Origin of the sequence: Sphingomonas sp. Mn802worker (genome assembly GCF_000382485.1) — a bacterium.
In the GTDB taxonomy this organism is placed as follows: Bacteria; Pseudomonadota; Alphaproteobacteria; order Sphingomonadales; family Sphingomonadaceae; genus Sphingomonas.
This window is the reverse complement of record NZ_AORY01000016.1, coordinates 1-56,883: the sequence shown is the minus strand read 5'-3', so window position 1 is coordinate 56,883 and position 56,883 is coordinate 1. Positions and strand designations below refer to the sequence as shown.

The 56,883-nt window shown below is 66.8% G+C and carries 52 protein-coding genes (1 of these 52 only partly in view); 30 read left to right on the top strand and 22 right to left on the bottom strand.

Features of this window, described 5'->3' with window-relative positions; translation table 11 throughout:
• Positions 1-22, bottom strand: the start of a protein-coding gene (locus SMN802W_RS0114825; protein ID WP_019517705.1) for a DUF1176 domain-containing protein. The gene continues 992 nt to the left of window position 1, outside the view; 22 of the gene's 1,014 nt are visible here — the first part of the coding sequence; the start codon lies at positions 20-22; the stop codon falls past the left edge of the window.
• Between the two features lie 79 nt (positions 23-101).
• Here SMN802W_RS0114825 and SMN802W_RS0114820 point away from each other — a divergent pair, with 79 nt between their 5' ends.
• Positions 102-971, top strand: coding sequence for a 3-hydroxybutyryl-CoA dehydrogenase (locus SMN802W_RS0114820; protein WP_026326177.1), 870 nt, complete (start codon positions 102-104; stop codon positions 969-971).
• 18 nt (positions 972-989) lie between these two features.
• Here the strand turns inward: SMN802W_RS0114820 and SMN802W_RS17305 are convergent, their stop codons facing one another.
• The 6 genes from SMN802W_RS17305 to SMN802W_RS0114790 form a co-directional block, all read right to left on the bottom strand.
• A complete protein-coding gene (locus SMN802W_RS17305) occupies positions 990-1,601 on the bottom strand; it encodes a hypothetical protein (RefSeq protein WP_019517703.1) in 612 nt (203 codons plus the stop codon).
• On the bottom strand, positions 1,598-1,855 hold the full coding sequence (locus tag SMN802W_RS17300; protein ID WP_019517702.1) for a hypothetical protein: 258 nt from the start codon (positions 1,853-1,855) through the stop codon (positions 1,598-1,600). Before SMN802W_RS17300 ends, SMN802W_RS17305 begins: the two co-directional genes overlap by 4 nt.
• Before the next feature lie 99 nt (positions 1,856-1,954).
• Positions 1,955-2,167: a cold-shock protein gene (locus tag SMN802W_RS0114805; RefSeq protein ID WP_019517701.1), complete on the bottom strand. Its 213-nt coding sequence runs from the start codon at positions 2,165-2,167 to the stop codon at positions 1,955-1,957.
• A 298-nt stretch (positions 2,168-2,465) separates the two neighbouring features.
• Positions 2,466-3,431, bottom strand: a complete 966-nt coding sequence (locus SMN802W_RS0114800; RefSeq protein ID WP_019517700.1) for an agmatine deiminase family protein — start codon at positions 3,429-3,431, stop codon at positions 2,466-2,468.
• Positions 3,428-5,131 (bottom strand): M28 family metallopeptidase, encoded by a 1,704-nt coding sequence (locus SMN802W_RS0114795; RefSeq protein WP_019517699.1) that lies wholly within the window; start codon positions 5,129-5,131, stop codon positions 3,428-3,430. The genes SMN802W_RS0114800 and SMN802W_RS0114795 overlap by 4 nt, the downstream gene beginning before the upstream one ends.
• 82 nt (positions 5,132-5,213) lie before the next feature.
• Entirely contained in the window at positions 5,214-5,447 is a 234-nt protein-coding gene (locus tag SMN802W_RS0114790; protein WP_019517698.1) for a hypothetical protein, read from the bottom strand.
• Positions 5,448-5,632: 185 nt separating this feature from the next.
• On the opposite strand from SMN802W_RS0114790, the gene SMN802W_RS0114785 reads away from it, so the two are divergent.
• The 9 genes from SMN802W_RS0114785 (at position 5,633) to SMN802W_RS0114740 (ending at position 18,166) form a co-directional block, all read left to right on the top strand.
• Entirely contained in the window at positions 5,633-7,702 is a 2,070-nt protein-coding gene (locus tag SMN802W_RS0114785) for a M13 family metallopeptidase (protein WP_019517697.1), read from the top strand.
• Positions 7,703-7,976: 274 nt separating this feature from the next.
• Entirely contained in the window at positions 7,977-9,152 is a 1,176-nt protein-coding gene (nhaA, locus tag SMN802W_RS0114780) for a Na+/H+ antiporter NhaA (RefSeq protein WP_026326176.1), read from the top strand.
• Between the two features lie 146 nt (positions 9,153-9,298).
• Positions 9,299-10,192, top strand: coding sequence for a TorF family putative porin (locus SMN802W_RS0114775; protein WP_019517695.1), 894 nt, complete (start codon positions 9,299-9,301; stop codon positions 10,190-10,192).
• Between the two features lie 112 nt (positions 10,193-10,304).
• Entirely contained in the window at positions 10,305-10,394 is a 90-nt protein-coding gene (gene kdpF / locus SMN802W_RS17295) for a K(+)-transporting ATPase subunit F (protein WP_019517694.1), read from the top strand.
• A 13-nt stretch (positions 10,395-10,407) separates the two neighbouring features.
• Complete coding sequence (gene kdpA, locus SMN802W_RS0114760) at positions 10,408-12,126, top strand: potassium-transporting ATPase subunit KdpA (protein ID WP_019517693.1); 1,719 nt, start codon at positions 10,408-10,410, stop codon at positions 12,124-12,126.
• A 15-nt stretch (positions 12,127-12,141) separates the two neighbouring features.
• Positions 12,142-14,190 carry a potassium-transporting ATPase subunit KdpB gene (gene kdpB, locus SMN802W_RS0114755; protein WP_019517692.1) on the top strand — a complete coding sequence of 683 codons (2,049 nt, stop codon included), beginning with the start codon at positions 12,142-12,144 and terminating at the stop codon, positions 14,188-14,190.
• 13 nt (positions 14,191-14,203) lie between these two features.
• Complete coding sequence (gene kdpC, locus SMN802W_RS0114750) at positions 14,204-14,791, top strand: potassium-transporting ATPase subunit KdpC (RefSeq protein WP_026326175.1); 588 nt, start codon at positions 14,204-14,206, stop codon at positions 14,789-14,791.
• Positions 14,791-17,478, top strand: a complete 2,688-nt coding sequence (locus tag SMN802W_RS0114745; protein WP_019517690.1) for a DUF4118 domain-containing protein — start codon at positions 14,791-14,793, stop codon at positions 17,476-17,478. Before kdpC ends, SMN802W_RS0114745 begins: the two co-directional genes overlap by 1 nt.
• Position 17,479: 1 nt before the next feature.
• Positions 17,480-18,166, top strand: coding sequence for a response regulator transcription factor (locus SMN802W_RS0114740; RefSeq protein ID WP_019517689.1), 687 nt, complete (start codon positions 17,480-17,482; stop codon positions 18,164-18,166).
• 27 nt (positions 18,167-18,193) lie between these two features.
• On the opposite strand, the gene SMN802W_RS0114735 is transcribed toward SMN802W_RS0114740, so the two are convergent.
• The 4 genes from SMN802W_RS0114735 to SMN802W_RS18405 form a co-directional block, all read right to left on the bottom strand.
• Entirely contained in the window at positions 18,194-19,507 is a 1,314-nt protein-coding gene (locus SMN802W_RS0114735; protein ID WP_019517688.1) for an ABC transporter ATP-binding protein, read from the bottom strand.
• Positions 19,508-19,521: 14 nt separating this feature from the next.
• Entirely contained in the window at positions 19,522-21,285 is a 1,764-nt protein-coding gene (locus SMN802W_RS0114730) for an ABC transporter permease (RefSeq protein WP_051083633.1), read from the bottom strand.
• 91 nt (positions 21,286-21,376) lie between these two features.
• Positions 21,377-22,756, bottom strand: coding sequence for a carbohydrate porin (locus SMN802W_RS0114725; RefSeq protein WP_037524263.1), 1,380 nt, complete (start codon positions 22,754-22,756; stop codon positions 21,377-21,379).
• Between the two features lie 26 nt (positions 22,757-22,782).
• A complete protein-coding gene (locus SMN802W_RS18405; protein ID WP_156818925.1) occupies positions 22,783-22,935 on the bottom strand; it encodes a hypothetical protein in 153 nt (50 codons plus the stop codon).
• 284 nt (positions 22,936-23,219) lie between these two features.
• On the opposite strand from SMN802W_RS18405, the gene SMN802W_RS0114715 reads away from it, so the two are divergent.
• On the top strand, positions 23,220-23,498 hold the full coding sequence (locus tag SMN802W_RS0114715; protein WP_019517684.1) for a metal/formaldehyde-sensitive transcriptional repressor: 279 nt from the start codon (positions 23,220-23,222) through the stop codon (positions 23,496-23,498).
• A gap of 743 nt (positions 23,499-24,241) precedes the next feature.
• On the opposite strand, the gene SMN802W_RS0114710 is transcribed toward SMN802W_RS0114715, so the two are convergent.
• From SMN802W_RS0114710 to SMN802W_RS0114700, 3 genes are read right to left on the bottom strand one after another with little or no spacing between them, the layout of a single operon-like run.
• Positions 24,242-25,399: an acyl-CoA dehydrogenase family protein gene (locus SMN802W_RS0114710; RefSeq protein WP_019517683.1), complete on the bottom strand. Its 1,158-nt coding sequence runs from the start codon at positions 25,397-25,399 to the stop codon at positions 24,242-24,244.
• Entirely contained in the window at positions 25,396-26,157 is a 762-nt protein-coding gene (locus tag SMN802W_RS0114705) for an SDR family NAD(P)-dependent oxidoreductase (RefSeq protein WP_019517682.1), read from the bottom strand. The genes SMN802W_RS0114710 and SMN802W_RS0114705 overlap by 4 nt, the downstream gene beginning before the upstream one ends.
• Before the next feature lie 10 nt (positions 26,158-26,167).
• A complete protein-coding gene (locus tag SMN802W_RS0114700) occupies positions 26,168-26,908 on the bottom strand; it encodes an SDR family NAD(P)-dependent oxidoreductase (RefSeq protein ID WP_019517681.1) in 741 nt (246 codons plus the stop codon).
• A gap of 153 nt (positions 26,909-27,061) precedes the next feature.
• Here SMN802W_RS0114700 and SMN802W_RS0114695 point away from each other — a divergent pair, with 153 nt between their 5' ends.
• Positions 27,062-27,757 carry a carboxymuconolactone decarboxylase family protein gene (locus tag SMN802W_RS0114695; RefSeq protein ID WP_019517680.1) on the top strand — a complete coding sequence of 232 codons (696 nt, stop codon included), beginning with the start codon at positions 27,062-27,064 and terminating at the stop codon, positions 27,755-27,757.
• Positions 27,758-27,803: 46 nt separating this feature from the next.
• Positions 27,804-28,427: a TetR/AcrR family transcriptional regulator gene (locus tag SMN802W_RS0114690; protein ID WP_083925818.1), complete on the top strand. Its 624-nt coding sequence runs from the start codon at positions 27,804-27,806 to the stop codon at positions 28,425-28,427.
• Here SMN802W_RS0114690 and SMN802W_RS0114685 read toward each other — a convergent pair.
• Both SMN802W_RS0114685 and SMN802W_RS0114680 read right to left on the bottom strand, forming a co-directional pair.
• Complete coding sequence (locus SMN802W_RS0114685) at positions 28,424-30,049, bottom strand: class I adenylate-forming enzyme family protein (RefSeq protein ID WP_238560224.1); 1,626 nt, start codon at positions 30,047-30,049, stop codon at positions 28,424-28,426. The genes SMN802W_RS0114690 and SMN802W_RS0114685 overlap by 4 nt on opposite strands.
• Positions 30,050-30,135: 86 nt before the next feature.
• Positions 30,136-30,882 carry an SDR family NAD(P)-dependent oxidoreductase gene (locus SMN802W_RS0114680; protein WP_026326171.1) on the bottom strand — a complete coding sequence of 249 codons (747 nt, stop codon included), beginning with the start codon at positions 30,880-30,882 and terminating at the stop codon, positions 30,136-30,138.
• Positions 30,883-31,028: 146 nt separating this feature from the next.
• Between SMN802W_RS0114680 and SMN802W_RS0114675 the strand changes: the two genes are divergently transcribed.
• The 7 genes from SMN802W_RS0114675 to SMN802W_RS0114645 all read left to right on the top strand — a co-directional run bounded on the left by SMN802W_RS0114675 (position 31,029) and on the right by SMN802W_RS0114645 (position 37,821).
• Positions 31,029-31,802 carry a LuxR C-terminal-related transcriptional regulator gene (locus tag SMN802W_RS0114675; protein WP_019517676.1) on the top strand — a complete coding sequence of 258 codons (774 nt, stop codon included), beginning with the start codon at positions 31,029-31,031 and terminating at the stop codon, positions 31,800-31,802.
• 63 nt (positions 31,803-31,865) lie between these two features.
• On the top strand, positions 31,866-32,282 hold the full coding sequence (locus tag SMN802W_RS0114670) for a Zn-ribbon domain-containing OB-fold protein (protein WP_019517675.1): 417 nt from the start codon (positions 31,866-31,868) through the stop codon (positions 32,280-32,282).
• A complete protein-coding gene (locus tag SMN802W_RS0114665) occupies positions 32,279-33,427 on the top strand; it encodes a thiolase family protein (protein WP_019517674.1) in 1,149 nt (382 codons plus the stop codon). The genes SMN802W_RS0114670 and SMN802W_RS0114665 overlap by 4 nt, the downstream gene beginning before the upstream one ends.
• Positions 33,427-34,602 (top strand): acyl-CoA dehydrogenase family protein, encoded by a 1,176-nt coding sequence (locus tag SMN802W_RS0114660; RefSeq protein WP_019517673.1) that lies wholly within the window; start codon positions 33,427-33,429, stop codon positions 34,600-34,602. Before SMN802W_RS0114665 ends, SMN802W_RS0114660 begins: the two co-directional genes overlap by 1 nt.
• An 18-nt stretch (positions 34,603-34,620) precedes the next feature.
• Positions 34,621-35,796 carry an acetyl-CoA C-acetyltransferase gene (locus tag SMN802W_RS0114655; RefSeq protein ID WP_019517672.1) on the top strand — a complete coding sequence of 392 codons (1,176 nt, stop codon included), beginning with the start codon at positions 34,621-34,623 and terminating at the stop codon, positions 35,794-35,796.
• A 1-nt stretch (position 35,797) separates the two neighbouring features.
• The gene (locus tag SMN802W_RS0114650; protein ID WP_019517671.1) at positions 35,798-36,811 is read left to right on the top strand and encodes an acyl-CoA dehydrogenase family protein; all 1,014 of its coding nucleotides are present in this window, start codon (positions 35,798-35,800) and stop codon (positions 36,809-36,811) included.
• Complete coding sequence (locus SMN802W_RS0114645; RefSeq protein ID WP_019517670.1) at positions 36,808-37,821, top strand: NADP-dependent oxidoreductase; 1,014 nt, start codon at positions 36,808-36,810, stop codon at positions 37,819-37,821. Before SMN802W_RS0114650 ends, SMN802W_RS0114645 begins: the two co-directional genes overlap by 4 nt.
• Positions 37,822-37,824: 3 nt before the next feature.
• Here SMN802W_RS0114645 and SMN802W_RS0114640 read toward each other — a convergent pair whose 3' ends face one another.
• The 6 genes from SMN802W_RS0114640 to SMN802W_RS0114615 all read right to left on the bottom strand — a co-directional run bounded on the left by SMN802W_RS0114640 (position 37,825) and on the right by SMN802W_RS0114615 (position 45,493).
• Positions 37,825-38,580: an SDR family NAD(P)-dependent oxidoreductase gene (locus SMN802W_RS0114640; RefSeq protein WP_019517669.1), complete on the bottom strand. Its 756-nt coding sequence runs from the start codon at positions 38,578-38,580 to the stop codon at positions 37,825-37,827.
• 4 nt (positions 38,581-38,584) lie between these two features.
• Positions 38,585-39,475, bottom strand: a complete 891-nt coding sequence (locus SMN802W_RS0114635; RefSeq protein WP_019517668.1) for an SDR family NAD(P)-dependent oxidoreductase — start codon at positions 39,473-39,475, stop codon at positions 38,585-38,587.
• A complete protein-coding gene (locus SMN802W_RS0114630) occupies positions 39,472-40,722 on the bottom strand; it encodes a spinster family MFS transporter (protein WP_026326170.1) in 1,251 nt (416 codons plus the stop codon). The genes SMN802W_RS0114635 and SMN802W_RS0114630 overlap by 4 nt, the downstream gene beginning before the upstream one ends.
• Positions 40,723-40,741: 19 nt before the next feature.
• Positions 40,742-43,111: a TonB-dependent receptor gene (locus SMN802W_RS0114625; protein ID WP_019517666.1), complete on the bottom strand. Its 2,370-nt coding sequence runs from the start codon at positions 43,109-43,111 to the stop codon at positions 40,742-40,744.
• Between the two features lie 70 nt (positions 43,112-43,181).
• Complete coding sequence (locus SMN802W_RS0114620) at positions 43,182-44,258, bottom strand: phosphotransferase family protein (RefSeq protein WP_019517665.1); 1,077 nt, start codon at positions 44,256-44,258, stop codon at positions 43,182-43,184.
• On the bottom strand, positions 44,255-45,493 hold the full coding sequence (locus SMN802W_RS0114615; protein WP_026326169.1) for an acyl-CoA dehydrogenase family protein: 1,239 nt from the start codon (positions 45,491-45,493) through the stop codon (positions 44,255-44,257). Before SMN802W_RS0114615 ends, SMN802W_RS0114620 begins: the two co-directional genes overlap by 4 nt.
• A gap of 222 nt (positions 45,494-45,715) precedes the next feature.
• Here SMN802W_RS0114615 and SMN802W_RS0114610 point away from each other — a divergent pair, with 222 nt between their 5' ends.
• The 10 genes from SMN802W_RS0114610 to SMN802W_RS0114565 form a co-directional block, all read left to right on the top strand.
• On the top strand, positions 45,716-46,423 hold the full coding sequence (locus SMN802W_RS0114610) for a carboxymuconolactone decarboxylase family protein (protein WP_019517663.1): 708 nt from the start codon (positions 45,716-45,718) through the stop codon (positions 46,421-46,423).
• A gap of 35 nt (positions 46,424-46,458) precedes the next feature.
• The gene (locus tag SMN802W_RS0114605) at positions 46,459-47,289 is read left to right on the top strand and encodes an enoyl-CoA hydratase/isomerase family protein (RefSeq protein WP_019517662.1); all 831 of its coding nucleotides are present in this window, start codon (positions 46,459-46,461) and stop codon (positions 47,287-47,289) included.
• A 4-nt stretch (positions 47,290-47,293) separates the two neighbouring features.
• A complete protein-coding gene (locus SMN802W_RS0114600; protein ID WP_026326167.1) occupies positions 47,294-47,635 on the top strand; it encodes an EthD family reductase in 342 nt (113 codons plus the stop codon).
• Positions 47,628-48,434 carry an SDR family NAD(P)-dependent oxidoreductase gene (locus SMN802W_RS0114595; RefSeq protein ID WP_019517660.1) on the top strand — a complete coding sequence of 269 codons (807 nt, stop codon included), beginning with the start codon at positions 47,628-47,630 and terminating at the stop codon, positions 48,432-48,434. Before SMN802W_RS0114600 ends, SMN802W_RS0114595 begins: the two co-directional genes overlap by 8 nt.
• Positions 48,427-49,920 carry a class I adenylate-forming enzyme family protein gene (locus tag SMN802W_RS0114590; RefSeq protein WP_019517659.1) on the top strand — a complete coding sequence of 498 codons (1,494 nt, stop codon included), beginning with the start codon at positions 48,427-48,429 and terminating at the stop codon, positions 49,918-49,920. Before SMN802W_RS0114595 ends, SMN802W_RS0114590 begins: the two co-directional genes overlap by 8 nt.
• On the top strand, positions 49,917-50,696 hold the full coding sequence (locus SMN802W_RS0114585) for an SDR family NAD(P)-dependent oxidoreductase (protein WP_019517658.1): 780 nt from the start codon (positions 49,917-49,919) through the stop codon (positions 50,694-50,696). Before SMN802W_RS0114590 ends, SMN802W_RS0114585 begins: the two co-directional genes overlap by 4 nt.
• A gap of 57 nt (positions 50,697-50,753) precedes the next feature.
• Positions 50,754-51,824: a phosphotransferase family protein gene (locus tag SMN802W_RS0114580; RefSeq protein ID WP_019517657.1), complete on the top strand. Its 1,071-nt coding sequence runs from the start codon at positions 50,754-50,756 to the stop codon at positions 51,822-51,824.
• A 31-nt stretch (positions 51,825-51,855) separates the two neighbouring features.
• A complete protein-coding gene (locus SMN802W_RS0114575) occupies positions 51,856-53,253 on the top strand; it encodes a carbohydrate porin (protein ID WP_019517656.1) in 1,398 nt (465 codons plus the stop codon).
• Between the two features lie 466 nt (positions 53,254-53,719).
• A complete protein-coding gene (locus SMN802W_RS0114570) occupies positions 53,720-56,230 on the top strand; it encodes a TonB-dependent receptor (RefSeq protein ID WP_083925812.1) in 2,511 nt (836 codons plus the stop codon).
• Positions 56,230-56,883 (top strand): FAD-dependent oxidoreductase (locus tag SMN802W_RS0114565; RefSeq protein ID WP_019517654.1); only part of this gene is annotated, 654 nt, incomplete at its 3' end. The genes SMN802W_RS0114570 and SMN802W_RS0114565, both read left to right, overlap by 1 nt.

Sequence of the window (56,883 nt, the reverse complement as noted above, 5' to 3'; positions counted from 1 at the left end):
CGGCGGTAACGATCAGGCGCATACGGCGAAGATAGCGCGGTGGCGCGGCGGCGGCAAAGCGGGCTAGAGCGCGCGGGCACACGAGGATGAGGACTAGGCGAATGCAATCAGTGGGCGTGATCGGTGCGGGGCAGATGGGCGCAGGCATCGCGCAGGTGTCGGCGGCGGCAGGCTACCGCGTAATCCTGAGCGACGTCGACCAGGCGCGCGCCGAGGCGGGCAAGGCGGGCATCGCCAAGCGGCTGGCGCGCAATGTCGAGAAGGGCAAGATCGAGGCCGACGCGCGCGACAGCCTGCTCGGGCGGATCGAGGCCATCGGCGATGTGGCCGCGATGGCCGATTGCGCGCTGGTGATCGAGGCAGCGACCGAGCGGGAGGCGATCAAGCGGCAGATTTTCGAGCGCGTCGGCAAGGTGCTGGGCAGCGGCGCGGTGCTCGCATCCAACACCTCGTCGATCCCGATCACGCGGCTGGCGCAGGCCGCTCCAGATGCTTCGCGCTTCATCGGCGTACACTTCTTCAATCCGGTGCCGGTCATGGGCCTGATCGAGATCATCCGTGGTCTGGCGACGAGCGACGCAACGGTGGCGACGATCGAAACCTACGCAGGCCAGCTCGGCAAGCAGGTTGTGCGCGCCAACGACGCACCGGGCTTCATCGTCAATCGCGTATTGATGCCGATGCTGAACGAGGCCTGCTTCGCGCTGGGCGAGGGCGTGGCGACAATCCCCGACATCGACCTCGCCTGCCAGCTGGGGCTCAACCATCCGATGGGGCCGCTGACACTCGCCGACTTCATCGGGCTCGACACATGTCTGGAGATCACGCGCGTGCTTTTCGAGGGAACGGGCGACCCGAAGTTCCGCCCCGCACCGCTATTGATCAAATACGTCGAGGCGGGCTGGTACGGGCGCAAGAGCGGGCGCGGCTTCTACGATTATTCGGGCGAGACGCCGGTCCCGACGCGCTGATCGGTTGCGCGGGCAGGGTCAGCGCCGCGCGATCCTGCCCGCGAGGTCGTGGTAGAAGGCGGCTACCCCGGCGAGTTCGGGGCCACCGGGCGTCATCCGTTCGCCGACGCCGTAGCGACGTAGTCGCGTGGACGCGGGCGCGCACCAGCCCGCCGTCATCCATGCGACTTCGGGTCGATCAGCGCGACGCACCAGTCCGTGACAATGCCACAGGCACGCGCGCGAGCGGCCGAGCGCGCGCAGCCGGTCGACATCGGTCGTAACCCCCGGCATCCGCATGGCAGTGAGCGTCGGCGCGGGTGCTGTTGCGCGCAACAGGCGGTCGACACGATTGGCGGCGTTGTGCCGGCGCGGTTGTCCGGGCGGCGTCGGCGCGACCACGTCGAGGACGCCCTTTAGGAACGTATCGAGTTCGCGCAGGCAATTGGCGACATAGCGCGCACGGACGCCGGCGGCATCACCGCTCGGCCACCGATGCGAGAGGACGCCTTCGTTGGCGAGATCGCTCAGGCAGCGTGCACCATGCAGGAGCAAGGCGGCGGCACGTTCAAGCTCGACCCGCGGCGCAGGTGCGGTTGGATCGGGTAAGAAGCCGGGATCGCTGCGAGGCGCGAGCGCGGTCGCGGTCACTCCGCTGAGACGATCGGGCCGGCTTTGGTCAGGTCAGAGGCGGCCGGTTCGCCCTTCGAAGCTTCGACATCCGGGGCGGCGATCGGCTGGCGATCGGCGCGCAGCTTGTCGGTTCGCTCGGCGCGAGCGGCCATCGCGTCCCACGAGGCGGCGGCACGCTCGCAGCGTTCGCGCACGTTGCTGAGCGTCGCGTCCGAGGCAGCATCACGCTGCGTGCTGGCCTGACGGCGGAAAAAGGCGGCGTCGTTTGACATGGACTCGAACTCCGAGGGTCGGTGCGACGCGAAGGTAGCCTGCGGCGTCGTCGACCGGAAACGACGATGGCGATCGGACGATCGCCACCGCAACGCACCTTATTCCGCGTGGCTGAGGTTCACCGCCGCCATCTTGCCGCGGCGATCCTGCTCCAGCTCGTAGCCGACGCGCTGGTTCTGGTTGAGCGTCGCCATGCCCGAACGCTCGACGGCGGAAATGTGCACGAATGCGTCGTCGCCGCCGCCGTCGGGCGCGATGAAGCCATAACCCTTGTCGAGGTTAAAGAATTTGACGGTGCCGGTAATGCTCATGTTCTTCCCTTATCGAAGGCGCGCCAACAGACGGACGCGCACGCCGCTCAAGGCTGCAGGGAAGGAAGGAAGAAAGGTCGCAGAGCGCCGAAAAACCGTCGATGTGCGACTATAGCTACGTCAATGTGGGCATGATTGGTGGGTTGCGCAAGGTTTATCGGTGTGGGGCGGCTCGGGGACGGGGCGACGGCGAAGCCGCCGCCTTTACGTCGGACGGGCTTGGCTGCGCCTGTCCGCCGGCCGATCTCGGCTTTGCGCGGCTTTGCCGCACACCGGCGCCGTCGCTTTGCCGACGCGCCTAAGCCGGGATTTGCTGACTGATGCAGTGGAAGCTCCCACCGCCGGTCAGGATCGCATCAGCGCGCAGGCCGACTGCGCGGCGGTCCGGGAACAGCGCCTGTACCGCGGCGACGCCCGCCTGGTCGCGCTCAGTGCCGTACAGCGGCACCACCACTGCCACGTTGCCGATGTAGAAGTTCATGTAGCTGGCCGGGATCACTTCCTCGTCGCGCAGCACGCGGCCGGGCGAGGGGATGTGGACGACTTCCAGCCCGGCGGCACGCGCGCGCTCGGCGGCGTCCTGGTAGACGCGCCAGTTGGGATCATTCTCCGCCGCCTGCGGCAGCGCCAGCCGGTTTTCCCCGACGAAGCGGGCGAGATTGTCGACGTGACCGTCGGTGTGGTCGTTGAGCAAACCGTTGCCGAGCCAGACGACGCGTGAGTAGCCGAGATCGTCGCGCAAGCGTCGCTCGATGTCGGCGCGCGACAATGACGGGTTGCGATTGGGATTGAGCAGGCATTGCTCCGTGGTGACGACCGTCCCGGTGCCGTCCCCGTCGATCGCGCCACCTTCCAGCACCCAGTCGTGCGCCTCTGCCTCAAGCCCGCGCGTGGCGGCGAGGCGTGCGCCGACATCGTCGTCGCCGGGCAGATCGTACTTGCCGCCCCAGCCGTTGAAGCGGAAGTCGTGCGCCTTGTCTGCGCCGTCGAGGATCGCGGCGGTGTCGCGCAGCCAGATGTCGCCGAACGGTTCGACCACCACGTCGGCGAATGGGGCGAGCGCGCGCGCGGCGTCGGCGGCCTCGTCATCCGCTGCAACGAGGATCACCGTCTCGCCCGCGCCATCGGCGTGAACCGCGGCGGCGAAGGCGGCGACCTCGTCGCGCGCCTGCTCCAGATCCTCCTGCCAGAGGTCGGGATGGCTCGGGAAGCCGATCCACACCGCGGCGTGCGGCGCCCATTCGGCCGGCGGCGTGCGCGTCACTTCGACGCTCCGGCGCGCGAGCGGTCGCGCGCGGCGCGGAACTCGGCATTTTGGTACCAATTGGGCCAGGCGCTGCCATCGGCCAGCTTGCGGCCGAGCTGGTAGTAGATCGTCAGATCCTGCACCGCGCCGTCCCAATTCCAGTCAGGCCGATATTCGTCCTGCGGCTTGTGGTAGCGATTGGCGGTGTAATCCTCTGCAGCGGCCCTGCCTGCAGCGACCCCGCCGTTGACCAGATCCTCGCCGCTGCCGCCCGCCAGCATCGGCACGCCGCGCTTCGCGAAGGAGAAATGGTCGGAGCGGAAGTAATGGCCCTTCTCGGGCGTCGCCTCGGGCGTGATGTGGCGCCCCTGCGCGGCGAGCAGCGGCTTCACCATGTCCTCCAGCTCGCTCTTGCCCGCGCCCGTGATCTCGAAGTCGCGTACTGCGCCGTTGACGTTCAGCACGTCCATGTTGATCCCGCCGACAGTGCGCGCCAACGGGAAGATCGGGTGCTCTGCGTAGTAAGCGCTGCCGAGCAGGCCCGATTCCTCCGCCGTGACCGCCAGGAACGCGACCGAGCGGCGCGTCGGCGGCGCCTTGGCGAAGGTTTCCGCGAGCGCGATCAGCCCGGCGGTGCCCGACGCATTGTCGACCGCGCCGTTGCAGATGCCGTCACCATTGACCGGTTCGCAGCGGCCGAGGTGATCCCAATGCGCCGAGTAGAGCACGTAATCGTCCGGCGCACCGCCCTGTGCGGCGGGCTTGCCCGGCAGCACGCCGATGACGTTGTGCGACAGCGACTTCTTGATCTTGTTCTCGAACCCGACCGACATGGTGACGCCCAGCGGCACGGCGCGGAAGCCCTTGGTCGCCGCGGCGCGCGACAGTGCGGCAAAGTCCTTGCCCGCGCTGGCGAACAGCGCCTTTGCCTGCGCCAGCTGCATCCAGCCGATCGCCTGGCTCTGGTCCATATGGTTGTTGGCGGCGTCGAGTTCGTATTGCTCGCCGGTCCACGACGATTGCACGACCGCCCAGGGATAGGCGGCGGGTTCGGTGTCGTGGACGATGATCGCAGCGGTGGCGCCCTGCCGCGCGGCCTCCTCGAACTTGTAGGTCCAGCGACCGTAATAGGTCATCTCGCGCCCGTTGAAGAGGCCCTTGGTCTCAGGGGTCGACCAATCGGGGTCGTTCGACAGGATGACGACCGTCTTCCCCTTCACGTCAAGCCCGGCATAATCGTTCCAGCCCTTCTCCGGCGCGTTGACGCCGTAGCCGACGAACACGACGGGCGAGTTGGCGATGCTGACCTGTGGCACGACGCGGTAGGTGCCGACCACCATGTCGCTCTTGTAGGCGAGCGACAGCGGCGTCGTGCCGCCCGAGAACACCATCGGGCGCACATCGCTCGCGGTGCTGGCGACCATCGGCACGTCCTGCGTCCACTTGCCCGCATTGCCGGGCTTCAATCCGGCTGCCTTCATCCGCTTGACCAGATAGGCGATCGTCTTCGTCTCACCGGCCGTGGTCGGCGCGCGGCCTTCATAGGCGTCGGACGACAGTTCCTTTGTCACGTCCTTCAGTGTCTGCACCGGGATTGCAGGAGCAGCGGGCGACGTGGCGGGTGCAGTCTGGGCCAGCGCCGCAGGGGCGATGAGTGCGGGGGCGACGAGCGCGGTGGCGAGAAGGTGTGCGGCGAGGCGAGCGGCGATCAGGCGCATGGAAACTCCCTTTGTTGCCCGGCGTGTGCCAGCGGCGACGGGCGTCCGCAAGCGTTCGGCGTTGATCGTACAGCCGCGCGGGTCACACCCATTTGCCACCACGCATGCCGAAGCCGGCGCCGCTCTGCTCTCCGTCGTCGCCGCGCTCGCGGCCGGCGAGCACATTCTCCAGCTCGTCCAGCGTGTGCGGCACATCGAGGTGCTGCGCGCCGAGGAACAGCCGCATGCCCGTCTCCTGCGGGACGGCATGGGTCAGTTTGTCGATGTCGACCAGCGCGCGACCAGTTGGCAGCGTCTCAATCTGAACGAAGCGCATCTCGTCTTCTCCTTTGAGGACGCTGGCACAAACATCGAGCGACGCGCGACGATCCGTGTCGGGTGACAACCTGCCGGCGAATACGACAGGGATGTTGCAACATATGTCACGGCATGGCAGCGTGGTTGCCAGCGATACTATCCTTCCTCTTCGGAGATTAGTCCTTGTCCAAGAAGCACTTTTTCATGACCGCAGCGGCGGCATCGGTCGCGATCGGCGCGCCTGCGCTCAGCCGTGTCGAGCAGGCGGCACCCGCCGCACAGACATCGGACAAGGCACCCGCGACCGATGCCGCGGCGACCAGCTACGGCCCATGGGGCTTTGACACAGCGGGCATGGACCGCAGCATCCGGCCGGGCGACGACTGGTTCAACTTCGTCAACGGCACTTGGGCCAAGAACACGCAGATCCCGGCCGATCGCTCGTCCTACGGCGCGTTCGCGGTCCTGCGCGACCTGTCGGAACAGCGGATGCGCACGCTGTTGCAGGGTTATAGCGTCAGCGACACCGCGCATCCCGACCGGATGAAGGCGGCGATCCTCTACACCGGGTTCATGGACCAGGGTGCGGCCGAGAAGCTCGACGCCGCGCCGCTGACGCAGCGTTTGGCTGCGATCAAGGCGGTCAAGGACAAGAACCAGATGGCGGCGGCGATGGGCCGCGCGATCGGCGGCTTCGGATCGAGCTTCTTCGGTCCCGGCGTGTCGGACGACGCGAAGAAGCCCGACACCTACGCGCTCTATCTGCGCCAGTCGGGTTTGGGGCTCGGCGACCGTGACCTGTACGTGGACCCGAAGTTCCAGCCGCAGGTCGCGCGCTATCGCCAGTACGTCGCGCAGATGCTCGGCATGGCGGGCTGGCCCAACGCGGAGAAGGCGGCGAACGACGTCGTCGCGATGGAAACGCGTCTCGCGCAGGCGCACTGGACCCGCGCGCAGAGCCGTGATCGCGACAAGACCTATAACCTGACCACCCTGGCGGAGCTGAAGGCGCAGGCGCCGGGCTTCCCGTGGGATCCGTTCTGGCAGGGCGCGGGGCTGGGCAAGGCGGAGCGCGCGATCGTGGCGCAGAACACCGCCTTCCCGAACATCGCCAAGGTCTATGCCGACACCGACCTCGACACGCTGAAGGCGTGGGAAGCGTTTCGTACGACCGACCAGATCGCGCCGCTCCTCTCCAAGCGTTTCGTCGACGCGCAGTTCGATTTCCGCTCCAAATTCCTGAACGGCCAGCCGCAGCAGCGCGAGCGCTGGAAGCGCGCGGTCGCATTCGCGGAGAACGGCATCGGCGAGGGGATCGGGCGCGACTACGTCCAGCTGTACTTCCCGCCTGAGTCGAAGGCGAAGATGGACACGTTGGTCGCCAATCTGCGCGTGGCACTCGCCGGCCGGATCCAGAACCTCAACTGGATGAGCCCGGCGACCAAGGCGCAGGCTGAGGACAAGCTCAAGAACTTCACCGTGAAGGTCGGCTACCCAAGCAAGTGGCGCGACTATTCGGCGTTGCGGATCGTGCCTGGCGACCTCGTCGGCAATGCCGAGCGCGCGTCGCGGTTCGAGTGGGATTACGATCGCAACCGGATGAACATGCCCGTTGACCGTGCCGAGTGGGGCATGACGCCGCAGACGGTCAACGCCTATTACAGCTCGGTCAAGAACGAGATCGTGTTCCCGGCCGCGATCCTGCAGCCGCCGTTCTTCGATCCGAAGGCCGACGATGCGATCAACTACGGCGGGATCGGCGGCGTGATCGGGCACGAGATCACGCACGGTTTCGACGATCAGGGTCGTAAGTCCGACGGTCACGGCGTGCTGCGCGACTGGTGGACGCCCGAAGATGCGAAGAAGTTCGAGGCGCAGGCCGATCGCTACGGCGCACAGTACGAGGCGTATGACTTCGCCGGGCTGCCGGGCATCCACATCAACGGCAAGGCATCGATGGGCGAGAATATCGCCGATCTGGGCGGCGTGCTGATCTCGCTCGACGCATATCACAATTCGCTCGGGGGCAAGCCCGCGCGCGTGATCGACGGCTATACCGGCGACCAGCGCTTCTTCCTCGGTTGGGGTCAGGTGTGGCGCACGCTGTTCCGCAACGAGGCGCTGCGCCAGCAGCTGGTCAGCGATCCGCACTCGCCGGGGCAGATCCGCGCGGTCAACCCGCTGCGCAACGTCGACGCCTGGTACGCCGCGTGGAAGATCACGCCCGACGAGAAGCAATATATCGCACCCGCCGACCGCGTGCGGATCTGGTGAACCGAGCGGCCGGGACGCCCGTGCGCGTTTCGGCCAATTTCGGGTGCGACATGACCTGTGCCCGCAGGGGGGTTGTGTGGTTCTACGCGTGATGCGACTGTCTGCACCGGGTGTCGCGCGTTCGCGGGCGGCAGGTTTGTAAGCGCTGGTCGGGCCGCCAGCGCCGACCCTCGCTGCCCGGAGCATCGGCTTGCGCGACCACGATCCCGTTTCTACGCCCGCCGACCCGTCCGTGCCCGAGCACGACACCTCACCCATCGTCACCGCGGCGAAGCTGGCGGTCCGGTTGAAGCCCAAGTCGGCGCTGCGCGCGTTCCTGCGTAGCGAGGCATCGGGCGGGCTGGTGCTGATGGCGGCGGCCGCGGCGGCGATGATCGTGGCCAACAGCCCGCTGGGTGACGGCTATACCCGGCTGCTCGCCGTGCACGTCGGTCCCATGTCGGTGCTGCACTGGATCGACGATGCGCTGATGGCATTGTTCTTCCTGCTCGTCGGGCTGGAGATCAAGCGCGAGCTGGTCGACGGGCATCTCTCCAGCTGGTCCGACCGCGCGCTGCCCTCGATCGCGGCGGCGAGCGGGATGGCAGTGCCGGCCGCGGTCTATCTGGCGATTGCGGGCGGCACGCCCGGGCTGGCGCGCGGCTGGGCGATCCCGTCGGCGACCGACATCGCCTTCGCGATCGGGGTCATGGCGCTGCTAGGCAAGCGTGTGCCGGCGTCGCTGAAGCTGTTCCTGACCACCGTAGCGATCGTCGACGACATGGGCGCGGTCGCGGTGATCGCGCTTGCCTATACCAACGAGATCAGCGGGCTCGCGCTGCTTGGCGCAGGTGTGATCGCGGGCGTCATGTTCGTGCTCAATCGGCTGGGCGTGGTGCGATTGCTGCCGTATCTGGTGCTCGGACTCGGCCTGTGGGTGGCGGTGTGGATGTCGGGCATCCATGCGACGATCGCCGGGGTCGTGACCGCGGCGTTGATCCCGATCCGGCGCTCGCCCGGCGCGCCCGATGCGGCGGGATCGCCGCTCCACCGGCTCGAACATGCGCTGCAATCGTGGGTCGCCTATGCGATCGTGCCGCTGTTCGGTTTCGCCAACGCGGGCGTGTCGCTGGCGGGGTTCAGCCTCGCGACGCTGGTTGCGCCGTTGCCGCTTGGGATCGCGGCGGGGCTCATCGTCGGCAAGCAGGTGGGCGTGTTCGGCGCGGTGTTCGCTGCGGCGCAGTTCGGCTGGGCAACAAAACCGCGTGGTGCCTCGTGGGCGCAGGTCTATGGCACCGCGCTGTTGTGCGGGATCGGTTTCACGATGAGCCTGTTCATCGGCGGGCTTGCTTTTGCCGATCCGCTGCTCGAGCGCGAGGTGAAGCTTGGTGTGCTCGCCGGATCGGTGCTGTCCGCGCTGGCGGGATCGGGCGTGCTGCTTCTCTCGGGCAGGTCGGCGCGCCGGCACTGAGTGCAGGCGGCGCGCAGAAAAGCGGCTTCTATATGCGCGCACTATGCGATTTGCCGGAATCGCTCTCGAATTCGAACGACGGCGGCGCCTAATCGCGCACCCTCAAGGCGACGTCATGGGACGATCGCTCCTCAAGGGGTGCAAGAATGAAGTGCCATTTCGTCGTCGTCGCCGCGGTCGCAGCGCTGGCACTGCCAGCCGCCGCGCAGGCGCAGTCGCAACCGGCGTCGACGCCCGCCGACAAGGCGGTCGCGGCCTCGGACACCGCGCCGCCGCCCGCGCTGACCGTCAGCGGGTCGGTCGGGATCGCGTCGGACTATCGCTTTCGCGGCGTGTCGCAGTCGGACGAGCATCTGGCGGTCCAAGGCGGGATCACGGTCGCGCACGAGAGCGGGCTGTATGTCGGTACCTGGGCATCGAACCTGGCGGGCTGGGGCACGTTCGGCGGCGCCAACATGGAGCTCGACCTGATCGGCGGCTACAAGGCGAAGCTTGCCGACAATGCAACGCTGGATGTCGGCCTGACTTGGTACATGTATCCCGGCGGCGCGAACAAGACCGACTTCGCCGAACCCTATGCCAAGCTGACGGGCACCGCCGGCCCCGCCACGCTGACGGCAGGTGTCGCCTATGCGCCGAAACAGCAGGCGATCGGCAAATGGTACAACACCGGCGCCGATGCGGCGGCGGGCGTCTACAATCGTCCGGGCGCGAAGGACGACAACCTCTACCTGTGGGGCGACGGCGCAGCCGCGGTGCCGGGTACGCCGTTCACCGCCAAGGCGCATGTCGGGCACAGCTGGGGACAGGACGGGCTTGGGCCGAACGCGACCGCAGTGTCGCCGACCGGCGCTTACTGGGACTGGTCGCTCGGCGCCGATGCCACCTACAAGAACCTGACCTTCAACGTCAGCTATGTCGACACGGACATCTCGAACCGCGACGCCGCCTATCTGCGTCCGAGCTTCAGCAAGGGGCAGGACGGCACCGGCAACATCGCCGGCAGCACCGTCGTCGTCTCGCTGACCGCGGCCTTCTGAGCATCGGAGGATAGCAATGCAGGACCTGCTCTGGATCGCCATCATGGTGGGACTGGTGGCGCTGACGCTCGCCTTTGTCCGCCTGTGCGACAATGCGTGAGGGAGAAATAGCGTGACCCTCGACCTCTGGCTGGCGGCGCTGACCGCGATCGGCCTCCTCGTCTATCTGGTGGCGGTGCTTATCCGCCCCGAACGCTTCTGAAGGGAGCGGTTCCATGACATTCCAGGGCTGGTTCCTGATCCTCGCCTTCACGGGCATCCTGCTGGCGCTGGCCAAGCCGGTCGGCATGTGGCTCCACGCACTGTACGAAGGGCGGCGCACACCGCTGCACATCGTGCTGGGCCCGGTCGAGCGCGTTTTCTACAAGCTGTCGGGCATCGATCCCGCGCAAGAGCAGGGCTGGCGCCGCTACGCGGTGCACATGCTGCTGTTCAACACGGTGCTGATGTTCTTCACCTATGCGGTCCTGCGGTTGCAGGGCGTGCTGCCGGGCAATCCGCAGGAGCTTGGCGGGTTGAGCGAGCATCTGTCGTTCAACACCGCGATCAGCTTCACCGCCAACACCAACTGGCAGAGCTATGGCGGTGAGTCGACCATGTCGAACCTCGGCCAGATGCTGGGATTGACGATCCACAATTTCCTGTCGGCGTCGACGGGCATCGCGCTCGCCTTTGCGCTGTTCCGCGGCTTCGCGCGGCGCGAGGCGCATGTCCGGGGTATGGGGACGGTCGGCAACTTCTGGGCCGACGTGACGCGCGTCACGCTCTACCTGCTGCTGCCGCTCTGCGTCATGCTGACGATCTTCTATATCGCGAGCGGCGTGCCGCAGACGATGTCGGGCGTCGTGGGCGTCCAGACGCTGGAAGGCGTGCGCCAGTCGATCCTGCTCGGACCCGTGGCCAGCCAGGAAGCGATCAAGATGCTCGGCACCAACGGTGGCGGCTTCTTCAATGCCAATTCCGCGCATCCGTTCGAGAACCCGACCGCGCTGACCAACTTCGTCCAGATGCTGTCAATCTTCGTCATCGGTGTCGGGCTGACCTGGACCTTCGGCAAGGCGGTCGGCAACACGCGGCAGGGCTGGGCGATCCTCGCGGCGATGATGATGCTGTTCCTGGTCGGGACCGGTGTCACTTACTGGGCCGAAGCCGCGGGCAATCCAGTGCTCCACAACCTGGGCGTCGCCGGCGGCAACATGGAGGGCAAGGAGGTGCGCTTCGGCATCGCCATGTCCGCGCTGTTCTCGGTCGTCACCACGGCTGCATCATGCGGTGCGGTCAACGCGATGCACGACAGCTTCACCGCGCTCGGCGGGCTGGTGCCGCTGTTCAACATGCAGCTGGGCGAGGTCGTGATCGGCGGCGTCGGCGCCGGCATCTACGGCTTCCTCCTGTTCGCCATCCTGGCGGTGTTCGTCGCCGGGTTGATGGTCGGACGCACGCCCGAATATGTCGGCAAGAAGATCGAGGCGCGCGAGGTGAAGCTCGCCGTGCTCGCGATCGCGGTGCTGCCGCTGATGATCCTGGGGCTGACCGCCTTGTCGTCGGTGTTGCAGCAGGGGCTGGCGGGTCCGCTCAACAAGGGGCCGCACGGCTTCAGCGAGATCCTGTACGCCTTCACATCCGCGGTCGCGAACAATGGATCGGCCTTCGCCGGACTGACCGCCAACACGCCTTATTACAACGGCCTGTTGGGTGTCGCGATGTGGGTCGGCCGCTTCTTCATCATCGTTCCGATGCTGGCGATCGCGGGCAGCCTCGCGGCCAAGAAGTACACGCCGGAGAGCGCGGGGTCGTTCCCGACCACGGGCGGACTGTGGGTCGGCCTGCTGGTCGGCATCATCCTCGTTCTGGGTGGCCTCACCTTCCTGCCGAGCCTCGCGCTCGGTCCCATCGCCGATCATCTCAGCATGATCCGCGGCCAGCTGTTCTGACACGGGGACGCCATCATGGCACAAGAAACCCAACATCGCGCCGACACGAAAAGCCTGTTCACCGCCGACCTGGTCGTACCGGCGATCAAGGCGTCGTTCCTTAAACTCAATCCCGAGGAACTGATCCGCAACCCGGTCATGTTCGTGACCGCGACCGTCGCCGCACTGATGACGGTGCTGCTCGTCATCGGTCATGACGATCTGACGACCGGCTTCAAGCTGCAACTCGTCATCTGGCTGTGGCTCACCGTGCTGTTCGGCACCTTTGCCGAGGCGCTGGCGGAAGGGCGCGGCAAGGCGCAGGCCGCCAGCCTGCGCGCGACCAAGGCCGATCTGGTCGCCAAGCGGCTGAAAGGGGACGGGCGTCAGTTCGACGACGTACCCGCCAGCCAGCTGAAGGTCGGCGACATCGTGCTGGTCGAGACGGGCGACCTGATCCCGTCCGACGGTGAGGTCGTCTCCGGCGTCGCGAGCGTCAACGAGGCGGCGATCACCGGCGAGAGCGCGCCCGTCATCCGCGAGGCGGGCGGCGACCGCTCGGCGGTGACGGCGGGCACGCGCGTCATCTCCGACGAGATCCGCGTGCAAGTGACGGTCGAGCCCGGCAAGGGCTTCCTCGACCGCATGATCGCACTGGTCGAGGGTGCGGAGCGGCAGAAGACGCCGAACGAGATCGCGCTGACATTGCTGCTGGTCGGTCTGACGATCATCTTCCTGATCGCGGTCGGCACCATTCCGGGCTTCGCCTCCTACGCCGGCGGGTCGATCCCGGTGGCGATCCTCGCGGCGCTGCTCATCACGCTGATCCCGACGACGATCGCGGCGCTGCTGTCGGCGATCGGCATCGCGGGCATGGACCGGCTGGTGCGGTTCAACGTGCTGGCTAAATCGGGCCGTGCGGTCGAGGCGGCGGGCGATGTCGACGTGCTGCTGCTCGACAAGACGGGCACCATCACGATTGGTGACCGGCAGGCGAGTGAATTCCGCGCCGTTGGCGGCGCGAGCGAGGCCGAGCTGGCGGAGGCGGCGCTGCTCGCCAGCCTTGCCGACGAAACGCCCGAGGGTCGCTCGATCGTCGTACTCGCGCGCGAGCGCTTCAACCTGCAACGTCCGTTGCCGGAAGGGGCCGAGATCATTCCGTTCACCGCGCAGACGCGCGTGTCGGGTGTCCGGTTCGAGCACACGCTGATCCAGAAGGGCGCGGTCGATTCGATCCTGCGCGCCAACGAGGGATCGGGCTCGACCGCGGCGGCGACCGAGTTGCGCCGCATCACCGACGAGATCGCGCGCGCGGGCGGCACGCCGCTGGCGGTGGCGAAGGACGGCCGTCTGCTCGGCGCGATCTTCCTGAAGGACGTGGTCAAGGCGGGCATCCGCGAACGCTTCGGCGAGTTGCGCACGATGGGCATCCGCACGGTGATGATCACCGGCGACAATCCGCTGACCGCCGCGGCGATCGCGGCGGAGGCGGGCGTCGACGACTTCCTCGCGCAGGCGACGCCCGAGGACAAGCTGGCGCTGATCCGGGCAGAGCAGCAAGGGGGCAAGCTGGTCGCGATGTGCGGCGACGGCACCAACGACGCGCCGGCGCTTGCGCAGGCGGATGTCGGCGTGGCGATGAACACCGGCACGCAGGCGGCGCGCGAAGCGGGCAACATGGTCGACCTCGACAGCGACCCGACCAAGCTGATCGAGGTCGTGGGTCTGGGCAAGCAGTTGCTGATGACGCGCGGCGCGCTCACCACCTTCTCGGTCGCGAACGACGTGGCGAAGTATTTCGCGATCATCCCGGCGATGTTCGTCGCGCTCTATCCGGGTTTGGGTGTGCTGAACGTCATGGGGCTGGCGACGCCGCAGTCGGCGATCCTGTCGGCGATCATCTTCAACGCGCTCATCATCCCGCTGCTGGTGCCGCTGGCGCTGAAAGGCGTCGCGTACAGGCCGATGGCGGCGGGTCCGCTGCTGGCGCGCAACCTCGCCGTCTATGGTCTCGGCGGCCTCGTCGCGCCGTTCGTCGGCATCAAGCTGATCGACCTCGTGGTCGGCAGCCTCGGTCTAGCGTAAGGACACAAGCAACATGGGTAAGGACTTCTCCTCCGCGCTGCGCCCCGCGATCGTCATGACGATCCTGTTCGCCGCGCTCCTCGGGCTCGCATATCCGTTGGCGATGACCGGCATCGGGCAGTTGGTCTTCCCGGCGCAGGCGAACGGCAGCCTGGTGCGGGGTGCGCAGGGTCAGGTGATCGGCTCGACCGTGGTCGGTCAGGCGTTCACCACCGATCGCTATTTCAATACGCGGCCATCGGCTGCGGGCAAGGGCTATGACGGGCTCGCCTCCTCGGGCTCGAACCTCGGCCCCGCGTCGCAGGCGCTGGTCGACCGCGTGAAGGCCGATGTGGCGAAGCAGCGCGGCGCAGGCGTCGCGGGCGCACTGCCGGCCGATCTCGTCACCGCCAGCGGGTCGGGGCTCGATCCCGATCTGTCGCCCGCCGCCGCGCAGGCGCAGGCGCCGCGGATCGCGAAGACACGCGGGCTGCCGTTGGCGCGCGTGCGGACGCTCGTCGCGCAGCTGACGGTCCGTCCGCTCCTGGGTGACCCGCGCGTCAACGTCCTCGCGCTTAACCAGGCGCTGGACGCGGCGCAGCGGGGAGCGACCGCGCGCTGATGCCGGTTGCGGGATCAGGACACGAGGCTGCGCGTCCCGATCCCGACGCGCTGCTGCGCGCCGCCGCGCAGGAGGGCAGGGGGCGGCTCAAAATCTTCCTCGGCGCCGCGCCGGGTGTCGGCAAGACGTTCGAGATGCTGTCCGAAGGTGCCGCGCGCCGCCGCGACGGCGCCGACGTGGTGATCGGCGTGGTCGAGACGCACGGCCGCGCCGAGACCGAAGCGCTGACGCGCGGGCACGAGATCATCGCACGCCGCGAGGTGCCGTACGAGGGCCGCACGCTGCGCGAGATTGACCTTGATGCGATCCTCGCGCGCGCGCCGCGGCTGGTGCTGGTCGACGAACTCGCGCACACCAACGCGCCCGGCAGTCGCCATCCCAAGCGATATCAGGATGTCGAGGAACTGCTGTCGGCCGGGATCGACGTCTATTCGACCGTCAACATCCAGCACGTCGAGAGTTTGAACGACGTCGTCGCCAGCTTCACGCGGGTGCGGGTGCGTGAGACGGTGCCCGACCGCATCCTTGAGCTGGCCGAGATCGAGGTCGTCGACATCCCGCCCGACGAGCTGATCGAGCGGTTGAAGGCAGGCAAGGTATACCTGCCGGCTGAGGCAACGCGCGCGCTGGGCCATTTCTTCTCCAAATCGAACCTGTCGGCATTGCGCGAGCTGGCGCTGCGCCGCGCGGCGCAGGCGGTCGACGCGCGGATGCTCGACGATGTGCGCGCACTAGGGCTGGGCGGCACCTGGGCGGGCAGCGACCGCATCGTCGTCGCGATCAGCGAGCAACCGGGCTGCGACGCGCTGGTCCGGGCGGCGAAACGCGTCGCCGACGGCCTGCGCGGCCCATGGACCGCGGTGTTCATCGAGACACCGCGCGCGGCGCATTTCACCGACGAGCAGCACGCGCGCGTCGCCGCGACGATGACGCTCGCGACGCAACTGGGTGCGGCAGTCGCGACCGTGCCGGCCGAGCGCGTCGTCGCGGGGCTGCAAGCGGTGCTGGTGGACCTGCGTGCGACGCAGCTGGTGCTCGGCAAGTCGCACCGCTCGCGCTGGTTCGAGCTGCGCCACGGCTCGATCGTCGACCAGCTGGTGCGCGACACACCCGACGTGACCGTCCACGTCCTGCCGATGCCGGTCGCGACGCAGGCGAGTGCGCGCAGCATGTCCGGTCGCGGCGGACAGTGGGGCAGCCCTGCCGGCTATGCGATCACCACCGGGCTGGTCGCCGTCGTCACCGCCCTGGCGAGCGCGCTGTTCCAGATTCTCAACCTCGGCAACGTGGCGCTCTTGTACCTGCTGCCGGTCATGGCGGCGGCGAGCCTGTTCGGGTTGCGCACCGGGCTCTACGCCGGGATCGCATCGAGCCTTGCGTACAATTTCTTCTTTCTGCCGCCGACCGGCACACTGACGATCAGCAACCCTGAGAACCTTATCTCGGTGATCGTGCTGCTCGGCATCGCGGTCGCCACCAGCCAGCTGACCGCACGGGTGAGGGCGCAGGCCGACCTGGCGACTGCCAGCGCACGGACCAACGCGATCCTGGCCGGATTCCTGCGCCAGATCGCAGGCGTCAACGACCTAGACACCGCGGCGCAGATGATCTGCGACGATGTGCGTCGCCTGCTCGACGTGCAGGTCGTGCTGCTCGGGCGCGAACATGGACCTGAACTCGATATCATGGCCGCGAGCGATCCGGCGTATCGCCTCGACACGATGGACACGGCCGCGGCGAGCTGGGCGTTCGACACCGGCAGCCCGGCGGGGAAGGGATCGGGGACGCTCGCCGCGTCGGAATGGCTGTTTCAGCCGATGAAGACGGGCGAGCGCGTGCTGGGCGTAATCGGCGTCGCGAGCGACCGGGTCGGCAGCCCCGTGCGCGCCGACCAATTGCCGCTGCTCAGCAGCCTGATCGACCAGTCGGCGTTGGTGCTCGAACGGCTGCGCTTGCAGGCGGAGATGCGCGACGTCGACGCGGTGCGGACGCGCGACCGGCTGCGCGCGGCGCTATTGTCGTCGGTCAGCCACGACCTGCGCACGCCACTGACCGCGGTGATCGCCGCCGCCGCGCAACTGCACCACGGCGCGAGCCCCGAACTGATCGGCACGATCGAGAGCGAGGCGCAGCGCCTGAACCGTTTCGTCGCCAACCTGCTCGACATGGCGCGGGTCGAGGCCGGAGCGCTCAAACTTCGGGTCGAGGCGATCGATCTGAGCGATGCGGTGACCGGCGCCGCGCACGACGCGCGCTGCGCGCTGGAGGGGCACGCCGTTCGCCTCGACGTGCCGCCCGACCTGCCGCTGGTGCGCGCGGACCCGCAATTGCTGCACCATTGTCTGCTCAACCTGCTCGACAATGCCGGGCGCTACGGCGAACCCGGCAGCGAGATCGTGATCGAGGGGCGCAACCGCTACGGCGAACTCAGGCTGGCGGTGCTCGATCATGGACCCGGCCTGCCACCCGGCCGCGAGAACGAGGTGTTCGAGACGTTCCGCCGGCTGGAAGGGTCCGACCGCGCGATCGGCGGCACCGGGCTCGGCCTCGCGATCGTCAAGGCGTTCGCGGAAGCGATGGGGATGATCGTCGAGGCAGCGAATCGTTCCGACGCGACGGGCGCGGCCTTCGTGCTGGTTTTCCCGCCGGTCCTGATCGTCCGCGATAGCTTGACCGAGGGTAACTGAGATGCCGACCCGGATACTGGTGGTGGATGACGATGCCGCGATCCGTCGCCTGCTGCGCAACACGCTGCTCCGCGCGGGCTATGACGTGGTCGAGGCCGCGAACGGGAAGGATGCGCTGCGTCAGGCGGTGGGCGAGCATCCGGATGCGGTGCTGCTCGACCTCGGCCTGCCCGACCGTGACGGCCTTGGCATCATTCCGCTGCTGCGCGCGCAGGGCGATCTCGTCATCCTGGTCGTGTCGGCGCGCGATGCGGTGGATGAAAAAGTGACCGCACTCGATCTTGGCGCGGACGATTTCGTGACCAAGCCGTTCGACACCGACGAGTTGCTGGCGCGGCTGCGTGTCGCGCTGCGTCACCAGGGTTCCGCACAGGTGACGCAAAAGGTGGTCAGGCGCGGCGACCTCGTCATCGATCTCGATCGCCGCATCGTCACGCGTGGCGGCGAGGAGGTGCATCTGACGCGCAAGGAGCATGACGTGCTCGGCGTCCTCGCGCGCCACACCGGACGCGTCGTGACGCACGAGCGGTTGCTGTCGGGATGCTGGCGCGCCGACGAGGAACCGCGCGTCGAATATCTGCGCATCGTCATCCGCAACCTGCGGCAGAAACTCGAGGCGCCGCAAGCAGTCGGCACCGTGATCGGCAACGAACTGGCCGTCGGTTATCGCCTCCGCCCCGACCAGTGAGCGGGTGCGGTTGCCCAAGCGCGCTGGTCAGGCCGGATCGTCGAGGCTGAAGCGGTCTTCATCATCGTCGTACGCGAACAACTCCGCGTAGCGCCCCCATTCGGTCACCACCTTCAACGTGATGCCGGCAAAGTCGGGCGACATGTGATCCTCCAGCTCGTCGCGGAAGCGCCGCGCAGGAGCCTGATGCGTCGGCCGTTCGTCAAGCACGGTGCGGATGTGCCGCGCCAGCCGGACCTGCGTTTCCAGCGCGCGGCGGAAATTGGTCTTGCGTTGATCGACCCCCTCCTGCGCGAACGCGTGCCCGCGCCGGGTCAGGACCGCATCGCCGTCGACCACGTCGATGAAGTGGAGCAACTGCAGGCTTTCCACGATCGGGAACAGGTCGTCGATCTCGAGCTGGAGCGTATCGGCGAGCGTCGAGAGCGGTGCGCGTCCGAGGAAGGGTGCAGCCTCGACTTCCTCGATCAGCCCGGCCAGCGTGTTGACCGACACGTCGGGCAATGGCCGTTCGATGCCGTGTTCGGCGGACGTCCCGGGCGCGACACCGGCCACCGTCGGCGATGGCACCGGCCGCTGCGTCATGGTCGCGTATATCTGCTCGACCAGGTCCCTGAATGCTGGATCGAGCCGGTCGCGCGGTTGCGGCAGGTCGACGCGGAACTCCGCGGCGATCCGCCCCGGATTGGACGACAGCACGAGGATGCGATCGCACATCAGCACCGCTTCCTCGATATTGTGGGTGACGATCAGGATCGACGCGATGCCGAGTTTCTCCTCGCCCCACAGCTCGAGCAGGTCAGTCCGCAGCGTCTCGGCGGTCAGCACGTCGAGCGCGGAGAACGGCTCGTCCATCAGCAGCAGCGATGGTTCCACCACCAACGCGCGCGCCAGCCCGACGCGCTGCCGCATGCCGCCCGACAGTTCCTTGGGAAAGGCGTTCTCGAACCCGTCGAGTCCGATCAGATCAATCGCGGCGAGCGCGCGCCGGCGTCGCTCGTCCGCCGGCACCCGCTGCGCCTCCAGCCCCAGCTCGACATTCTGCTGCACGGTCAGCCACGGCATCAGCGCGAATGACTGGAACACCATCGCGACCGAGCGGGGATCGCCGGCATCGTCGGGAACGAAGGTCAGCTCGCCCGCGGTCGGGCTGACCAGACCCGCGATCGAGCGCAGCAGCGTGGATTTGCCCGAGCCCGATCGCCCGAGCAGCCCGACGACCTCGCCTTCGTTCACGGCCAGCTCGACATCGTCGAGGATCGGTGTTCCGCCCTCGACTCCGCCGTAGCTGTGGCTGAGGCGCTCGATGGTGACGACGGGCTTGGAACGGGCGATGGTCATGGCCGTGAGGTTCCTCAGGACAGCCGCAGGCGGCGTTCGGAGATGCGGTAAAGCGGGCGAAAGAGCAGGCGGTTGATCGCGATCACGAACACCGACATGACCATGATACCGAGCAGCACGCGCGCGCTGTCGCCGGCGGCGGTCGCATCGGCGATGTAGCTGCCGAGCCCGCTGGCGCGCAGGTGGGTCGACCCCCACGACACGGCCTCCGCGACGATGCTGGCGTTCCACGATCCGCCCGATGCGGTCAGCGCTCCGGTGACATAATAAGGGAAGATGCCGGGCAGGATCAGGCGGCGCCACCATTGCCAGCCTCGCACGCCGAACATCTGGCCGGCCTCGATCAGGTCGTTGGGTATCGCGCTTGCGCCTGCGATGACGTTGAACAGGATGTACCACTGCGTCCCCAGCACCATCAGCGGCGACAGCCACACGTCGGCTTCGAGGTGGAAGCGGACGATCGCCACCACCGCAATCGGGAACAGGACGTTGGCCGGGAAGGCGGCGAGGAACTGCGCGACCGGCTGGATCCGCGCCGCCCAACGCGGGCGCAGGCCGATCCACACGCCGACCGGCACCCAGATCAGACTGGCGATGACGATCAGCACCACGACCCGCAGCAGCGTCAGCAGGCCGTAGCCGAGCGCGCGTGCGGCATCGCCCGGCGTCAGCGTTTGGCCGAGGAAGCGGATTGCATAAAGGCTCGCCGCGACTGCCGCAGCGATGACCAGCAGCGTCCACAGTCGCAGACCGGGCGGCGGCGCGCCCTTGCGCGGGGCGAACTGCCGCCGTTGCGCCATCGGTTTTGGCGCTGCCTCCGCGACGAAGATGAGCGCGGCGGCTCCGCGCAGCGGCGCGTTCAGCACCGGCAGCAACCGTGCACGCCGGAACAGATCGAACACCCACGATCGCGGCGGGCTGACACTGGCGGTCTGTTCGACGCGGAAGCGATCGGCCCAGGCGATGACCGGCCGGAACACGAGCTGATCGTAGAGCAGGATGACCACCGCCATCGCCGCGACCGCCTGCGCCACCGCGATCAGGTCCCGTCGCTCGATTGCAAGCGCAAGCCATGATCCGATCCCCGGCAGCATGATCTGCGTATGCCCGACGCTGATCGCCTCCGATGCGACAACGAAGAACCAGCCGCCCGACATCGACATCATCGCGTTCCACACGAGGCCCGGCGTTGAAAACGGAAGCTCGACACGCAGCAGCCGTCGCAAGGGCGACAGTCCGAACCCGCTGGCGACTTCGTTCAGGTCTGCGGGCACCTGCCGCAGCGACTGGTACAGGCTGAACGCCATGTTCCACGCCTGGCTGGTGAAGATTGCGAAGATCGCGGCGCATTCGACCCCGATCCGGCTGCCGGGGAACAGCCCCATGAACGCGGTGACCGTGAAGGTCATGAAGCCTAGCACCGGCACCGACTGAAGGATGTCGAGCGCGGGGATGATGACCAGCTCGGCACGACGGCTCTTGGCCGCGGCGGTCGCCGCCACGACCGTGAAGACGAACGACGCCGTCAGCGCGGCGAACAGGCGCAGCGTGGTCAGCAGTGCGTAGCCGGGCAACATCCGCCAGTCGATCGAGACCGCCTCCACCCGCAGCCGCGACAGCGGCTCGACCGCGTCGTGCACGCCGCTCGCCACGCCGACGCCGACGGCGAGCAGGATGGTGAAGAGCGCGAGGTCGGGCCACCCTATGCCGGCACGTAGACCGCGCGGTGCGAAGCCCAGGAAACCGGTGCGTTGGGTGTCAGGTGCTCGTGGCGTCATCTTGTCACCCTTTGATCGCGGCTTGGCGCGGCCACGCCAGGGTGCCGACACCCGGCGACGTGTGCTGACGACCGTGTTGCAACGCGCATGCTCAGAACGCCTCGTGTGCGCGGACCGCGAAGACGTTGGCGGGGCCGCGGTCGCGATTGTAGCCGGGGTTGGCGACCAACTGATAATCGAGCGAGAACTCGACGCCCGCGCCGGCGGTCAGCTTGTAATAGGCCTCGCCAATATATTCCGGCCCCGGATGCAGCAGTCTCCCGTCGCCGACGAGGACGCCGAGGCCGCCTGCATCGAGGTAGCGTCCATGCGCGCGACTGATGCCGTTGACGACCAGCACCGCTCCGATCGTGTCGCCGCCGCGGCTCCACCCCGCGCCATTGAGCGTGAGGCCCGCCTGCGCCGTCCGGTCGATATCGGTGAAATCGTACGGCTCGACCTGGCCGTCGGCGATGCCGGCGCGGGCAAAGATGCCGAACGTGTCGGTGACCGCCTGCTCGGCATTGACGCTGACGCCGATGCGCGTTTGGCGGCGGCGCACCAGCGCGGTGTCGGCATGTCCGCCTATGCGACTTGCCAGCGTCACCGCCGCGTCGAAGCGTCCGAATTGCCCGCGGTTACGGAACATCGTGACGCGCACCGCGCCCGGACGTCCGCCGATCAGGTGGCGATGCTCGACCTCGGCATCGAGCTGATATTGCCCGAACCCGGTTTCGAGGGCTTCTCCATTCGGCACCGTCGACAGGTTGAAGCCGCCAAAGCGCAGCGCCCACGCTCTTCGGTACCATTCGGCGGCCGCGCCGGTGCTGTATCCCCAGGCGTCGGCGGCATAGTCGAAGCTGCCGGCATCGACTGCGGCCCAGTTCAGGAAGTCGCCGCGTGGATCGTGCGCGTAGCTGTTGGTGTCGAACACGTCGCCAACGCCGAACTTGCCCGCGGTCAGCACGATGCGATCGGTCATGCGCGATCCGGAAAGCTGATTGGCAACGCCGGCGACTTCCTCCCGCGTTCCGTCAAGCGCGATCGTCTCGCGCAAGAACAGGCGCTGAAGCCGCAGATACGGATCGCTGCGCCCGACCTTGTACGCTTCCGCGCTTGGAAAACCGGCGACGCCCAGCGTGTTCGACAGGCCGAAACCCTGGTCGATTTCCGGGTTCGCCCACAGTTCTGCTCCCGCCCACGGGCGAACGCCGGCGTAGAGCGTCACGTCGACCGTCTCTTTGGCCTGATGCGGCGCAAGGCTGTTGGTGCCGCTGTAGGGAGACGTGAAGCCGGGCGTGGCTTGAAGGACGAACGTCGCCTGCGCATGGATCGCGACACGTCCGTCGGCAGCCATCGTTTGAGGCGGGACGGTCGCAGCAGGGGCGGTGACGCCGGATGCACGCGCCTCAACGACTTGCGCGCTCGCCGGCGCATGGATCGCGACACAGGCGATCGCGCAGGCGGTCGCCAGCAAGGGGTTTGTCCGCATCGTCCGATGGCCTTGCCGCTGTCCGATCACAGCGCGGGACGCTCGCGCGACGGACGCAGTCGCACCGTTCGCGCTTGCCCAACAACGCTCGCATGGAGCGCAAGGCGGATGCGCCGGCTCAGATGCTCGACGCGGACAGTCTCGACGTGCCGTTGGACACGCAGCACAAACAGGGTCATCGCGACCTCCTGGTAATCCGGGTTTCATCCGGTCCGGGAGATCGGCGTCACCGCGATCAGGCGATGGGCGCGAACTCCCCGACCATGTCACGTCCCGCGGTGCGGATCAGCGGAGCCAGGCTCCTACTGTCGCCCTCGCAGGACACGGCGGTAGATCGGGCGTTCATCATGGTCCTTCGTCTGGCACGCAGGCGCGCACCGTGATTTCGAGTCGTGAAACTCACGATCGATAGACGCCCCATACCTATCCGGGGTATAGGATCAAGCCCCAGACCGGAGCAGGCATGAGCCACGTCGAAAAAGAGAAGAAGAAGCTGCTCAACCGCCTGAAGCGCATGCGCGGACAGCTCGAGGCGATCGAACGTGCGGTCGAAGAGGACCGTGAGTGCGCGCGCGTGCTGCAACAGGCGACCGCGTGCCGCGGCGCGCTCGACGGCTTCATCGCCGAGGTCATCGAGGATCACATCCGCGAACATCTGATCGATCCGGCGTCCTCCGCCGACAGTCCGCATCGTGCCGCCGCCGAGGAACTGGTCGAGATCGTTCACGCCTATCTGACTTGATCGGAGATGACCGATCGCCTTGCCTGTGCCCGATCAGCGAACGCCTTTCCCTGACTAATCGTCAGCACGACGTTTCGCGTCAGGGACGAGCAGGAGCGCGACGACCATCGACAAGTTCGGATCTGGTAGCTGGCATCGACCTGCTCCTCGCCGGTGGGAGCACGCGCCGACGACGATGACCGGCTTTGGCTTCTGAAGGGTGCATAGGCCCGCCAGCCGACCCTATCATCCATGGTTATCGCGCTGGAAATGGTGCCCCTTCATGGACAAAGATGGGCACTCAAATCGCTGGACAATTTGGCTGCCGAGACGGCAAACACCTTGCGCTCGGTTGCTTCAAAGGCGCTAACGACCCAGACCTGGACGCCCCGGGCTGGTTTGCCATTCCCGAAGCCGGCCGCTCGTTCATCCGCAGGGCCGCTCCCCTCGTGCCTGCTGTGAACAGCTAATCGGGGACCCACCCGCCATTCCTGCCAACGTGCGCTAGCTAGGCGACAGCTGATGTCCGCGAGGGGCGGCGGACGTGATCCTGGTCAACAGAGTCACGTCGGCTCCTTCAGAAATCGATCACACCGTCGACCCTTAAGAAGCTGGAGGAATTCTCAACGACCCGGATGAAGCTTCGTGGCGGGGCCGCAGCAACTGCACTCTGAACGGTCATCCCAGTCTCCTTGCTGAGCCTGAGTTACAGCGCGACGCTCACATCGATATGTCCTGACCATGGAAGTTTCTTGAAACCTTGGTCAAAGATTAGTCGTGCGCCAGTCGCGTTTGACCTTCTTGGCAAGGCTCCATTTGTGCACCTCGGTCGGGCCGTCGTAGATGCGGAACGCGCGCACCTCGCGGAACACCTGCTCGACGATCGTATCCCCGGTGACACCGGTACCGCCCATCACCTGCACGCAGCGATCGGCGATGCGCATCAGCGCCTCCGACACCGCGACCTTCGCCATCGAGCTTTCCGCGGTGCCGAGCGCGCCGGTGTCGAGCACGTCGGCGCACCAGTCGATCATCAGCTCGGCCTGTTTGAGGTCGATGAGGTTCTCCGCCAGCATGAAGCCGACGCCTTCGTGGTCGATCAGCGGTTTGCCGAAGGCGTGGCGCCGGTTGGCATAGTCGGTCGCGATCTCGTGCGCGCGTTGGCAGCTACCCAGCCAGCGCATGCAGTGGGTCAGCCGCGCCGGAGCGAGGCGGATCTGCGCGAGCTTGAACCCCTCGCCAGGGTTGCCGAGCATCTGGTCGGCGGGGATGCGCAGGTCGGTGATCTGCACCACCGCGTGGCCGCCTGGCATCGAGCTGTCGATCGTGTCGAGCACGCGCTCGATCCGAATCGCCGTATCCGGCAGGTCGACGAGGAACATCGTCGCACCTTCCTCGGCCTTCGCCATGACGATACCGACGCGTGCGCCTTCTGCGCCGGTGATGAACGCCTTGCGCCCGTTCACCACCCAGTGGTTGCCGTCCGCGACCGCGGTGGTCAGCATCATTGACGGGTCGGAGCCCGCGCCGCCGTCGGCGGCCGGCTCTGTCATGAAGAAGGCCGAACGCGCCTTGCCGCTGACGAGAGGATCAAGGAAGCGAGCCTTCTGCTCGGGCGACGCCGCCTTGCCTAACAGGTACATGTTGCCCTCGTCAGGCGCCATGACGTTGACCGCGAGTGGGCCGAGCGGCGAAAGCCCGGCAGCGCGCAGCACCTGCGCGGTTTCGCGGTGCGTCAGGTGGCTTCCGTCCGGCAGGATGTGCGGGGTGAGCACACCGGCCGCGCGCGCCAGTCCGCGCAATTCCTGCACCAGCGCGTCCGAGGGTCCGTGTGTGCCGCAGCGTGGGTCGCGCTCGTACGGTGCCACCGTCTCGCGGACGAACGCGGCGACCTTCGTCGCGATTTCGGTTCCGCGGGTCATCGCGGTGCCATCCGGATCGCGCCGTCGAGGCGGATCACGTCGCCGTTAAGCATCGGATTGGTCACGATCGCCTCCACCAAAGCAGCATATTCCTCCGGATGGCCCAGTCGACTGGGATGCGGAACCTGCGTACCGAGCGAATCCTGCGCCGCTTGCGGCAGACCCTTCAGCATCGGGGTCAGGAAGATGCCTGGCGCAATCGTCATCACACGAATGCGGTGCTGTGCCAGGTCGCGGGCGACCGGCAGCGTCATGCCCGCGACACCCGCCTTCGACGCGGCATAGGCCGCCTGGCCGATCTGCCCGTCGAATGCCGCGACCGAGGCCGTGTTGACGATCACACCGCGTTCTTCTCCGATCGGCTCTGCTGCCGCAAGCCGCGCGGCGAAGCGCGCCAGCACTGCGAAACTGCCGAGCAGATTGACCTCGATCGCCTGTCTGAACGCGGCGAGCGGGTGAGGGGCGCCATCCTTGTTCACCGTCTTGATCGCGGGCGCGACGCCGGCGCAATTGACGAGGATCCGGGCAACGCCGTGCGCCTGCTCCGCCTCGCCAAGCGCCTGCTCGATCGCGGCGTCGTCGGTCACGTCGAGCGCGGCGGCGCGCGCGCCGATCGAGGCTGCGTGGGCGGCGGCGGCGTCCGCGTCGCGGTCGACGATCGTCACCTTTGCGCCGCGCCCGGCGAGCAACGCCGCGGTCGCACCGCCCAGGCCCGAAGCGCCCCCGGTCACGATCGCGGCCAGTCCTGCTATCTTCATACGTTGATCCTTATTGCGCGGTGGAGCCGCCATCGACGACCAGTTCGGCACCCGTCATGTAGCGCGACGCGTCACTGGCGAGGAAGAGGATCGCGTCCGCGATCTCCTCCGGAGTCGCCTTGCGCCCGATCGGCGTGTCGGCGAGCAACGCGCGACGATCCTCCTCGCTCACGTGTGCGCCCGCGGTCAGCGGCGTTGCGACGTGGCCGGGATGGATTGAGTTCACGCGCACGTTGTTGCCGAGCGCGGCGCATTCCAGTGCGGCTGCCTTGGTGAACATCCGTACCCCACCCTTCGCCGCGCAATAGGAGCCGGTATTCGCCGCGCCTGCAATGCCGCGGATCGACGACATGTTGACGATCGCGCCGCCGTGCGCTGACTGCGTGAGCACGGGCAACAGGTATTTGGTGGCAAGGAAAACGCTGTCGAGATTGACCGCCATGATCGAGCGCCAGTGCTCCAGCGTGGTGTCCGCAATGGAGCGAAAGACGCCGAAGCCGGCATTGTTGATCAGCACATCAAGACTGTTGAGCGTTTCCGCCAGCGTGATCCAGCCCGCCTCATCGGTAACATCCAGTTGGTGAACGTGGTGGTCGCCGTCCAGTTCGGCACGTACCTGCGCAAGTCCATCGGCGTTACGATCGACCAGCCAGACGCGAGCGCCCTCGCGTGCAAAGCGTTGCGCGGTTGCGCGACCGATCCCCGATGCGGCCCCGGTGACAAGGGCGACCCGCCCGTCCAATACGCCCATCACCTGCTCTCCTGCTGTGGCGTCCAGCGCGCCCTCATGCGATTACGTACTCGACCGTCTGGTCGGTCGTCAATGACGGCTTGGTTGACGCAAGCGGCAACGATGCTAGCTTCTTTATCGACCGTATGGTCGGATGGTAGAGGATGGAGACATATGGCCGGTACGAACCTGCTGCTGGAAAACGGTCGCTTGCGCCGGAACGCGCCCAAAACGGTTGCCGGCTATCGCCGTTTTCGACACGTGATCGAGCAGGATGCGGCGCTTCCCGCTGAGATCAAGCGCCTGTTCGTCGCCGCCGCGGCCTGTACCAAAGGCTATGAAGCCATGGCACGGCGCGAATTGCGCGCAGCCAAAGATGCCGGGCTTGCGCTCGAGCCCGCGGCGGCAGCGATGACCATCCTGTCCAGCTCGCGCGGGGAGGGCGCCGCGCTCCGCTTCGCAGAAGTATTGCAGTCGGTGTACGGTGACGCCGCGACGATCGCCGCCGAAGAAACGACGATCGATGTCGCCGACGGCGAGACCAAACAGAACTTTGTCACGTACTTCGGTACGGTGCCGCCCTCACTGCAGCTGTTGCTTGACCTCGTGCCTGAGGGAGCAGACGCTTATTATCTGATGCGTGAGGGAACCCTGTCGCACACCGCGCTTGCGCCGCATCATGCCGAGCTGTTGCTGGTGACGGTGCTGGCTGCCGATTACAGCGAATGGTCGCGCGTCCACATGGACGGCGCGCGGCGTGCCGGCGCGACCGAGGCGCAGGTTGCGGAGGCGGTGCTGTGCGCCGTGCCGGTCGCGGGCCTGTCGGCCTGGGTCGTGGGCGCGACCGCGATGCTGCCAAAGGCGGGCTGAGGCGTGATGGACGCAAGGTCCGGGACGGACTAGGGTGGCGGTGCGCATGAAGACGGGAGAGATCATGGTCGCGAAATCGAGGAAGCGGGCGACCACCGAGGCGCATGACGAGAAGCGCGCCGAGATCATCGAACATTGCGCGGGCCTGTTCGACAAGGTCGGTTACCACAACACCTCGATGCAGATGCTGGCGGACGAGGTCGGGCTCGGCAAGCCGACGCTGTATCACTACTTTCCCAGCAAGATCTCGATCCTGTACGCGATCCACGACACGCATATTCGCGCGTTGCTGGGCGGTCTCGAACGGGCGCAGAGCGACGATCCGCTCGCGGGGCTGCGTTCGGCCTGCGTCGACATCCTTCGCCAGATCGCCAACCATCCGGGTTACGTCCGCGCGTTCATGGACAATTACGGCGATCTCGAAGGGCAGATGCGCGACGCGATCAGGCAGGCGCGGCGCGATTATTTCGAGCACGTCAAGGCGTTGATCTGCAAGGGCATCGACACCGGCGCGTTCCGGACGTGCGATCCCGTGCTTACCACCTACGGTTTTCTCGGCATGTGCAACTGGGCGTACAAATGGTATCCGCCGATGGCCTCCAAGCGTACGCCCGAGGAAGTCGCGGATGCGCTGTGCCAGCCATTCTTCGAGGGGCTGAAAGCCGACTAGCCGTCCCGCTGGCCAAGTGCGGCGAGGATGTCGCGCTTCAGCAGTTTTCCCGCCGCGTTGCGCGGTAGTGGCGCGGACGACAGCACGACCTCGACCGGAACCTTGAAGGCGGCGAGCCGCGCGGCGACGTGCGCGCGCAACTCTTCACCGCTCGCCACCGCGCCAGCGCGCAGCACGACAATCGCGATCGGCACCTCACCGAGCATGCGGTCGGGGCGACCGACCAGCGCGGCGTCCTGCACGGCCGGGTGCTCGTAGAGGCAGTTCTCGACCTCGATGCAGAACACGTTCTCGCCGCCGCGGATCACGATGTCCTTGGCGCGGTCGACGATGTGGACGAAGCCGTCCGCATCGATGCGGGCGAGATCGCCGGTGCGCAGCCAGCCGCCCTGTAGCACCGCCGCAGTCGCCGCCGGATCGTTCCAATAGCCGCGCATCACGTTCGGACCCGAGACCCACAGCTCACCCACCTGATCGGCCGGCAGGATGCGCCGACCGTCCTCACCGCGGACCTCCGCGCGCGCAACCGCGACTGGCGCGCCGCAACTCGTCGGTCGCCGGCGGTAGTCGTTTCCCGAATGCGTGAGCGTCAGTCCGCACGTCTCGGTCATGCCCCAGCCGTGACCCGGCACTGCCTGAGGTACGGCGCTCGCCAGTCGGTCGACCAGATCGGGCGCCGCTGCTGCGCCGCCATAACCCAGGCTTACCAGGCTGGTCAGGTCGCGTGTCGCGACGTCGGGATGATCGGCGAGCTGCAGCATCATGGTCGGCACGCCGATGACCCAGTTCAGCCGCTCGCGCTCGATCAGCCGCAGTGCCTCGCCCGCGTCCCAGCGATGCGTCAGTACCAGCTTGTTGCCCGCGTGCAGCGCCGGCGACAGGACCGCGAACGCGCCGGTGACGTGAAAGAACGGCACCGCCATCAGCGCACCACCCTGCGCTGCGCCTGCGTCGACAGTGGGCAGGGCGCCGTTATCGCACAAACTCGCCCGCGCACCCGCGAAGGCGGCTCCCGTGATATTGCTCAACATCGCGCGATGGCTCGCCAGCACGCCCTTCGGCTTGCCCGACGTGCCCGAGGTAAAGAAGATTGTCGCGGCATCGTCGGCGTCGAGCGACGCCGCGGGTAGCGGGCGATCGGGCAGGGCATGCCACTGCGCGGCCGTGCCGATGATGTCAGTCAGCGACGCGGCTCCGAGCATCGCACTGCGAACAGCGTAGCAGCGCACGCCAGCGGGCGGTGCGCCGAGGCGATCCAGCCGCTCCGCATCGGCGAACAGGTGCGTCGCGCCGCTATGCTCGAGCGCGTACGCCAGCTCGGCATGCTGCCACCACGCATTCATCGCGGTCGCGATCGCGCCGATCGACAGCGCGGCGAAGAAGACGACCGGCCACTCGGGCAGGTTGCGCATCGCGATCGCAACGCGGTCGCCGGGCCGGACGCCACCGTCGCAAAGGTGATGCGCGAGCGTCGACACTGCCTTGCGGAACGCGGCGACGCCGATGCGCTCGTCTTCGAAGATCAGGAAGTCGCGTGTGTCGTGGGCGGCGGCGTCGATCAGCAACTGGCGCGCGGTCGCGGGCGTGTGCACCCAGCAGCGTTGCGAGACACCGTCGATCACGCGCCTTTCGATCGCAAACGGGCTGTCTGGTGTTGTGAGCCGCGCATGCGCCGCCGCCATGCTCATCGCTGGCGGTGCTGTCCGGCTCACAACACACCACCGTCGACGCGGATGATCGCGCCGGTCGTGTAGCTCGACGCCGGGCTGGCGAGGTATAGCGCGGTGGAGACGATCTCCTCAGGCCGTCCGATCCGTTTGAGCGCGGAAGGCGCGTCGCGATCGTATTCCTCGCGCCAGCCGGCGGAGATGTCGGTCCAGAACGGCCCCGCCATGATCGCGTTGACGCGCACCGCGGGGCCGAATTCCATCGCCTGCGACCGCGTCAGGATGTTGAGCGCGCCCTTCGCCGCGGCATAGACCGGATAGGCGTGCGACGGGCGGATCGCGCCGATGCTGGTCACGTTGATGATCGAGCCATGCCGCGCGCGCAAATGCGGTTCGGCCAGCGCCGACAGGCGGAATGGTCCCTTGGTGTTCACCGCCACGATCTTGTCGAACAGTGCCTCGCTCATCGCGGCCGAGCTGTCCGCGACCGGTGCGATCCCGGCATTGTTGATCAGACAGTCGAGCCCTCCGAACGCGGCGACCGCCTCGTCGATCAGGCGATCAAGGCTCGACCAGTCGCCGACGTTGCCGGCGATTGCCGCAGCCTGCCCGCCTGCCGCACCTATCTCGGCGACCAGTTCATCGCACGCTTCGCGCTTGCGGCTGCACACGACGACATTCGCGCCGGCAGCGGCGAAGCCAAGCGACATGGCACGTCCCAGCCCGCGGCTGCCGCCGGTCACGAGCACCGTCTTGCCGGTAAAATCAAAGCTGGCGGCTGATGTCATGATCGCTCTCCCGCGCACGCTCTTGGTGCTTCCGCCGCCTGTTAGCACGCGGCCGGAGACCTCAGCCCTGTCACAATGGTCAGGCTGGACGAGCGCGCCTATACGCAAGGTCGCATGACCGTCCCCGCTTGCCATCGCCGCTCTACATGCTGATTGCCGACACGATCATCGACTCGGTCCGCATCAACGCGCCGCGCGATATCCGCCGCGCGGCCGAGGCGTTCCGCGACGCAGTCGCCGATCTGACCGGCCTGTACGTCAACGTGACGCACAACATTGCCGCCTCCGCGCCGATGACCGATGCGGACGGCAGCGTCCTCGCCAGCACGGTGTTCCAGCCCGAGGGCGCGCATGCCGATTGGTGGAAGGTGCCGCAACTGGCGCTCACCTCGCCCTTGCCGCGCGCGTGCCGGCTGGAGGCGGAGCCGTTCTGGTGTAACGCGCACGGCATCCACGCGCGCTCGCCCAATCCCTTGCTCCAGTCGCTCGACCTGTCGGACTTTGAGGCGCGCGCGCTGACCCGCGCGGCAATCGTCGTGCCGGTACACCTGCCGTTCGGGCAGATCGGCGCGGCTAGCTTCATCCATCCCGATGAAACGGTGGATGATCTGTCCGGCATCTACCAGCGGCATGACGAGGCGCTGGCGCTGCTCGCGCGCATCTTCATTGCCAGCTACGTGAAGGTGACCGAGCGCCCGCGCGAGCCACTCGCCGGATTGGCGCTCACCAAGCGCGAGGTCGAGTGCCTGCGCTGGGCGGCGGCGGGCAAGACCAACGACGACATCGCGGTGATCCTGGGGCTGAAGCGCACCACCATCCGCTTCCACATTCGTGCGGCGGCGCAGAAGCTCGACGCGGTCAACCGTGACCAAGCGTTGTTCAAGGCAGCGCAATTGGGGTTCCTCGGCACGCTGCGCTGACCCAAAGGTCAGAAGCGTCAATGAAAGGCGCGGGTTAGTTTCTCCACCACGAGGAGAGACGACATGCGCGACGCGCCGCCGCCGATCGACGATCGGTTGCTGACCATCGACAGTGCCGGGCAGATCACGCTGCTAGCCGGGCGCGACCGTGAGACGGGCGCTATCGTCTTTCCCGCGCCAGACGAGCCTGAGCGGTTCGAGCACGTCGACCTGCCGCGCACCGGCACCTTGTGGTCGTGGACCGTGCAGCGTTTCCGGCCCAAGTCGCCGCCCTATGCCGGACCCGACGCGTTCGAGCCGTACGCGGTCGGCTATGTCGCACTTGGCGATGCGGTAATCGTCGAGGGGCGGCTGACCGGGGCTGCGCTTGACGGCTTCGCCATCGACATGCCGATGCGGCTGGTGCCCGAGCCATTCACGCTGAACGACGGCTCGACGCGACTGTCGTTCGCCTTCGCGCCGATCGGAGCCGTGGCATGAGCGACGTTTACATCATCGGTGCAGGGATCCACCGCTTTGGGCGCACGCCCAAGCGGACGGGGTTGCAGCAGGGTGCGTATGCGGTGCGCGCTGCGCTCGCCGGCGCGGGGCTGTCATGGGGCGACATCCAGTTCGCTTACGGCGGGTCGGACGCGGCGGGCAAAGCGGACACGATGGTGTCCGAGCTCGGGCTGACCGGCGTGCAGTTCATCAACGTCGCCAACGGCTGCGCGACCGGTGGCTCGGCGATGTTCGGCGCCTACACGACGATCAAGTCGGGCGAGTTCGACCTCGGCATCGCGGTCGGTTTCGACAAGCATCCGCGCGGCGCGTTCGATCCCAAACCCGCTGAATGGGGCTTGCCCGAATGGTATGGCGAGACCGGGCTGATGCTCACCACGCAGTTCTTTGCGATGAAGATCCAGCGCTACATGGCGGCGCACGGCATCACCGCGCCGACGCTCGCCAAGGTCGCCGAAAAAGCGTTCGAGAACGGGGCGCTAACCGATCACGCGTGGCGGCGTGAGCCGGTCGACGCGGACACGATCCTGTCCTCGACGATGGTCAGCGACCCGCTCACCAAGTTCATGTTCTGCTCGCCCGCCGAAGGTGCGGTCGCACTCATTTTTGCCAGTGAGAAGCGCGCGCGCGAGCTTGGCCTGCCCGCGATACGTCTGCGCGCCGCAGCGGTGCGTAGCCGGCCGCCGGGCTCCTTCGAAGTCTTCTCGCCAGCGCTGACGATCGTGCGTGGGCCGTCGCCGACGGTCATCGCTGCGCGCGCGGCGTTCGAGATGGCGGGCGTGGCGCCCGGCGACATCGACGTGGCGCAGTTGCAGGACACCGAGTCGGGCGCAGAGATCATGCACATGGCGGAGAACGGCTTCTGTGCCGACGGCGAACAGGAGGCGTGGATCGCCGAGCGACGCACGCACATCGGCGGGCAATTGCCTGTTAACACTGACGGCGGCTGTCTCGCCTGCGGTGAGCCGATCGGCGCATCGGGCCTGCGCCAGGTCTACGAGAACTACCGCCAGCTGACGGGACAGGCGGAGGCGCGGCAGGTGCCGGGTGATCCGCGGCTCGGCTATTCCCACGTCTACGGCGCACCCGGCGTCTCGGGCGTCGCGATCGTGGAGCGCGCGTAATGGATATGACGCTATCTCCCGAACACGTCGCCTTCCGCAACGAGGTTCGCGCGTTTCTCGACGCCGCGCTGACGCCCGAGATGCGGCGCGGTGCGACGCTCACCTCGGGCGTGTTCGCCGAGCCCGACGTTTATCGCGCATGGCAGGCCGCGCTCGACCAACAAGGCTGGTTGACCTATTTCTGGCCCGAGGCGGCGGGTGGTCCCGGCTGGGACGCGGTGCGACGCTGGATCTTCGAGACCGAAGCCGCACGCGCGGGTGCGCCGGTGCTGCCGGGCATGGGATTGAAGCTCGTCGGCCCGGTGCTGTTCAGCTACGGCACCCCTGAGCAGCAGGCGCGTTTCCTGCCGCCCTTGCGAAGCGGCGAACATATCTGGGCGCAGGGCTTCTCCGAACCCGGCTCGGGCTCGGACCTCGCCTCACTGCGCACACGGGCGGTGCGCGATGGCGACGAATACATCGTGGATGGTCAGAAGATCTGGACCACTCAGGCGCAGTTCGCCAACTGGCTGTTCGCGCTCGTTCGTACCGACGCGACCGGCAAGCCGCAGCGCGGCATCTCGTTCCTGCTGATTGACATGAACACGCCCGGCGTCACCGTGCGCCCGATCATCAGCGCGTCGGGCGACCACGAGCTGAACGAGGTGTTCCTGGAAAACGTCCGCGTGCCCGTCGACAATCTGATCGGCGCGGAAGGGCAGGGCTGGACAATCGCCAAGTTCCTGCTGGAGAACGAGCGCGGCGGTACCGGCTACGCGCCGCAACTGCTCGCCGATCTCGACCGGCTGGAGCGCGCCGCCAGTTTGTCGGGTGAGCTCGCCGACCGCGCGGTGCGGCTACGGCTCGAGGCCGAGGCGCTGGAGATGAGCGAGCTTCGCACGCTGCTCGAGATCGAGCACGGCGAGCCGCCGCATCCGCGCAGCCTCGCGGTCAAGCTGATCGCCTCGGAGGTGCGCCAGGGGATCGAGGCGCTGGCGGTCGACGCCTTCGGCCTGGCCGGGCTGCAACTGCCCGCCGAACGCCCGTTCCACGCCGCCGACGCTCCAGAGGGCATCGGCCCGCCCGAGGCTGCGCTCGCCTCGGTCCGCTACCTGAACGCGCGTGCGTGGTCGATCTTCGGCGGCACAAGCGAAGTTCAGCTCAATATCATCGCCAAGGCCGCCGTCGGCCTGTGACGCGCAGAGGACTTTTCCATGCCTGACGCTTTCATCGTTTCCGCTCGCCGCACGCCCGGTGGTCGTCGCAACGGACGCCTCGCCGGCATCCACCCCGCCGACCTCGGCGCTACCGTTATCGATGCGATCCTCGCCGAGACGGGCGTCGATCCGTCTGCGATCGACGACGTCATCATCGGCTGCGTCAGCCAGGTGGGCGAGCAGACCTTCGCGCTCGGCCGCAACGTCGTGCTCGCTTCGTCCTTGCCCGAGAGCGTTCCTGCGGTCACGATCGATCGCCAGTGCGGCAGCTCGCAGCAGGCGCTCCATTTCGCCGCGCAGGCGGTGATGTCGGGAACGCAGGACCTGGTGATCGCGGGTGGGGTGGAAAGCATGTCGCGCGTCCACATGGGCTCGCCTGTCACGCTCGCCGCGCAAGCGGGCATGGGCAGCGGCCCGTTCGCGCCCAGCATCCAGAAGCGCTTTGGCGTCGATAGCTTTAGCCAGTTCACCGGCGCGCAGATGATCGCGGACAAGTACGGCTTCGACCGGGCCGCGCTCGACCAGTTCGCGCTCGACAGCCACCGCAAGGCGGTGGCGGCGCGCGATGCCGGGGCGTTCAAGGCGGAGATCGTGCCCGTCACGACGATCGAAGCAGATGGCAGCCGGCACGTCCACGACCATGACGAGGGCGTGCGCGCCGACGCCTCGCTCGAATCGATCGGCACGGTGAAGCTGCTCAGTCCCAATGGCACGCTGTCAGCCGCCTCGGCGAGCCAGATCTGCGACGGGGCAAGCGGCGTGCTGGTCGCCTCCGAACAGGCGATGAAGCAGCACGGCCTGACCCCACTCGCGCGCATCCACAATTTGACCGTCACCGCGGGCGATCCCGTCATCATGCTGGAGGAGCCGATACCGGCGACCAGGCGCGCGTTGCAGCGGGCCGGGCTGTCGCTCGACGACATCGACCTGTTCGAGGTCAATGAGGCATTCGCATCGATTCCGATGGCGTGGCTGAAGGCACTGGGTGCCGACCCGGCGAAGCTGAACGTCAACGGCGGCGCGATCGCGCTTGGTCATCCGCTGGGTGCAACGGGTGCGAAGCTGATGGCGACGCTGGTTCACGCGCTGCACGCGCGCGGTGGCCGCTATGGGTTGCAGACGATGTGCGAGGGTGGCGGGATCGCCAATGTGACGATCGTGGAGCGCGTCTGAGATGGACCTGATCCCCGACGACGAGCAGGTGCTGCTGCGCGAGACCGTAAGACGCTTTCTGGCGGACGGCAGCGACGCCACTACAATGGGCAAGGGGCCGATGCCGCACGACGCGTGGCGTGCGGTCGCCGAACTCGGCCTCTTGTCGTTCCTGCTGCCCGAGGCGGCGGGCGGCACCGGCGGACGGCCGCAGGACGCGGCGATCATCGCCGAGGAGATGGGCCGCGCGCTCGCGATCACCCCGCTCGCCGAGAGTATCGGCGGCGCGGCGGACCTGATCGCGCGTGCGGGCGACGCGGGCCGCACCACCCGCTGGGTCGAGCCGGCGCTGATGGGAGAACACCATCTGGCGCTCGCACAGGCACCGGTTAATGCGCGCGGCGACACGCTCGCGGGCGATCTCGGCATCGTGCCGTGGGCGGCGGGAGCGGCCGCGACCGTCGTTCTCGCTGATAAGCGCGCGTGGGTCGTCGAACCGGAGGCCACGGGTGTGACGGTCACGCCGGTGCGCTTGATCGACGGGACGCCGGGCGCGACGGTGTTGCTCGCTAATTGTGCCGCGACCCCACTAAACGTTACCGCGGCCGAGGTGGATGCATGTCTCGCGACCGTGCGTCTGTGCCACACAGCCGAACTCGTCGGCGCGATGACGACGCTCTACGAGCAGGCGGTCGCCTACGCGCGCGAGCGCAAGCAGTTCGGTGTCGCGATCGGGTCGTTCCAGGTCGTCCAGCACAAGCTCGCACGCATGTTCGTCGCGATCGAGCAGAGCCGTTCGCTGTTGTTGAAGGCGGCGGTCGCGGATCGGAGCGATGCAGGGTTCGTCCGCGCGACGCTGGCTGCCAAAGCCTATGCCGCGGAAAAGGCGCAGGCAGTGGCGGAGGATGCAGTGCATCTGCACGGTGGCATGGGCGTGACCGACGAGTTGGCGGTCGGGCGCGGGCTTCGCCGCGTCATGCTGCTTGCGCGCGCGTCCGGCAGCGCTGCGCAGGCGCGACAGGCGCTCGCGGCATGAGCGTCAATCGCCGCTGGACACTCGCCGCGCGGCCGGACGGTGCGATCAAGGCAAGTGACTTCGCGCTGGTGAGCGAGCCGTTCGCGGCTCCTCTGCTTAAGACGGGCGAGGTGCTGGTGCGCAACCACTTGTTCTCGGTCGCGCCGACGATCCGAAACTGGTTGAACGACGGCGGAAGCTATCGCGGGTCGATCCCGATCGGCGGCACGATCGCGGGCATGACCGCGTGCGAGGTAATCGCATCCGAACACGCCGACTATGCGGTCGGCAGCCGCATGGTCGCGATGGCGCGCTGGGAAAATCTGAGCGTCGTGCGCCCGGACAGCGCGGCCGTGCCGCCGTTCCCGGTTCCAGACGACGTGTCGCTTGAGGATGCGATGGGGCTCTACTCGCCCAACAGCTTGACCGCGTACTTCGGCCTGCTCGACATCGGACGCCCGGTCGCGGGCGAGACATTGGTCGTGTCGGGCGCGGCCGGGTCGGTCGGCTCGCTCGTCTGCCAGATCGGCAAGGTTACCGGCTGCCGCGTGATCGGCATTGCCGGCGGCGCGGCGAAGTGCCGGCATCTGGTCGATGTCACCGGTGTCGATGCGGCGATTGACTATCGCGCGGAGAACGTTGCCGAGCGGCTCGCCGAACTATGCCCATCAGGGATCGACCTGTTCTTCGACAATGTCGGCGGCGAGCAGTTGCAGGCGGCAGTCGACCACATGGCCGATCACGGCCGGATCGTGCTGTGCGGTCAGATTTCGGCCTATGATCGGCCGGGCGGCGCACCTGGTCCGAGCGACATGATGAAGATCGTTTACGGGCGGATCCGCATGGAAGGCTTCGTGGTCGGTGACTTCGTCGATCGCGCCTCGACGGCCCGCGAGCGGTTGCGGCAATGGCAGGCGGAGGGACGCGTCTCCGTGCAGGTCGACGTGCGACGCGGGTTCGAGCGCTTGCCCGACGCCTTCGTCGACCTGTTCTCCGGCGGGAATGCCGGCACGCTTCTGGTCGCCGCCTGACGCTCAGCCGGCGGTCTGCCCGCCATCGATCGTCACGTCGGTGCCGGTGATATAGCCGGCACCGTCACCCGCGAGGAAGAGAATCGCCGCCGCGATCTCCTTGGCATTCCCCGCGCGCCCGAGCGGAATGTCGGCCAGCCGCCTGGCCTTGATCGCAGGATCGTCGAACACCGCGCGGGCGAGCGGCGTGTCGATCAGGCCGGGGTTGATCGTGTTGACGCGAATGCGCGATCCCTGCGCGGCGAACTCGAGCGCCGCGGCCTTGCCGAACATGCGCGCGGCTCCCTTCGCGGCCGAGTAGGCGCTGGAGCCCGGTCCTGAGATGATCCCACGGATCGAGGCGATGTTGACGATCGCGGCGTGATCGGACCGGGCGAGCAGTGGCATCATCGCGCGCGTACCGAGGAACAGGCTGTCGACGATGACCGCGCGCACGGCGCGCCACTCGTCGAGCGACAGATCGGCGAGGGTGCAGAAGTTGCCGCGTCCCGCATTGTTGACGAGCACGTCGAGTCGCCCCGCCTGATCATCGATCAGCGCGGCCGCACGTGTCCAGTCGGCCTCGTCGGTGACGTCGAGGGCGACCGCGTGGTGAGGCGTCCCATCGGGCAGACGGGCGCAGGCTGCGTCCAGCGCTTCGCGGTCGCGGTCCGCCAGCCACACGGTCGCGCCCGCATCCAGAAACGCTCGCGCAGCGGCGAGGCCAATCCCGTTCGCCGCGCCGGTGACCAGCACGTGGCGATCGGCGAATGATTTCACCGCGTCACTGCTCGCTCGTATCGGCAAGTCCCGCATCCTTGCGGCTCATCGCGACGATGCTCTCGAACGTCGGGTTTCGGCGCGCCAGGATCGCGTCGGCACGTGCCGCGATCGCGGGATCGAACGCGTCGGTCGTGAACACGTAGAAGTCGCCGCGGCGTATACCGTCAAACGCGATTCGGGCGGTCTGTTCCGCGGTGATTGCGTTGCGGTAGAGATCGTCGCGCATTGCCTCCAGGTCGGCGGACTCACGCGGCGTCCCCTCGGGATGAGCCAGTGCCGGCGGACGCGAGCGCTCCGCCTCGTAGATGCGCGTCGCGACGAGGCCCGGCAGCAGCATGGTGACGCCGATCGGCGCGTCGATCTCCTGCAAGCCGGCGTAGAGCGCCTCGGTGGCGCGCACGACCGCGTGCTTCGCCGCGCCGTAGCAGGCCGAGCCTGACCCGCTGACCACTCCCGCAACCGATGCGGTGTTGAGGATGTGCGCGGGTGCTCCCGCCGCGAGGAGGCGGGGAACGAACACCCGCATGCCATGCAGCACGCCGTTCAGGTTGACGCCGAGCGACCATTGCCAGTCTTTGTCGCTATATTCCCAAACGCGGCGATGGCGTCCGCCCGGGACGATCCCGGCGTTGTTGCAGAGCAGTCCGACGCGCCCGAACCGGGCCTCAGCGGCGTCGGCCAGCGCGACCAGATCGCCCTCGCGCGTCACGTCGCAGCGCACCACCAGCGTACGGTCCGCACCGATCTCGGCCGCGATCGCCTGCGCCTCGGTCTCCGCAATGTCGGCCAGTACGACGTTCATGCCTGCCGCCGCGGCCTCTCGCGCCAGCGCCGCGCCTATGCCGCTACCCGCGCCGGTGATCACGGCGCATCCGTCTGCCCAGCTGGTCATTTCCGCAGATCCTTTGCGTAGAAGCGCGCGGCAAGGAGGAAGCACCCGCCCGCGGCCAGTCCGAAGAACGAGATGATTGTCATCGCCGTTCGCAACGACTGATCACCGCCGCCTAGCATGTCGCTCAGAATACCAGTCATCCAAGGCCCAAGACCGAGGCCGATGATGTTGACGCTCAGCAGCAGGATCGACGAGGTGAAGGCGCGGATCGATGCGGGCACCAGCGACTGCGTCATGGCGATAATTGGCGCATAATAGAAAAACAGCAGCAGCACGGTGATCGCACCCGCCGCCAGCGAGACGGCGGTCGAGGCCGTCTGCAGCTGAACCAACGCCGCCGGCGTGGTCAGCAGCAGCGCGATGCCTGTCAGGATCGGGCGACGCTCAGGCGTGTCGGCGCGGATACGATCGGTCAGCCAACCACCGGCAAAGATGCCGATCGCGCCACCGATACCCGTCATCAGCGACAAGGCGGTGGCGATGTCGCCGAGCGCCATGCCGTGCAGCCGCGCGTAGAAGGGCGCGTTCCAGTTGAGCGCGACGCTCAGCACCAGATTGTTGAGCGCGCCGCCCGCGAACAGCAGCAACAGACTGGGTCGACGCGCCATGACGCGCAAACCCTCTTGCCCCGGCATCGCGGCGGGTGCCGGTCCACTGTCGAAGCGACCACGTGTGGGCTCGCGCAGCAGCGCGAGGATGAGGGGCGCGAGCAGTACGCCGACACCGCCGACGATCCACAATGCCGCGCGCCAATCAATCGCCTGCGCCAGCCACCCGCCGCTCAGATAGCCGAGCATCACGCCGATCGGCAGCGCGAGCCCCCAGATCGCGAGCGCCGTCGCGCGTCGCTCTGGCGGATAATAATCGGCGAGCATTGAGTGGGTCGCGGGAATACTGCCCGCCTCCCCCAGCGCCACGCCGATGCGGAAGAACACCAGCGCCGCGAAGCTGGTCGAGAAGCCGCTGATCGCGGTCATCGCGCTCCACAGCGCGATTGATCCCGCGATCACCCAGCGCCGGCTGTAGCGATCCGCCAGCCGCGCGATCGGTACGCCCAAGGTCGAGTAGAACAGCGCGAAGGCTAGACCGGTCAACGCGCCGAGCTGCGCATCGCTGAGTGACAGGTCGCGCTTGATCGGCACCTGCAGAATCGAGATGATGGTGCGGTCGAGGTAGTTGAACACCGACACCACGATCAGCAGCAGCAAGGCCAGCCTGCGCGCGCCTGCGCTCGGTGCTTCGGTCATGGTCGATCCTTCGCGCATGTCACTTCCCGTACCGTAACGTCAGCGTGGCACCGATCTGACGCGGCGGCGCGACGCTGACGCGCTCGACGTCGAGGGCCCCGAGTCCGCCGGGCGTCGCCGCCACTTCGGCGCGGGTGACGTGGTAGAAATTATACTGCAGCCCGTTGGTCACGTACTGCTTGTCGAAAAGGTTGCGCGCCCACACGCGTACGTCCCACCGACCCGACGGCGGCGTATAGGTCAGCGACGTGCTGGCGACGTTTTTGCGTTCGGTCAGCGGCACCGCGCGTTGTCCTAGCCCGGTCGGGGCCAGCTGGAACGCGCTGGCGAACTTCGTGTCGAAGTGTAAGGCGAGCGACGACCCGTTTGCCAGATCGGCGGTGTAGTCGAGCAGTGCGGTAAAGTCGTGCTTCGGCGTGAACGGTGCCTGATTGCCGGTACAGTCGAGCCCTCCGGCAGTGCAGCCGACAAAGCTTTTGTAGAAGGCGTCGGTGTAGGCGTAATTGGCGCCGAACGATAAGCCGCGCGCCGGCCGGATCACGGCCTCGACCTCCACGCCGCGCGCGCGAAGTTCGCCTGCGTTCGAGTCCTGAAACACACCGTCGACCTGTGATCGAACTTGCAGGTCGGACGTGTCGGCGTGAAACGCTGCGACGTTCAGCGTCAACGCCCGACTGAACAGATCGGTCTTGGTGCCAATCTCGTAGCTCCACGTTGTCTGCGCTTTCAGCGGGGTCGCCGCAGCGGCGGGCGTGCGGACGTTGAAGCTCCACCCGCCGCCCTGAAAACCTCGCGACGCCGAGGCGTAGAACAGGCTGCCGCGCACCGGGCGGTATTCGGCGATGAAGCGCGGGGTCCAGCCGGTCCAACTGTCGACCGCGTCGTCGTTGGCGGGCAGTTGCTGGTAATAAGCGCCGCCCTGGAACGGCGACGACCCGATGTGGCGGGTGTAGCCGGTCTTGCGCTCGTAGCTGTAGCGCAGCCCCGCGGTCAGCGAGAGTTTGTCGCTCAGCTTGTACTTGCCTTCCGCGTAAGGGCCGAAGCTGCGGTTCTCGATCTGACCTTCAAACACTTGGCCCGGTGTGTAGCGTCCCTGGTTGAGCACGGAGAAGTAGAGGTTCGGGTCGCGCCCGTCGAAGCCGAAGACGATGCTGTGGTTCAGGTCCTCGTACCCGAAATACGCGCCCGCGACGAAGTCGAACGGTCCGCCCAGATCGGAGGTGAAGCGGAACTCCTGGCTCACCTGCCACTCGTCGTTGGTGTTGAGCGAGGGATAGTTGACGGGATTGGGCCCGCCGTCCGCATCTTCGGCCAGTTGCGATTTGAGATACCGATAACCGGTAATGGAGCTGACACGGCCAATCCCGGTTTCATACCCGACGTTGAGCAGCGCGGCGACGATCGTGCGCCGCGTATAACCGTCGTCGTCGAGCAGTACCTTGTGCAGGTCGCCGTCGGTCCGCGCCTTGACCGCGGCCCCGACCGAGCCGTCACCGACGATCGTCGGTCCGTCGCCGTAGCCGCCGCGTTTCAGGTAGGACAGGCTGCCAACCACGTCCCACTTGTCGCTCGGCTGCCAGCGCAGCGATCCGCGGTACGCCGCGACCTTGTTGTTGGCGAGGTAATGGCCCGTTTGCAGGTTGCGCTGATATCCGCCGACATCCTTGACCCCGTAGGCGAAGCGCCCGGCGAGCGTGTCGCCAAGCGGCACGTTGATGAAGCCGTCAGCTTCGATCCCGCCGCGTCCGCCCGAGAAATCCGACGCGGTGACGCTGGCGCGTCCGCTGCTCGCGCCCATTTCGGGCAGGTTGTTGGTAATGACCAGCGCGCCGCCGACCGCGTTGCGGCCGAAGGTCGTTCCCTGCGGACCGCGCAGCACCGACACCTGCGACACGTCGAACAGATTGGCGTCGAACGAAGCGAGCGTGCCGTAGAAGATGTCGTCGATGTACACCCCGACGGGGCTCTCGAGACCGGGCGAGTCGTTGATCGTTCCCTGGCCGCGGATCTGCACGGTAATGACCGATGTGCCCTTGACCGGCACGAAGGTCGGACCTGGGGCAATCTTCACGATTTCAGAAAAGCTATCGACCTTGCGCGCCTGGATCTGCTCGGACCCGAGCGCACTCACCGCGATCGGCACGTCCTGCAGCCGCTCGGCGCGGCGCGTTGCCGTGACGACAATATCGTCGCTGGGCGTTGCCGTAGCCGTGGGCGTCGACGTCGCTTCGGCCGCAACCGGCTGCTGCGATGCGGGCGTTTGTGCGGGTGGAGACGCGGGGGAAGCAGGAGCGGTCAGCGCAGGATCGCCGGTCTGCGCATGGGCCGGGGGGGCGATCAGCGTCAGCGCGGATACGCCCAGCGCCCAATGTTTTGGTCTTGTGATCATCCGGCCTCTCCTCGTCGCCCGCTATCGCTGCGGGTCGCATCATCGTTGGCGTGTGGTGATGGCGATCAGTTCAGCTCGCGCCCGCCTCCTGCGCGGAGGCCCATGCGGCGCGCGCAAGCGGTTTGATGCGCTGGATGATCTCGCCCGCATTGTCGGCGGTCTGCACGCCGTCGCGTGCGCGTCCGGCGATACCCTGCAGGATCGCCGCGACCCGGAACAGGTTGAACGCGGTGTAGAAGGGGTGGGTCGGATCAACGTCGAACCCGGTGCGGTCGCGGTATGCCTGCGCGTAATCGCGTGCGGTCGGGATGCCGAGCGCGGTGAGATCGGCGCCGCGCAGCGTGCCACGCACGTCGACGCCTTCCGGCCGGAACCATTCCATCATATGGTAGGTCAGGTCGCCCAGCGGATCGCCCAGCGTCGACAATTCCCAGTCGATCACCGCGGCGACACGCGGCTCGGTCGGGTGGATCAGCAGGTTGTGGAACGAGTAATCGCCGTGGATGATCGTCGTGCGGTCATCGCCGCTCGGGATCGCGCCCGGTAGCCAGGCGGTAAGCCTGTCCATTTCCGGCAGATCGTCGGTGCGCGACGCCTCGTACTGGCGCGACCAGCGCGAAATCTGGCGTGCGAAGTAATTGCCTGGTCGACCATAGTCGGACAGTCCGAGCGCGCCATAATCGACCAGGTGAAGGCGCGCGAGTGTTTCGTTCGCGGAATCGTACACTGCTGCGCGCTCGGGCGGCGACAGCGTCGGCATGCGCGGGTCCCAGAAACCACGTCCGGGAATGTGGCGCATAACGTAGAACATCGAGCCGATGACATTCAGGTCTTCGCAGAGCACCAGCGGCTCGGGCACCGGCAGGCCCGCCTCGAACAAGGCGCGGGTCACGCGGTATTCGCGGTCGACCGCGTGCGCGGAGGCGAGCAGCACACCCGCGGGCTTGCGCCGAAGCACGTAGCGCGCGTCGGGCGTGTGCAGCAGGAATGTGGGGTTGGATTGCCCGCCCTGGAACTGCTCCACCCGCATCGGGCCCGCGAAGCCGGGGACCGCGCCGGCAAGGTACCGCTCGAGCACCGCCTCGTCGAACGCGGTGCCGGGCGCGACCGCCGCGGTCTGGCCGATCATCGCCGCCGGCGCGTTCATGCCGACAGCTCCGCGCGGTATTTGTCGAGCTCCATGCGTGCGAGCTGCCGTTCGTGCACCTCGTCCGGGCCATCGGTTAGGCGTACGATGCGCGTGTTCGCCCATAGTTCGGCCAAGCCGAAATCGTCAGTCACGCCCGCGCCGCCGTGCGCCTGGATCGCGTCGTCGACAATCTGCTGCGCCATCTTGGGCGCGGCGATCTTGATCATCGCGATCTCGGCTCGCGCAGCCTTGTTGCCGACCGTGTCCATCATGTGCGCGGCCTTGAGGCACAACAGCCGCGCCATCTCGATCTCGCAGCGCGCGCGCGCGATTCGTTCTTCCCACACCGAATGCTCGGCGATCGTCTTGCCGAAGGTGCGGCGCGTCAGCAGTCGACGGCACATCTTCTCCAGCGCGACCTCCATCGTGGCGATGTTGCGCATCGTGTGATGAATGCGACCCGGCCCGAGGCGGCCCTGCGCGATCTCGAACCCGCGTCCTTCGCCGAGCAGCATGTTCTCCGCCGGCACGCGTACGTCCTCCAGCAGCACCTCGAAATGGCCGTGCGGTGCGTGATCGTATCCGAATACCGGCAGGTGACGCACCAGCGTCACGCCCGGCGTGTCGCGCGGCACCAGGATCATCGATTGCTGATGATAGGCGGCGGCGTCTGGATCGGTCTTGCCCATCAGCACAAAGAAGTCGCACCTTGGATGGCCCGCGCCGGACGACCACCATTTTCGGCCGTTGATGACGTATTGATCACCGTCACGGCGGATCGCGGTCTGGATGTTGCGCGCGTCCGACGAAGCGACCGCGGGCTCGGTCATCAGGAAGGCCGAGCGCGTGACACCGTCGCGCAGCGGCAGCATGAACCGCTCTTTCTGCGCTGGCGTGCCGTAGCGGTGGAGCACCTCGAAATTGCCGGTGTCGGGCGCCATGCAGTTGAACACCTCGCTCGCGAACGAGACGCGGCCCATCAACTCGGCGATCGGCGCATATTCGAGGTTGGTGAGCCCAGGGCTGGTGAAATATTCGTCGTCGTGGTCCGACGGCGGCATGAAGAAATTCCACAACCCTTCCGCCTTTGCCTTGGCCTTCAACTCTTCGAATACCGGCGGGATTTCGGTCCAGCGATCGATCGCGGCGGCTTGCGCGTGATAGGTCGGGATCGCGGGAATGATGTGCGCGTCCATGAACGCGCGTACCCGCTCCATCCACGCCAGCGATCGTTCCGACTGCTCGAAGTTCATCATCCATCCCCTGATGATCGCTGCTGGTTGTCCGCTACGCGATCAGGCATATCGTTCGACCATTCGGTCGGCAGCATGGCTATTCGACCGACCGGTCGGGTGTCAACGTGTTTCGTAGTTGATGACTGATGCGACCAGCCGCCCTGTCACTAGGGTTAGGTGGAAGAAAGCCCGTTGACGCCCGACCGGGCGGTCGACACAATGATCGACAGGAGAGCGACGATGTCGAACCACGAAGAAACAGCATTGGACAAGGTCGCGCTGCTGCGTGCCCATGCCCCATATACGCTCGCCGGATATGCCGATTTTCGCGCGGTGATCGATACCGACGGTGCAGTTTCCGCGCGGCTGAAGGCCTTGTTCGTCGCCGTTGCTGCGACGGATCGTCGCTATCCCGATCTGGCGCGGCAAGAGCTGAAGCGCGGTGTCGCGCTCGGCTTGTCAGTAACGGATGCACTCGCCGGCATCATCGTGCTCAGCAGCCTTCGCGGCGAGGGGGCTGCGGGTGAATTTGCGGCATTGGTCCAGGAGTGCGTGCCGCTCGGCGACACCGCCCCCGATGCCGCGCTCGTGAAGGCGGAGCCCGGCGAGGCGGAGGCGAATTTTCGCGAGTATTTCGGCACGATCCCGACGCCGCTGGCACAGCTGATACGCCTGTCGCCCCGCGCGGCTGATGCTTATTACCTGATGCGCCGCGGCAGCATCGACGCCAATCCGCTGTCGCCCAAGCACGGTGAGCTGCTGCTGCTTGCGATCCTCGCCGCCGGCTACAGCCCGATGGCTGCGCGCCACGTCGACGGCGCACGCCGCGCCGGTGCCAGTGACGCGGAAATCGCCGAAGCGACGCTCTGCGCCATTCCGGCGGCTGGCATCGCCGCCTGGATGGCGGTGGGCGGCCTGCTCGAACCGGTGGCCGAACCAGTCGCCTGACCTATCACACACCAACCTTCGAGGGAGCTAACATCATGGCAAGCGAATATGTGAACAAGCAGCCGGTGACGCAGGAAACCGACGTCATCCAGTATGAGCTGGCCGACAACGGCATCTGCACGATTTGGCTCAATCGCCCGCACAAGCGCAATTGCGTCAGCCCGCAGCTGCTGCGCGATCTCGAGGCCGCAGTCGACCGCGCCGCCGAAGACAAGAACGCACTGGCGGTGGTGTTCCGCGGTCGCGGCAACACCTTCTGCGCGGGTGCCGACCTCGATCAGCTCGTCGGGCCGGTGCTGCACGAATCGAGCACCTCGCTCCAGCTCGCGATCGATTCCGCGCGCACCTACGACAAGATCTACAACATGAAGAAGCCGACGATAGCCTGCGTAGAGGGCTATGCGGTCGCCGGCGGGTTCGAGCTGTTCATCTCGTGCGACTTCGGCATTGCCGCCGACGACGCCAAGATCGGCGATTTCCACATCCGTCGTGCGCTGTTCGGCGGTGCCGGGCCGATCTACCGCCTGCCGCGCTACATCGGCATGCGCAAGTCGAAGGAACTGATGCTGACCGGCAAGCTCCTGTCGGGCACCGAGTGCGTCGAATGGGGCCTGTGCAACGCGTCCGCGCCGAGCGGCGATGCGCTGGAGCAGCTGATCCAGGACTTCTGCGCGCCGTTGATCGACAAGAGCCCGTTCTGCATGTGGATGACCAAGATGGCGCTCAACCGCGGCATGGATGCGGACACCAACTCGCTGATCACGCTCGAGACGATGACCTGCAACGTCGTCCATCACTCGGCCGACGCGAAGGAAGGCGTTGCCGCGTTCCTCGAAAAGCGCAAGCCGGTCTGGACGGGTAACTAAGACGATGGCGGTCAGCATGGTCGTGCTCGCCAGTCGTCCGACCGACTGGACGCAGGCGCGCTTCACCGAATGGTGGCGCGGCCCCCACGCCGATGCTGCCAAGGTGCTGCCCGGTCTGGTTGCGTATCGCCATGGCGTCGTGACCAAGGACTATGACAGCCCCGAGGTGCCGGGCTGGGACGGGCACGCCGTGCTGACCTTCGCCGACCAGGCGGAGCTCGACGTCGCCTTCGCCTCACCTGAGTGGAAGGCGGCGACCGCGCAGACGAAGGGGATGGGCGGCCGCCGCATCATCCTCATTACCGACGAGGTCGACCTGCTCGGCGGGCAGCAGAGCAATGGCTGAGGCCGGCGCGCCGCTGTCACCCGGCTTCGCCGCCGACGCGTTCCGCCTTGACGGGCGGCGCGCGCTCATCACCGGCGGGCGCGGTGCGCTCGCCGAGGCTATGGCCGCGACGCTCGCCGATTTGGGATGCGCGGTGGCGCTCGCGTCGCGCAACGGCGAGGAGTGCGCAGGTCTCGCGGCCGACATTGCGCGGCGCTTCGGTGTGAAGGCGATCGGCATCTCCTGCGACATCGCCGACGAGGAGTCGGTCGAGCGCGCGGTCGCTGAGACGGTCGACCAGCTCGGCGGACTCGACATCCTCGTCAACAATGCCGGCGCATCGTGGTGGGGTTTGCCGCAGGACATTCCGCTCAAGGGCTGGCGCAAGGTCATGGACGTCAACGTGACCGGCACCTTTCTCGCCTGTCGCCACGCCGCGCGCCACATGATCACGCAAGGACAGGGCGCGATCATCAACATCGCCTCGGTCGGCGCGTTCATCTCCTATCGCCCCGACGCGGGGCAGGTGGTGCCTTACACCACCAGCAAGGCGGCGATCGTGCATCTGACCAGCGACCTCGCCGCGCAATGGGCGGAGCACGGCATCCGCGTCAACGCGATCGCGCCCGGCTCGATCGAGACCGGCATGACCGAAACGCTCGATCCCGCGATCCAGGAAAAGACCCGCGCCGGCATCCTGCTCGGCCGTTTTGGTCGGCCCGACGAGGTGTCGGGCACGCTCGCGCTGCTCGCCTCGGACGCGGGCAGCTTCATCACCGGACAAACCTTCCTCGTGGACGGGGGACAATCTCTTGGCTGACTTTTCTGCCGGCGATCTCCACTGGAGCGACGACAGCCTGTGGACGCAGTTCGAGCGGCTCGCGCAGTCCGACGCGAGCGCGGTGGCGCTGATCGATTGCGACGACCGCCGCTGGAGCCGCGCCGAACTGCAGGAACGCGCACACGCCGTCGCGGCGCAACTGGCCGGAGCGGGCGTTGGTGTTGGATCGCGCGTGCTCGTCGCCGGGCACAAGCGCGCCGGCACGCTCGCGATCGCGCTCGCCGTGTCGTTGCTCGGCGCGACGTTTTGCCCATATTCGCCCAAGCTGACGCAAGCGGATCGCGCCGTGCTGGAGGCACGGCTTGGTCACGCGGCGCATGCGCAGGCGGGCAGCGAAGACGCCGTGACGATCGAGGCGATGGATCATCCCGCCGCCGAACGCCCGGCACGCATCGATGTCGCGTTGATCGGCTTCACCTCCGGGTCGACCGGCGTGCCCAAGGGCGTGATGCACGGCCGCGCCGCGCTCAACTACGCCACGCGCGCCTGCGCCATGATCGCAGGGCTTCAACCGGGTGACTCGATCCTCGGCATCGTCCCGCTCGACAGCGCACCCGGCTATACCTTCACCGCGCATTTCGCGCTCTCGCTTGGCCATCCGCTCGTCATGATCGATCCGTGGGAACCGTCCGCCGCAATGGACCGCGCGATCAGGTACAATGGTGGGTGGGCGATCATGGTGCCGACGCACCTGTTCACGATGGTCGAGGCCGCGCGCACTGGCGCTTGGGTAGGCCGGCTCCCCTTGCATGCCTGCGCAGTCGGCGGCAGCGCGATGACGCCCGAACTGATTGCCGACGCCGACCGGCTGCTGGGGCTGAAGGCGTTGCGCATGTTCGGCATGTCGGAGTGCATGGGGCATAGCTCGGCGCGTCCTGGCGACCCGCTCGATCGACGGCAGAATTTTGACGGCATCCCATTTCCGGGCACGCAGGAGGAAGCGTTTGACGCCAACGAACAACCGCTGCCGCGCGGCGTGCGCGGGCAGGCGGGCGTGCGCGGTCCGTCGCTGTTCCTCGGGTATGCCGAGGGACTTGGCGCGGGGCAGGAGCGGCTGACCGCCGACGGTTTCTACCTGACCGGCGACGAGATCACGCGCGACGACGACGGGTTCGTGAAGGTCGTCGGCCGGATCAAGGACCAGATCATCCGCGGCGGCTTCAACATTGACCCTGCCGAGATCGAGGCGGCGCTGCTGCGCCATCCCGCCATCGCCGAGGTCGCTGTGGTCGGCGTGCCCGAACGCAAGCTGGGCGAGCAGGCGTGCGCCGTGTGCCGCATCCGCGACGGTGCCGAGCCCGTGACGTTCGATCAGGTGATCGCGCACCTGCAAGCTGAGGGGCTATCGCGAAAGAAATGGCCCGAGCATTTGCTGCTGGTCGATCGCATGGTCGTTGGCGCGACGGGCAAGCTCGACAAGAAGGCGATGGCCGCGCACGCGATCAGCACGCTGGTACCCGCGTGAGCGTGCCCGCTTTCTCCTTCGACCTGTCGGGGCGGGTCGCGCTCGTCACTGGCGCATCCTCGGGCCTCGGCCGGCGCTTCGCCACGTTGCTGGCGGCGAGCGGGGCAAAGGTCGTGATCGGCGCACGCCGGGTCGAATTGCTGGCGGAACTCGCCGACGAGATCGCGGCGGCAGGCGGCGAGGCCATCGCGGTGACGCTTGATGTCACCGACGAAGCGTCGATCATCTCGGCCTATGACGCCGCGGCGACGCGGTTCGGCCCGGTCGACACCGTGATCGCCAACGCAGGGTTGAACGTCGCGGGCAGCGCAATGGGGCTCGACATCGACGATTTCGACCGCATGGTCTCGGTCAATCTGCGCGGCGTGTTCCTGACCGTGCGAGAGGGCGCGCGCCGTATGGTTGCCGCCGGCCCGCGCGAGCGCGGCAACGGCCGCATCACCATCATCTCCTCAATCACCGCGCACCAGCCCGCGGCCGGCATCGCACCCTATGCCGCGACCAAGGCGGCGGTCGCGCAGATGGGACGTTCGCTGGCAAAGGATTGGGCGGGCAAGGGCATCAACGTCAACGTGCTCTGCCCCGGCTATGTCGCGACCGAGATGAACGAGGCGATCTGGGACCAGCCCGCGGGTGCGGCACTGCTCGCTGGCTTCGCGCGCCCGCGCGTGATGGACGAGGATGCGCTCGACGCGCTGATCCTGTTCCTGTCGTCGGACGCAAGCCGTTTCATGACCGGATCGGTCGTCACGCTGGACGATGGCCAGACGCTCTGACGCGCGCCTGATCGGGGCCGCGGCCCCCTCTCGGCTCAAGGTTTTGGAGAAGATATCGTGACCGACGCCGCCGACAATATCGGCACGACGGCCGTCCGCGCCGGCTTTGCCTTTGACGAGGCCGCGCTTGAGCAGTGGATGCGCGCCAACGTGCCGGACTATGCCGGGCCGCTCCGGGTCACGCAGTTCCGCGGCGGGCAGTCGAACCCGACCTACCGGCTGGACACGTCGACGCGCGCCTATGTGCTGCGACGCAAGCCTCCTGGCGTGCTGCTGAAGGGAGCGCACGCGATCGAGCGCGAGGCGCGCGTTCTAAGCGCGCTCGGCTCGGTCGGCTACCCGGTCGCGCACGTCTATGCGCTATGCGCCGAGGCCGAGATGATCGGCACGCCCTTCTACGTCATGGATCTGGTCGAAGGGCGTGTGTTCTGGGACGCGTCGTTCAGCGACGTCCCCCGCGGTGAGCGCGCCCGATATTTCGACGCCATGAACGCCGCGATTGCCGATCTGCACGCGATCGATCCCGCCGCGGTCGGCCTTGCCGACTACGGCCGCCCCGGAGACTATTTCGCGCGGCAGATCGCGCGCTGGTCGGGGCAGTACTACTCCGATATCGAGGCGGGTCGCGATGCAAACATGGATCGTCTGATCGACTGGTTGCACGCCAATGTACCGGCAGGCGACGACGACACCGGCATCATCCACGGCGATTTCCGCTGCGACAACATGATCTTCGCGCGCGCCGGGCCGCGCATCCTTGCGGTGCTCGACTGGGAGCTTTCCACACTCGGCCACCGCGGCGCCGACTTCGCTTATCATACCATGATGTATCGCATGCCGCCGCACATCGTCGCGGGCCTGGGCAACGCGGACGTGGGCGCGCTCGGCCTGCCGAGCGAGCAGGAATATCTTGCCGCTTATTGCACGCGGCGCGGATTACCGGGTTTGCCGAACTACGACTTCTACGTCGCGTTCAACTTCTTTCGGCTGGCGGCGATCTTCCACGGGATCAAGGGCCGCGTGCTGCGCGGCTCGGCCGCGTCCGCGCAAGCGCGGCAGCGGGTCGAGGTACTGCCAGAATTAATGCAACTGGCGTGGGCGCAGGCGGAGCGTGCGGGCAGCCGCTGACGAACCTGCGACGATCAATCGGAGAGAGTAGATGCGTAACACCATCGATCGCACTGCGATCGTAGCCGCGGCTGCACTGGTCGCCTCGGCACCCGTCGTAGCCGGTGCGCAAACGACGACCCAGACTGCGCCTTCGTCCACACCGGACGTACAGCCCGCCACCGTCTCCGCCTTGCCGGACGACAGCGAAACGCCGGCGCCGGACCGTTACAAGCGGTTCGACGACCTGAGCCTGAAAGGCTGGGCGATTCCCTACCCGAAGGTGGCGGATACGATCCTGGGGGACAAGCTCGGTGTTCGTGACGCCTTGGCCGACATCGGTATCGGTATCTCCCCGATCAATACGGCCAATTTCCAATATGATTTTCTGCAGAACGATCGCGGATACAAGGGACCACAGCTTTACAACGGTCAGCGCATTACCCGCACCAACACCACCGTCAGTCTCACTGCGACCTATGACCTCGGGCAAGTGGGAGTGAAAGGCGGCCAGCTCGCGACCACCTTCTCCGTTATCGACAACAGTTTTCCCGCGGTGAACGGTCCGAAAAAGGTACGGATCGGCCGCCTGCATTACTATCAGGAGTTGTTCGGCGGCGCGGTCGATTTCAAGCTTGGCTATATCGACAACACGCAGGAGTTCTTCGGCATCAACGTCGGCGGCAATCTGGCGACCGGCAATCTGGGGCCGCAAGCGACGATCCCGTTCCAGCTCGGCCTCAGCTACGGCGGTTTCGCGGCGCCCGGCTTCAACCTGCGGGTCAAGTCGAAGAACGGTTTGTACAACAAGATCGGCGTGCAGCGCAGCCTGCCGCCAGGTGGCGCGGCCGCGGAAAATGCGGTCAACCCGGGCGGCTTCCGCTTCTCTCCGCCCGGGACCGGCGTGCTGATGATCGACGAGGTAGGTTTCAATCACCCGTCCGCACCCGGCGTCAAATCGACCTGGATCCGTGCCGGCGGCATCTACAACACAACGCAATTCGCGCGCTTCGGTCGTCCGGGCGAGACGCGCGACAATTTCGCGCTGTTCGCGGCGGCGGATCGGCAGCTGACGCAGGTCGATACCACCAAGCCGTTCCGCGGTCTCTACGCCGGCGGCACAATTAATTACGCACCGCCGCAGCAGAACTTCTACACGCAATATTACGAAGGCCGCTTGTACGCGGTCGGTTTGCTCGCGAGCCGGCCTTTCGACCTCGCATCGCTCGTCTCGACCTTCAACGTCTATAGCCCGCAAGGGTTGGCAGCGCGGACGCCGCCGGGACAAGGCAATTACCATAACACCTTTGCCGTGACTGCCAGTTATGCGCTGCGTGTCAGCGCGGGTATCTACCTGCAGCCAGGCCTGGGCGTGACGGTGCACCCGATCTACACGCCGCGCTTTTCGCCTGCGCTGAACGGCTATCTCAGCATCATCACGCTGTTCTGATCCCGGGCACCTCACGAGCAGCGTCGGCCGGCGCTGCGTCGCCGTTTGGCAAACGATCGGCGATAATGAAGCGTTGACAGCCGACCGGTCGGTCGACTAACCATGTGTAGTCGACCGACCGGACGAACGACTCCGGCGATCGTCTCGGGTGAGGATCGTTGAACCGTGGACTTCGAGCAATCGGACCGTCGACTTTGTTAAGGATGCCAGATCGCGACAGCGTGGCGGCGTCCGCTTTCAGCAGAGCACGCGCTAACCGGGATTTCAGCAGCCCTGCCGACGCCGTTCAAGGCGTCGCCGAGCACGCACCATCATACCGATGTTGCAGGAAGGGCGGGCGGAACGAAGGACCCACTCAAATCCGCTACGCCAACCGTCACTCCGGCAGCGCGCGCGAATGGGTCAGGGTCAGCGATCGCGAGAACAAGGCGGCACAGAGAGGCCGTTATAATGGAGGAGAGGGTAAATGAACGCCAAGTGGACCAAGTGCCTGCTCACAGCAGTCAGTCTGGGGACGCTGTCGCTAGCGGCTGTTGCGCATGCGCAAACGGCTCCTGCAAGCAACCAGCCCGCGGTTGAGCCGACGAAGCAGGTTCCGGGTAGCGACGCTGCACAAGGGTCGCCCGCCACTCCGGCCGCGACGCTTCCCGGCGACCAGCAGGAACAAACCACCCGTCCAGGGGCCGCTAACAGCGGCGAGATCGTGGTAACGGCCCGTCGCCGTGTTGAACGATTGCAGGACGTACCCGTCGCCGCCACGGTGATCGATCAGCAGCAGATCCGGCAATACGACCTGACCTCCGTCGCCAATATCAGGATTGCGGCGCCGGAGATCACGCTCGATCGCGGGTTCACTGGCTCCGCTTCTTCCATCTCGCTGCGCGGTGTCAGTTCCTCGTCGATCGACTCGGGTGTGGAGCAGTCGGTGTTGCTCGACTTTGATGGCATGGCGATCAGCCGCGGGCGTGTGCTGAATGACGCGTTGTTTGACGTCGAGCAATTGAACGTCCTGAAGGGCCCGCAGGCGGTTTTTTTCGGGAAGAACTCGCCGGGTGGCGTTGTCTCCATCCGCTCGGCCAATCCGGGCAAGACTTTCAACGCCTACGCGCGGACAGGCTACGAATTTACGTCACGCAATCTGCAGGTCGAGGCGGCGGCGGGCGGGCCGCTCGGCAATGGCTTCGGACTGCGCGTTGCGGTGTTCGGCAGCAGCAGCGACGGCTATATCCGCAACCAGGATCGCGGCGTGGTCGACGTCGTGCGCAGCGCCGCCACGGGCAGTACCTTCGTTCCGGCTGCGCCGTCGCGCCTGGGTGCAGAGCGCAAGCTGGCCGGGCGTGTGACACTCACCTACGACAATGACGCGGGCTTCTCTGCCAATTTCAAGATGCTGGCCAGCAGCTATCGTGGTCAGGGCATTCAGAGCTTCAGCGAGATCATGGGCTGTCCCGGTGGTCGCACGAAGCCGGTCACAACCGGCGGCATCGTCGATCCGACCGGCGACTGCAAGCTGAACGACAAATCGTCGCAAGGCTGGATTTCGCCGCAGATCCTGCAGAACTGGTCTCAGGTCAACCGATACAACAATGGTACGCCGTTCTCCCAGAACAATACACTGCTGCCAACCTTGACGCTGAACTATGAAGGGGATGCAGTTATACTAACTTCGGTGACTGGTTATTACGACTATGACTATGTCAGTCAGGGTAACGCTGACGCGACATCTTATTCCTACTTCTGGTCATACAGTAATGAAAAGAACAAGAGCTTCTATCAGGAAATCCGCGCGACAACCTCGTTCGACGGCGCGCTGAACTTCGCCGGTGGCGGTCACTACGAACATAACAAGCGCGACCTGTTCGTTGGCGCGGCGAGCGGCCCGCTGCCGCGCGACCCGGCGACCGGACGCTACAATTCCAATGACAACACGCAGCTGAACAAATCCAGCGCATGGTCGGTGTTCGGTCAGGCCGTGTTGAACATTTCGCCGAAGCTCGAACTGGCCGGCGGCGCGCGATATACCAAGCAGCATAATGAGGTAAACTCCGGCAACGTTTACCGCCACCCGCTGGTGACCGGGCAGCTACCCGTCGGCGTGCGGATCGTCGGCGAGAAGAGCCAGGACAATATCTCGCCCGAAGCAACGCTGACTTGGCGGCCCAGCCGTGAACTGACCTTGTACGGTGCGTACAAGACCGGCTTCCTTGCCGGTGGCTTCTCCAATCCCGGTGCACTAAGCGCAATCACGACGATCAACACGCTCAGCTTCGACGAGGAAACGGTCAACGGGTTCGAGGTCGGCGCGAAGTCGACGCTGATGAACGGCCGCCTGACCGCGAACCTCACCGGCTATCGCTACATCTACAAGGGTCTTCCGCTGACGTCGATCCTGGCGGTGTCGGCAAATACGCTGACCTACGTGACGCAGAACGCTGCCAACACGGTGGCGCAGGGTGTTGAATTCGAAACAGCGTATCGCGCGGTAGGCGGGCTGACGCTTCGTGGTACGGCGTCGTACAACGATGCGCACTATGATCGCTTCCCTGGCGCGCAATGCTATACCGGGCAAACCGCCGCACAGGGGTGTTTACCGATCGGCAACACCACGGCGCAGGATCTGTCGGGCCGCAGCGTCTATCGCGCACCAAAGTTCATCGGGACTGCAGGTGTCCTGAAGACCTTTGATCTGTCACCGGACGTCGCCACCACGCTGAACGCCGACGTCCGCTATACAACCGGCTATTACAGCGGGTTGAACCTTAATCCGGTCTCGTACCAGGACGGCTTTCTTACCCTCAATGCCGGCGCGCGTTTCGACATGGCTGGTGGGCGTTACTCGGTCGCGCTGATCGGACGCAACCTGACCAACCAGCGCTACGCCACGATCGGTATCGACAAGCCCGGGGGCACCGGAGAGGTCTTCACCGTCGCCGGCGAGCCGCGCGCCGTCGTGCTGCAACTGGAGACGAAGTTCTGATGACCGACGTTCCGGCGCACGAGGTTGAGTGCGACCTGCTCGTCATCGGCGGCGGCATGGCCGGCATGTCTGCCGCCGGATGGGCGGCGGAGCACGGCACGCGCGTGATCGTGGTCGAGCGCGCCGCCGCGCTCGGTGGTTCCGCTGTTCTGTCCGGCGGCGTGCTCTGGACGGCGTCGTCGCCGGAGAAGATGACCCTCTACGGCGGCGGCGATCCCGCGCTCGGCCGGGTGGTGTTCGACACCTATCCCGACGCGATTGCTTGGTTGCGTCGCCGCGAGATCAGCCTGTCGCCGCGGATGGATGTGCTGCACGGGCAGGGATATCAGATCGACATCGCCGGCCACATACGCGGCTGCGCCACCATCGTGGAGCAGCACGGCGGCTACATCATGCTCGACACAGAGACGATGGAGCTGACGCGGGATGAGGCCGGCGCGATCACCGGCGCGCTGACGCGGCACGCCGACGGCGACGTGCTGGTCCGCGCGGCTGCTACCTTGCTCGCAACCGGCGGATTTCAGGCATCGCCCGACCTTCGCGAACGCTTCATCCATCCGCACGCGCGCGACATGCTGCTGCGCTCCAACCCGGTGAGTGACGGCGCGGGATTGCGGCTGGGCGAGGACGTCGGGGGAGAAGTGGCCGGGACC

What these genes read in the sequence shown, in the direction of transcription:
- SMN802W_RS0114820 (WP_026326177.1), top strand. Translation starts at nt 102, where the DNA reads ATGCAATCAGTGGGCGTGATCGGTGCGGGGCAGATGGGCGCAGGCATC.
- SMN802W_RS17300 (WP_019517702.1), bottom strand. Translation starts at nt 1,855, where the DNA reads ATGTCAAACGACGCCGCCTTTTTCCGCCGTCAGGCCAGCACGCAGCGT.
- SMN802W_RS0114805 (WP_019517701.1), bottom strand. Translation starts at nt 2,167, where the DNA reads ATGAGCATTACCGGCACCGTCAAATTCTTTAACCTCGACAAGGGTTAT.
- SMN802W_RS0114795 (WP_019517699.1), bottom strand. Translation starts at nt 5,131, where the DNA reads ATGCGCCTGATCGCCGCTCGCCTCGCCGCACACCTTCTCGCCACCGCG.
- SMN802W_RS0114790 (WP_019517698.1), bottom strand. Translation starts at nt 5,447, where the DNA reads ATGCGCTTCGTTCAGATTGAGACGCTGCCAACTGGTCGCGCGCTGGTC.
- SMN802W_RS0114785 (WP_019517697.1), top strand. Translation starts at nt 5,633, where the DNA reads ATGACCGCAGCGGCGGCATCGGTCGCGATCGGCGCGCCTGCGCTCAGC.
- SMN802W_RS0114775 (WP_019517695.1), top strand. Translation starts at nt 9,299, where the DNA reads ATGAAGTGCCATTTCGTCGTCGTCGCCGCGGTCGCAGCGCTGGCACTG.
- kdpA (WP_019517693.1), top strand. Translation starts at nt 10,408, where the DNA reads ATGACATTCCAGGGCTGGTTCCTGATCCTCGCCTTCACGGGCATCCTG.
- kdpB (WP_019517692.1), top strand. Translation starts at nt 12,142, where the DNA reads ATGGCACAAGAAACCCAACATCGCGCCGACACGAAAAGCCTGTTCACC.
- kdpC (WP_026326175.1), top strand. Translation starts at nt 14,204, where the DNA reads ATGGGTAAGGACTTCTCCTCCGCGCTGCGCCCCGCGATCGTCATGACG.
- SMN802W_RS0114745 (WP_019517690.1), top strand. Translation starts at nt 14,791, where the DNA reads ATGCCGGTTGCGGGATCAGGACACGAGGCTGCGCGTCCCGATCCCGAC.
- SMN802W_RS0114740 (WP_019517689.1), top strand. Translation starts at nt 17,480, where the DNA reads ATGCCGACCCGGATACTGGTGGTGGATGACGATGCCGCGATCCGTCGC.
- SMN802W_RS0114735 (WP_019517688.1), bottom strand. Translation starts at nt 19,507, where the DNA reads ATGACCATCGCCCGTTCCAAGCCCGTCGTCACCATCGAGCGCCTCAGC.
- SMN802W_RS0114730 (WP_051083633.1), bottom strand. Translation starts at nt 21,285, where the DNA reads ATGACGCCACGAGCACCTGACACCCAACGCACCGGTTTCCTGGGCTTC.
- SMN802W_RS0114725 (WP_037524263.1), bottom strand. Translation starts at nt 22,756, where the DNA reads ATGCGGACAAACCCCTTGCTGGCGACCGCCTGCGCGATCGCCTGTGTC.
- SMN802W_RS18405 (WP_156818925.1), bottom strand. Translation starts at nt 22,935, where the DNA reads ATGACCCTGTTTGTGCTGCGTGTCCAACGGCACGTCGAGACTGTCCGC.
- SMN802W_RS0114715 (WP_019517684.1), top strand. Translation starts at nt 23,220, where the DNA reads ATGAGCCACGTCGAAAAAGAGAAGAAGAAGCTGCTCAACCGCCTGAAG.
- SMN802W_RS0114710 (WP_019517683.1), bottom strand. Translation starts at nt 25,399, where the DNA reads ATGACCCGCGGAACCGAAATCGCGACGAAGGTCGCCGCGTTCGTCCGC.
- SMN802W_RS0114705 (WP_019517682.1), bottom strand. Translation starts at nt 26,157, where the DNA reads ATGAAGATAGCAGGACTGGCCGCGATCGTGACCGGGGGCGCTTCGGGC.
- SMN802W_RS0114700 (WP_019517681.1), bottom strand. Translation starts at nt 26,908, where the DNA reads ATGGGCGTATTGGACGGGCGGGTCGCCCTTGTCACCGGGGCCGCATCG.
- SMN802W_RS0114695 (WP_019517680.1), top strand. Translation starts at nt 27,062, where the DNA reads ATGGCCGGTACGAACCTGCTGCTGGAAAACGGTCGCTTGCGCCGGAAC.
- SMN802W_RS0114690 (WP_083925818.1), top strand. Translation starts at nt 27,804, where the DNA reads ATGAAGACGGGAGAGATCATGGTCGCGAAATCGAGGAAGCGGGCGACC.
- SMN802W_RS0114680 (WP_026326171.1), bottom strand. Translation starts at nt 30,882, where the DNA reads ATGACATCAGCCGCCAGCTTTGATTTTACCGGCAAGACGGTGCTCGTG.
- SMN802W_RS0114675 (WP_019517676.1), top strand. Translation starts at nt 31,029, where the DNA reads ATGCTGATTGCCGACACGATCATCGACTCGGTCCGCATCAACGCGCCG.
- SMN802W_RS0114670 (WP_019517675.1), top strand. Translation starts at nt 31,866, where the DNA reads ATGCGCGACGCGCCGCCGCCGATCGACGATCGGTTGCTGACCATCGAC.
- SMN802W_RS0114665 (WP_019517674.1), top strand. Translation starts at nt 32,279, where the DNA reads ATGAGCGACGTTTACATCATCGGTGCAGGGATCCACCGCTTTGGGCGC.
- SMN802W_RS0114660 (WP_019517673.1), top strand. Translation starts at nt 33,427, where the DNA reads ATGGATATGACGCTATCTCCCGAACACGTCGCCTTCCGCAACGAGGTT.
- SMN802W_RS0114655 (WP_019517672.1), top strand. Translation starts at nt 34,621, where the DNA reads ATGCCTGACGCTTTCATCGTTTCCGCTCGCCGCACGCCCGGTGGTCGT.
- SMN802W_RS0114650 (WP_019517671.1), top strand. Translation starts at nt 35,798, where the DNA reads ATGGACCTGATCCCCGACGACGAGCAGGTGCTGCTGCGCGAGACCGTA.
- SMN802W_RS0114645 (WP_019517670.1), top strand. Translation starts at nt 36,808, where the DNA reads ATGAGCGTCAATCGCCGCTGGACACTCGCCGCGCGGCCGGACGGTGCG.
- SMN802W_RS0114635 (WP_019517668.1), bottom strand. Translation starts at nt 39,475, where the DNA reads ATGACCAGCTGGGCAGACGGATGCGCCGTGATCACCGGCGCGGGTAGC.
- SMN802W_RS0114630 (WP_026326170.1), bottom strand. Translation starts at nt 40,722, where the DNA reads ATGACCGAAGCACCGAGCGCAGGCGCGCGCAGGCTGGCCTTGCTGCTG.
- SMN802W_RS0114625 (WP_019517666.1), bottom strand. Translation starts at nt 43,111, where the DNA reads ATGATCACAAGACCAAAACATTGGGCGCTGGGCGTATCCGCGCTGACG.
- SMN802W_RS0114620 (WP_019517665.1), bottom strand. Translation starts at nt 44,258, where the DNA reads ATGAACGCGCCGGCGGCGATGATCGGCCAGACCGCGGCGGTCGCGCCC.
- SMN802W_RS0114615 (WP_026326169.1), bottom strand. Translation starts at nt 45,493, where the DNA reads ATGAACTTCGAGCAGTCGGAACGATCGCTGGCGTGGATGGAGCGGGTA.
- SMN802W_RS0114610 (WP_019517663.1), top strand. Translation starts at nt 45,716, where the DNA reads ATGTCGAACCACGAAGAAACAGCATTGGACAAGGTCGCGCTGCTGCGT.
- SMN802W_RS0114605 (WP_019517662.1), top strand. Translation starts at nt 46,459, where the DNA reads ATGGCAAGCGAATATGTGAACAAGCAGCCGGTGACGCAGGAAACCGAC.
- SMN802W_RS0114600 (WP_026326167.1), top strand. Translation starts at nt 47,294, where the DNA reads ATGGCGGTCAGCATGGTCGTGCTCGCCAGTCGTCCGACCGACTGGACG.
- SMN802W_RS0114595 (WP_019517660.1), top strand. Translation starts at nt 47,628, where the DNA reads ATGGCTGAGGCCGGCGCGCCGCTGTCACCCGGCTTCGCCGCCGACGCG.
- SMN802W_RS0114575 (WP_019517656.1), top strand. Translation starts at nt 51,856, where the DNA reads ATGCGTAACACCATCGATCGCACTGCGATCGTAGCCGCGGCTGCACTG.
- SMN802W_RS0114570 (WP_083925812.1), top strand. Translation starts at nt 53,720, where the DNA reads ATGAACGCCAAGTGGACCAAGTGCCTGCTCACAGCAGTCAGTCTGGGG.